This is a genomic window from Erythrobacter sp. W36 (assembly GCF_057364935.1).
Genome location: NZ_CP200281.1, coordinates 240,344 through 298,014, shown reverse-complemented (window position 1 = coordinate 298,014; position 57,671 = coordinate 240,344). Strand labels below are relative to the sequence as shown.

The window sequence follows — 57,671 nt, the reverse complement described above, 5'->3', positions numbered from 1 at the left end:
GTCAACGACGTACGCTTGTACCGTGACCTGCTTGCCAGCGGCATTCATGACTATTTGCTGAAGCCGCTTTCGGCCCAGCAAATTCACGACTCGCTGAACCAAGCACTCACCGTCTTCACCTCCCCCAAAGGCGGTGAAGCGGATCAAGTAAAACGCCATATCTCAACCGCAATCGTTGGGACACGCGGCGGCGTTGGAGCGTCTACATTGGCCACCTCGCTGGCATGGCTGTTCAGCGATGAACACAAGGCACCAACCGCGCTGCTTGACCTCGATGTGCATTTCGGCACTGGCGCACTTGCGCTGGATCTGGAGCCAGGCCGCGGTCTGACGGATGCGATCGACAATCCAAGCCGGATCGACGGGCTCTTTATTGAGCGCGCCATGATCCGTGCGAACGATAACTTGTCGATCCTGTCTGCAGAGGCACCGATCAACCAGCCGTTGATGACCGACGGTGCGGCATTCGTACAGTTGGAGGAAGAATTCCGCCAAGCGTTCGAAATGACCGTGATCGATCTGCCGCGCAACATGCTGATTAACTTTCCGCATCTGCTGGCCGAGGTTAATCTCGTGCTGGTCACCTGCGAACTGACTTTGGCATCTGCGCGCGACACCATTCGCGTTCTGTCTTGGCTGAAAACCAATGCTGCGCACGCCCATCCGATGGTCGTTGCCAACAAGGTTCAAAACGCCACCGCTGAGATCAGCAAAGCTGACTTTGAAGCGTCAATTGAACGCAAAATTGATTTCGTAATTCCATACGACATCAAGGCCGCATCCAATGCTGCGAAGCTTGGCCAAGTGTTCGTTGATGCCAACCGTTCGAGCAAATCCACTGCTGTTATTAAGCAGATTGGTGAGCGGATCATGGGCGCCGACGAAGACGATTTGGGAGCGCTGACAGAAGAGAAAAAATCGCTATTGGGCGGATTTGATCTGAAGTCGCTGCTGTCGAAGAAAGACAAATCAGAGGCCGAACCGGCTGAATAACAAGCGCTAAGGGAGTGGCTCGCACCGCATATGGGTGCGGCGCCCCTCCCCCGCTTGCTGATCGGTCACGCCTAAACAAGGAAAGGCGGGAAGGGAAAGCATGGATATCTTGCAAATCCTGCTCATCACCACGGTGATTTTTGCAGTCCTCGTTGGCGGCTACGCCCTCGCGAGTGGTCCAAACTCGGGCAAGGCTCAGAAACGACGCCTTGAAGCCCTGAGGTATCGCCATTCACAAAGCACTGACGCGAAAGTCGATGCGCAGCTGAAAAAGGCAATCGCGGCTCGTAAGCCTAAGGCCCAAAAAATCGCTCGGCGCGAGTTCACGCTCTGAAGCGCTGGCAATTCGGCTCGACCGAACCGGCAAGCCTTGGACGCTGTCGCAATATCTCTATGCGTCGCTAGGACTAGCACTAGTCATAGCGGTTCTGATCTTCATCAAGTCCGGCGCGCTTTTGCTGTCGCTTGGTGTAGGTCTCTTAATGGGTGCCGGCATTCCGCACCTGGCCGTGAATTTTATGATCAGCAAGCGAACCGCACAGTTCAACGCGAAATTTCCAGACGGCATTGAGTTGCTGGTCCGGGGCCTACGCTCTGGCCTGCCGGTGACTGAGACCCTGGGCGTTGTTGCCCAAGAAGTCGAAGGCCCAGTGGGCGTCGAGTTCAAAGGTATCACCGAGCGCATCCGCATCGGCCGGACTATGGAGGAATCGCTTCAGGAAACCGCAGACAGGCTTGGCATTCCTGAGTTCAACTTCTTCTGCATCACGCTGGCCATTCAGCGCGAGACAGGTGGTAACTTGGCCGAGACATTGTCCAACCTGGCTGATGTTTTGCGCAAGCGCTCGCAAATGAAGCTGAAGATCAAGGCAATGAGCTCTGAATCGAAAGCTTCAGCCTACATCGTTGGCTCACTGCCATTCATCGTCTTTACGATGATCTGGTGGATCAACCCAGGCTATCTAGGCGGCTTCTTCACCGAAGACCGATTGATCGTTGCCGGGCTTGGCGGCCTGACTTGGATGTCGATCGGTGTGTTTATCATGGCCAAAATGGTCAGCTTTGAAATCTAAGTGAGGGACGAGATACTATGATTAACACTCAACCCGGCCCCACACTGCTTGGTTTCGACGTTATCGTCGTCGGTACGATCCTGGCTGGTCTTGCGGCCTTTGCCGTGATCATGGCGATTTACGCCGCCGTGACGATCAAAGACCCGATGGCCAAGCGCGTCAAATCGCTTGAGGAACGCCGCGACGAGCTCAAAGCTGGCATTGTCACTGGTAACACCAAGAAGCGCGCAAGCTTGGTCCGCAAGACCGAAGGCACTGACAAGGTCAAAGAGCGCCTCAATAGCATGAAAATCCTGCAGGATAGCCAACTTGAGGATATCCAGCAGAAACTTGCTTACGCCGGCTACCGCAACAAAGAACTCGCGGTCTATGTCATCATGGCGCGGGCGATCTTGCCTATCGTGGTCGGGGCAATCGCCCTAATCGTCATCTATTGGCTCGACTTCTTTCCGGATTGGGGCTCGTTCAAGCGTAACGGCGCCTTGGCTGTTTCGGTATTCGGTGCCTACAAAGCGCCTGAATTGTTCCTCTCCAATAAGGCAAGTAAGCGGACGCTGGAAATCCAGCGCGGCCTGCCAGACGCGCTCGATCTGCTCGTCATCTGCGCCGAAGCTGGTCTGACCGTCGATGCTGCGTTCAACCGCGTTGCCAAGGAATTGGGCCGCGCTTATCCGGAACTGGGCGATGAATTTGCCCTCACCGCGATTGAGCTGTCCTTCCTAAATGAGCGGAAGCAAGCGTTCGACAATTTGGCTTACCGGGTCAATCTCGACGCCGTTAAAGGCGTGGTGACCACCATGGTTCAGACCGAACGTTATGGTACGCCGCTGGCATCAGCTCTGCGGGTTCTCTCTGCAGAATTCCGGAACGAGCGTATGATGCGCGCTGAGGAAAAGGCAGCACGTCTGCCAGCGATTATGACCGTACCGCTGATTTTGTTCATTCTGCCGGTGCTGTTCATCGTTATCCTTGGTCCAGCAGCTTGCTCGATCTCGGACGCACTGATCGACTGATTGGTAGCAAACCACTCAACGCGCCGCTTGGCATGGAGCAAGCTCAGACGGCGCACAGACGAAAGGTCCGGCTATTGCAGCCGGGCCTTTTTGTTTGGAGTTCGAATTTAAAGGCTGGTTTGCAGCCGCCTCAGCCTGCTTCGCCGCCCTCGCCCAGAAATCCCGCGCGCTCGCGCATTCGGTGCAGCAGCTCGCGAAACTTCATCTGTTCGTCAATGGTGAAATCGGCAAAGAGCTCGCTTTCGGTTGCCTGCGCGAGTGGCATCACCTCGCGGTGGATAGCGCGGCCATCCTCAGTCAGCTCGAGCAGGTGAGAGCGTCCATCGCGCGCATTGGGAGCCCGGGCGATAAGCCCGCGTTCTTCTAGAACTTTGCATGCACGGTTGACCGCAACTTTGTCCATCAAAGTCGCCTCGGTCAGCGCCCTTTGCGTGAGGCGGCCCGTGCCATCCTTGGCATCGCCAAGCACAGCCATCACCCGCCATTCCAGGATCTTGAGGCCAAAGCGCTTGCGATAACGCTCAGCGATCAGGGTGCTCACAGCATTGGACGCAATTGACAGTTGATAGGGCAGAAAATCCGCCAACTGTCCCGGCATTGTTGAGGGAGCGCCGGTCTGCACCGCGCCCGCTGCCTTTTGTTCGCCCCCTGCTTGGCTCACCCCTGCGCTCCGATTCTTACTTGCGACCTGATCATTCACGGCATTGGTTTCTCATGAAACCAGCCGCGAATGCAAGCCTGGCGGTTAAGCAGACGCTATTCGTAGGTTGCCTCGTCCCACCACGGGTAGAAATCGGGCATGTCTTCGGTGACTTTGCCGGGATACATGGCCTTGCGCTTTTCCAGGAAGCTGGCGATCCCCTCTTTCGCGTCCTTGCCGCGCGACAGCCGGTAGATTGCGCGGCTATCGATCTTATGCGCCTCCATCGGGTGGTCAGCACTCGCGAGCCGGTACATCATCGCCCGGGTCATCGCGACCGAAACGGCAGAGGTGTTCTCAGCAATCTCACTTGCCAGCTCTCGGGCCGCATGTTGCAAATCGGAGGGCGCGTGAACACAGCGCACCAGCCCGCCCGATTTCGCCTCTTTTGCGTCAAACACCCGGCCAGAATAGCACCATTCAAGCGCTTGGCTGATCCCTACGATCCGCGGCAAGAACCAGCTGGAGGCAGCCTCTGGCACGATCCCGCGCCGGGCAAAGACGAAGCCATAGCGCGCGGTGTCGCTTGCGAGCCGAATATCCATCGCCAGCTGCATGGTCGCACCCACACCCACCGCCACGCCATTGCAGGCAGAGATCAGCGGCTTGGTGCTTTCATAGAGTCTCAGGGTCAGCAATCCGCCGCCATCGCGCACGCGCTCGTCAGACAGGTCATCAACCTCATTCGGGTCGGAGAACACATGCCCTCCCCCTTCAGGCGTCAGGTCAGCGCCTGCGCAAAACGCCTTCTCGCCGCTGCCGGTAAAGATCACCGCGCGCACCGCGTCGTCCGCATCGATATCATCCATCGCCGCCATGATCTCCGCGCCCATGGTGCGGGTGTAGGCGTTCATCTTTTCTGGGCGATTGAGCGTGATGGTCGCAATGCCATCAGCCTTGTCGACGAGTATCTGCGTGTATTCGGTCATGTGCTTTTCTCTCCGTTGCGGAGGAACACTGACACACCTCTTGGAGGAAGAAAACTGTCCTTCTCAACGAGCTACTCTACATCCCCAGGGGCCTCGCCATGAAGGAGCCAGTCACGGATGATCGGATAGACCAAGCCTGGATCTTGAAGTTCGGGAAAATGCCCCAGCTGGTCGAATGAGCGGATGACAACATCGGGCGCTAGGGACTTGATCGCATCCCTGTTCTCAACCGGGTGTGATCCGTCTGTCTCGCCCCATAGCGCCAAGGCCGAGCTGGGTGATTGGCTCAAGTACAAGGTCTGGGCGCAGATAGGTTTGAAAGGCGCTCGCAAGTGACCAAAGAGCCCCTTGATCAAGCGCTTCTTTGGAGCATTGGCAGAAACGTTCTTCATGATCCTTTCGGCCCAGCGCCAAACGGAACCAAACAGGCATGCGCTGCTTGGCAAGCTTGCGCATGGCAAGCTGCCCCAAAAACGGCTTTGCCAGAACATTCTTCGGATCACGTGCGGCTTTCCACCGATCGAAGCGCGCCACATCCGTGGTTTGGATAAGCACCAAGGATGAGACGAGTTCTGGCCGACGGTTAGCCAGGTCGAGCGCAGCCAGGCCCGCACCGCACGAAAACGCCAAGGTGCACTGGTGCCCGGCCACTTGTTCGATGAATGCGGCGACCACATCGTTCGTCTCGGTAAAGCCAAATCGAAACGAGCGTTTGCTTGGCGAAAACCCCATGCCGGGCAATTCAAAGACGATCACGCGGAAGTCTTTGCTCGCTCGTTCCAGCAGCTCGTCATATTGTTCCAAAGAGACGGGCGGATCGACGGAGAATATAAGGGTCGGAGCGCCCTCGGGGCCCTTTACGTCACGATAGCGAAACACGACTTTATCAGTCTCGAAAAATCGAATGTCTTGCCTCGATGAGGCGGCCCATCCGGATTGGAATTTTGCAACATGCTTCGCATTGAAGCGCGCATCATTCCAAAGGGCGAATTTCTGCATCAACCCGCTCATTGCTCAAGTCCCCCACGGCCGTCGCGCAGGAGCATCACGCCCGTGAACGCAAGAAAGATCGCGATGCCCAAATGCCGAAAAACGATCGTATCGCTCGCACCAGCTTGGGCAGTCAGCCAAGCGTCTCCGATGGGCAGGATCAAAGCGATAAGGGCGATGATCCCTAGCAAGCGAAAGTGCTTAGTTGCGGCCAAGACGACTGCGAATGCGGCAATCAAAGTCGTTCTCAAGGCGTAGACTGTGACGAAACCAGCCTCTTGTTCAACGTCGATCGGCAGTCCCATGTAGGCGGAAAATCCTTGCGGATCAGCAAAGGCTCGAATGGCGCTCAACCCTTGGGCAAATGCCATGATCATTGCGCACCAAAATCCAACGTATCGCCATGGTCGCTGAGTGGCGGCGCTCTCTAGTTCAGTCTTCATAGCGAGCGAGGATGCACCCGCTTCAAAACTTGGTCTATTGCACAAACGCAACTTAGCATTCTAAATTCAGAATATGAACGAACCTGATTGGGAAGCGCTAAGAGCCTTTCATCTCGTCGCCGAGGCGGGGTCTTTTACCAAGGCGGCAGAGCGCTTGGGCTGCGCGGTCAGTACGGTCATGCGGCGGATTGACGGGCTGGAGCAAACGCTCGGTCAGATCACCCGCCAGGCCCGGCAATTCCATCACTTTCGAGACCGGCAAACGGTGCGCATTTCTGCCACTGAAACGGCAATCAACGACATTCTTATCCCAGAGATATCAAAGCTGAGGCCAAAGTTCCCAAAGCTTCTAATGGAGTTTGAATCGTCCAATGCCCTTGCCAGCCTTGAGTTCGGTGAGACCGACATTGCCGTTCGCCTTGCCAAACCTCATCAGTTGGAGCTGGTGACCAGGAAGCTGACGCCGATCAGGATGGCCGTCTTCGTCAGCGCAGCGCAATTGGCTGAGCGTGACTTGGCTGATGTGCATTTGCGCGAGGAGCCGGTTGTTTGGATCGATAGCGGACTGGGCGATATCGCTGAAAATAGGCTGATTGATCAGCTCGGGATTGGTGAGAACATGGCGCTGCGGGCGACCAGCGTTCGGGCCCTGGCGCTCGCTTGCGTTCATGGCGAAGGATTGGCCCTGCTACCCGCCTATATGGGACGCGATCTGGGGCTCATTGAAGTGCCCCATATCTCTGTCCCAAACCGCGAGGTCTGGCTTGTTTCCCATCCCGAAACGAAGCGCGATCCGGTATTGCGCAGCGTCAGGCAATGGATTGTGAAGTGCTTCGAGACAATCGCATAGTGCGCGCTGGACTCTGTCGCGCGGCAAAGCGCTGGGACAACCGCATCCATTGAACCAACAAAAACGCCGCCCGTACGCTTGGTACGAGCGGCGCTCTGTTGTGCTTTGGGATGGATCAGATCAACGCGGTGCCATGCGGATGCCGCCGTCGAGGCGCACGTCTTCACCGTTGAAATAGCCGGTTTCGATCATGGTCATGGCGAGCTTCGCATATTCCTCTGGCATACCCAGACGCTTCGGGAATGGCACAGACGCAGCGAGCGCTTCCTTCACTTGCGGCGGGGCAGCATTCATCAGCGGGGTTTCAAAGATGCCCGGCAGAATGGTGTTCACCCGGATGCCTTCGCGCATCAAGTCGCGAGCGATTGGCAAGGTCATGCCGACCACGCCGCCCTTTGATGCAGAGTAAGCTGCTTGGCCGATTTGACCGTCTTCAGCAGCAACGGAAGCGGTGTTGACCATTGCGCCGCGCGCGCCGTCTTCGTTGATCGGGTCGAGCGACATCATGCCGGCCGCCGATTTGGCGATGCAGCGAAATGTGCCGATCAGGTTGACCTGAATGACAAAGTCGAAGGCTGAGACGGGAAAGTGCTTGATCTCGCCAGTTTGCTTGTCACGGCTGGCGGTTTTGATCGCATTGCCGATGCCAGCGCAATTCACGAGGATCCGCTCTTGGCCGTGGGCTTCGCGGGCCTTGGCAAAGCCTGCATCGACGTCTTCGTCGCTGGTCACATTGACCTTGCAGAACACGCCGCCGATCTCGGCCGCCATGGCCTCGCCCTTCTCTTCGTTCATGTCGAAGATCGCGACTTTGGCGCCCTTGGCCGCGAGCGCGCGCGCCGTTGCCGCGCCGAGGCCAGATGCGCCGCCGGTGACGACGGCTGGGGTGTTGGCTGATACTTCCATGTAGATTTTCCTCTCAATTCAAACGTCATCCCAGCGAAAGCTGGGATCTAATTCGGGAATGGGCTGACCTTGCGGCCTAAGACCCCAGCTTTTGCTGGGGTGACGGGTGTGGCCTACACGCTCTCAACGATGGTGACATTGGCGATGCCGCCGCCTTCGCACATCGTTTGCAGGCCATATTTCTTGCCATGACGTTTCAGCCCATGGACGAGCGTTGCCATCAATTTTGTGCCTGACGCGCCGAGCGGATGGCCCAACGCAATCGCGCCGCCATGCACATTTAGCTTTTCTGGATCAGCGCCCGTATGCTTCAGCCATGCCATCGGCACAGGCGCGAAAGCCTCGTTGACCTCGTAAAGATCAATATCGTCAATCTTCAAACCAGCGCGGTCCAGCGCGCGGTCGGTCGCAAACAGCGGCTCTTCCAGCATGATCACCGGATCGCCCGCAGTCACGGTCAGATTGTGAATGCGCGCCATCGGCGTGAGGTTGTGGCGTTTAAGCGCCTCTTCACTCACCACCAGAACCGCAGAGGATCCATCGCAAATCTGGCTGGCAGAGGCAGCGGTGATCCGCCCCTCGGGCGCGAGCAGTTTGACGCCCGCAATCCCTTCAAGCGTCGCGTCAAAGCGGATGCCCTCATCCACCGTGTGCATCGCATCGCCTTCCGGCGTTTCGATCGCAATCGGCACGATCTCGTCTTTAAACGCGCCCGCCTCGGTCGCGGCAATCGCGCGCTTGTGGCTCTCGAGCGCAAAGGCGTCGATCTGATCCTTCGAGAAGTCATGCTTCTGCGCGATCATCTCTGCACCCATGAACTGGCTGAACTGCACGTTCGGATACTTCTCTTGCACGCCGGGCGACATGTAATTGCCCAGACCTTCCTTCATATGCAGCGTCATGTTCGAACCCATCGGCACGCGGGTCATGCTTTCAACGCCGCTGGCGATGACAACATCCTGCGTCCCACTCATCACGGCTTGCGCTGCAAACTGGATCGCTTGCTGGGACGATCCGCATTGGCGGTCAATCGATACGGCTGGCGTGGATTGCGGGAGCAGCTTTGACGCAAGCACAGCCATCCGGCCAACCTGCCCAGCTTGCTCACCCGCTTGGCTGACACAGCCGCTTACAACATCATCAATAGCCGTGGGATCAATACCGCTGCGCTCAACAATCGCATCAAGCGAATGTGCCAGCAAATCGACCGGATGAATGCCAGCAAGCCTCCCGCCTCGGCGCCCTCCAGCTGTGCGAACGGCGTCAACGATATAAGCGGTGGTCATAACGGCAATGTCCTCTCAGGGCGATGTACGGGCGGCCTAGTTCGCAGGCCTGCTCCAACTTGTAGCCAAGGAGGTAAGGTCCGCTTACGTAAACGTCAACTGGGATTCTGGAACGGGCTGTTGCACTAATAGCCGATGCCGCGAATGGTGCTCCCAATACGTCAGTTGAGACGCCGCACTCGCATCGCGCGCTTGCCATTCACTTTGGCCTTGAAGCTTCCAAGTGCAGCCTGTTTGATCACAATTGTGTCGCCAGCCTTGTAGCGCTGAAACCCGGATATAGATTCGGTCTGCAGCCAGCGCGCGCCATCTTCGAGCTCGAAGATATACATCCCGTTGCTTCGCTTCTGCGCGCTCGCCAAGGTCGCTGTGATCTCGTTCACGCGCTCTTTGTCGTCATCGCCGCTGAACAATCCGATCTTTGGAAGCCTAAGACCGAACAGGCCGCGTTTGGCCTGCTCGACCTGCTCCCGATCGGCGATTACCAGTTCGCGCGATGCCTGAGCCTCGTAGACGCGGCCAACCTCGCGATCAAAACATGCCAAGCGCGCCTCAGGGTCTTCCACCTCGCGGCACTGAAACATCTGATCGATAACAGCTGGCGTATCTACGCCAGCCTCGGGATCCTCCTGCGCCTGAGCAGAGGTTCCGGCGAGCATTGCCGCCCCGAAGGCCAAGAAGATAAAGTGGGTGCGCATTGAGCTTCCTTTCAGCATCACAATTGTCACAGCAGCTCCAAAAGGCAAACAGCTAAGTGTTACCCAGCTGATAAGGAACGCCGCAAAACCCCCGTTAAACGGCTGATTTTAGTGGTTAACAGTGCGATCAAACCGGTGTTGCAAAGCTGCTACACCGGGATTTCAATTTCACGAAAGCCAACTCTGACGCTTCCCATAGGCGTTCAAAGGCTCTTAGGCCGAGCCTAGGGATTGGCGGGTCTGAGACTTTTGAGCACAGCTCATGATGTTTCTATTGCGCTTTTGCCGTTAAATTGGATGCGGTTTTGACGCTGACACTAAGGTCGGCATCCGGGATCGCATCTTGACATATGCAGGCCAGTTTTTGGCAGGTATTATCATAAGGGTATGAAACCATATGAAGATTTCCAATCAACTCCGACTGAGCGCGGGCTCTTTCGCAGTAGGCTTGGCACTCGCATCGGCTCCGGCCTTTGCGCAAGACGCCGACGTCAGTAGCGATGGAGACGCAGTAGCCGAAGAGGAAAACCAAATCCTCGTTACTGGTTCGCGCTTGAACGTTAACCCGAACCTGGAAGGCGCCAACCCGGTTGTTTCCGTCACAGCGGAACAAATCCAGGGTCAAGGTACAGTCCGGATCGAGGACTTTGTAAACCAATTGCCTCAGGTTTTCGCTGGTCAAGCTGGTGAAGTTTCAAACGGCGCATCTGGTACCGCGACACTGAACCTTCGTGGTCTCGGTTCGCAGCGTACGCTCGTCCTGATCGACGGTCGCCGCCTGCCATACGGTTCGTCTGCGATTTCGTCTGCTAACCTCGACGTCATCCCAACCCAGTTGATTGAGCGCGTTGACGTGCTTACCGGTGGTAGCTCGGCCGTTTACGGTTCGGACGCTGTTGGCGGTGTTGCTAACTTCATCCTCAAGAAGGATTTCGAAGGCGTTGAAATCGACGTTCAAGGCGGTTTCCAGCAAACTGGTAACGGTTCTGAGTTTTTCTCAAACGTTCTTCAGTCGTTCGGTGGTTCGACACCTGGTCCGGTAACGGATGGTGCAGAATATTCGATCACTGGTATCCTCGGCACCAACACCGCTGATGGCCGCGGTAACGTGACCATTTATGCCAACTATGAGCGCCGCGAGCAGGTCATCCAGTCAAACCGTGATTTCTCGGCTTGTACCCTCGACACCAGCTCAAACCCAGCTGTTAGCTTTGAAGGCGTCGGTTGTTTTGGATCGGCTAACTTCCGCCTCTTCGGCGGCCCTGGTGGCTTTACCTTCCAAGAAGCAGACGGCACAATCGTTGACTTCGCAGGTTCACCTGATCAGCGCTTCAACTTTGGTGAGTTCAACTTCTTCCAGCGTCCTTCAGAGCGTTTTACAATCTACGCCAAGGGTAACTATGAGATCAGCGACAATCTCGAGTTCTTCGCTGACCTCTCTTACGTAGATAACGTATCTGACGCTCAGATCGCCCAAACCGCATCTTTCGGTATCGGCGCTTACTCGATCAACTGTGACAACCCGTTCATTCAGAACACACCGGGTCAGCAGCTGACTGACATCTTCGGTTGTGACGCAGCTGCTATCGCGGCTGGTACTGACGTATCTGGTATCACAGCGTCTCACCGTAACGTAGAAGGCGGTCCGCGTAACTCACGGCTTGAAAACACCACCTTCCGCATGGTCGCTGGCCTGCGCGGTGATTTCGGCGACAACATCTGGTCTTACGAAGTGTTTGGTCAGTACGCTGAAACAAGTGACGTTTCTGTTTCGTCAAACGACTTTATCGTTGCGAACCTGCAGCAGGCGTTCTTCGCCGTCGATGATGGCACCGGCAATGTTGTTTGCCGCGACCCATCAGGTGGCTGTGTTCCTTACAACCCATTCCAGCGTAACGCTGATGGCACCACTGCCATCACGCAAGAGCAAACCGACTTCCTTCAGGGCGTTGGCATTGTTCTTGGTGAAACAACTCAGCTTGTAGCTGGTGGTTTCGTCCAGGCTGACCTTGGCGAGTACGGCTTCAGTTCACCGTTCAGCGATAACGGCATCGGCTTCTTGCTCGGTGTTGAGTATCGTGAAGACACATTGACCTCGATCCCTGATGAAATCAGTCAGGTTCCAGGCGGTGGTTTCACCGGTGTTGGCGGCGCCAACTTCCCGGTTGATGGTTCTGTGCAAGTCTATGAGATCTTCACCGAGGTGCAGGTTCCATTGGTAACTGACCGTCCGTTCTTCGAGGAACTTACCCTGGAAGGTTCGTATCGTTATTCTGATTACACCAACAGCGGTAACGGCACGTCAAGCTCGGTTTCTACTGACACCTTCGGTATCGAAGGCGTTTGGGTGCCGGTTTCTGACCTTAAGCTGCGTGCACAGTTCCAGCGTTCGGTGCGTGCACCAAACGTGATCGAATTGTTCTCTGCAGTGAACACAGGTCTTCCGAACCTCAACTCAGCAGGTGTCAATGCTAACGGGGACTCATTGTTTGACCCTTGTGCATCGGATGCTCCGATCGCAACATTCGAGCAGTGTGCTAATACTGGCGTAACTGCAGCTCAGTTTGGCACCATCCTCGATGTGATCTCTGGTCAAACCCAGTCGATTACGGGTGGTGAACCAACTCTCACTCCAGAGAGCTCAGACACAGTCACCTTTGGTGTCGTGTTTGAACCAAGCTTTGTACCAGGCCTGCTTCTGTCAGTTGACTATTTCGACGTCACTGTTGAGGACACGATCTTCGCAATTCCAGCCCAGATCATTCTCGATAACTGCCTCGAAACTGGTAACCCTGCTGCATGTACCCTTATTAATCGCGGTGCAGGAGGGACCTTGGCATCATCTGGTATTCCGGGTGAAGGCTTCAACCAAATCAACCGTAACATTGCTGAACTCAGCACATCGGGCTTTGACATCCAAGCGAGCTACTCGCTGGATATCGACAGCATCGGTAGCGTTGGCATCAATTACGTTGGCACCATTCTTGATGCATATGACCTGGAACCACTTCCAGGCACCATCATCGAGTGCTCAGGCACCCTGAACAACGGTTGTCCAGCGCCGATTACGCCTGAGTATCGTCACCGTTTGGTTGTTGATCTGCAAACGCTTGCAGGTGTCAATTTGAACCTCGCTTGGCGCCACTTCAGCGGCACCACTAACGAGGTGGTCGAAGCAAACCCAGTGGTCGATGACAATCTGCCAGCGGTGAACTACCTCGACTTCTCGTTCTTCTATGACGTGAACGATGTGGTCTCACTGCGCGGCGGTGTACTCAACTTCACCAACGAACAACCACCTGTGTCGGCCTCTTCAGGTCCACCGCTCGGTAACGGCAACACGTTCCCGACCATCTATGACACTGGTCGTCAGTTCTTCGCAGGGATCAACTTCAAGTTCTGATCCTGGCGATAGCCTAAAAGAGAAAGCCGCGGACTTCGGTCCGCGGCTTTTTTGTTTCTACTTGGAGCCTGTGAGGAGCGTCATCCGGCAGATCGATTGGCAGAATAGGCTGTCGCGGACACTACCACGATACACTTATTTTCGGCGAGGCCTGCTGCAAGATAATTGCGCATTGCGATCACTAACGAATGGTCCGGAGCACATGTTGCAAATCTGATACACCTCGCGTTCATTTTCAAAGCGCGTCATGTAAGACTTCACATTCGTCCCCGGAGCGGTCTTTACTGCCTGCAGGAATAGCTTGCATGGATTTTTGGCGTTGCAGCGCCATTTTTTCGGTCGGCTAGTGCCTTATCGAATAGGAAGACCTGAACGCCAAGGCACATAATGCCTAGGCGCTCCTGGCCTTCTTAACGGATGCAAATCTTCGCATTCACAAAAGATTTGGACCAATCATAGGGGTATGAAACCAAATGAAAATTTCGACACAACTCCGGCTTAGCGCCAGCTCCCTCGCCGTCGGGCTCGCGCTCGCATCGGTGCCGGGACTGGCACAGGACGCTGAGGTTCAGGACACTGAAACCGCAGAAGACGTCGCCGAATCAGCTGAAGAGCCATCTGGTACGATTATCGTATCCGGTTCGCGTATTGCTCGCCCCAACCTGGACTCGACCGTTCCGGTTACTTCCGTTTCTGCAGATGAAATCATCGACGGTGCGGATATCAGCTTGGGCGATGCTCTGAACGATCTGCCTTCGCTTCGTTCGACATTCTCACAAGCCAACTCAAACCGTTTCATCGGTACATCTGGCCTGAACCTGCTTGACCTTCGTGGTCTTGGCACGAACCGGACCCTGGTTTTGATCAACGGCCGCCGCCAAGTTGGTGCGCTTCCAGGCGACTTCCGCATCGACGTTAACACCATCCCGTTCGAACTGCTCGAGCGCGTGGATGTGGTTACCGGCGGTAACTCAGCCATCTATGGTTCGGAAGCTGTTGCTGGTGTTGTAAACTTCATCCTCCGTGAAGACTACGAAGGTATCTCCGTCACCGGTCAAAGCTCGATCACGGGCCGCGGTGACCGCGATCAGCAATTTATCGCTGTCACGGCAGGTACTAACTTCGCTGACGGTCGCGGTAACATCGCCGTTTCCGGCGAATACGCACGTGCCGACGCACTGTTTAACACTCAGCGCGATTTCCAAACGGGCGCCTTCAATGGCCGTCGTCAGTTTAACCGCACATCTGTCGGCGTAGGTCCAAACACCTTCACCTTCTTCAATGGCGGTGTTCGCAACGGCAACATCTCGGATGGTACAAACATTCTCGGATTGAGCTGTAATACGACCACTCCGGCCCTCGAAGCAGCCACCTGTGCGACAGACCGCAACGGTGACGTCTTCAACCCAGCTGGTGCGCGTGAAGAAGCACTTTATGTCTTCAACTCAGCTGGGCGTCTGGTTCGCAACCAACCTGACCTCGACTTCCGCCGGGCTGGCAGCAACAACACCCTTGGCGGCGTTGGCTCCACTCTGCGCAACACTGGTCAGCTTGCACCAGGCCTCGATCGCTACACGGTGAACGCCCTGGCTCGCTACGAGTTCTCACCTGCGTTCGAAGTGTTTCTCGAAGCGAAATACCAGTCGCTGGAAGCTCTTCAAGAAGGTCAGCCGACCTTCCGCTTCTTCGATGAAGTTATCACTTTCGACAACGCGTTCCTGAACCCAGCAGATGCTGACTTCATTCAAAACACCCTGCAGCCAGGCTTCACCGGCGGCACCGGGTTCTTCTATTCACGCTTCAACGTCGACCTCGGTGGTCGTTCGGAGATCAACGAGCGTGAAATGTACCGTATCGCTGGCGGTGTACGCGGCGATTACAATGATGACTGGTACTATGAGATTGCTGCTTCTTACAGCCGCCTCGATACGTTCCTGACATCGCGCAACCAAATCATCGAACAAAACTTCAGCAATGCTGTTGATGCTGTGTTCGATGGTGCTGGCAACATCGCATGCCGCATCAACACCGATACGGACACCACAAACGATGACGCAGCTTGTGTTCCACTGAACATTTTCGGTTCAGGCAGCCCAAGCCAAGCAGCGATCGACTATGTTGCGTTCGACTCTACTCGTGACGAGAATGCAGAACAATTCGTTATCACTGCGTTCACCAGCGGCGATCTGTCTAGCTTGTTTGAGCTGCCAGGTGGTCCAATCGCATTTTCTGTTGGTGCAGAATATCGTGAAGAGAGCTCATTCTCTGACTTCGATGATCTGACCCAATCAGGTGCGACGTTCCTGAACATCATCCCAACCTTCGATCCACCAAAATTCACTGAGAAGAGCGTGTTCGGCGAAGTCCGCATTCCGGTCTTGGCGGATATTCCGTTCATCAACGAGTTTACGATCGAAGCTGCTGCACGTTATTCCGATTATAACACTGCAGCTGATAAGATCTTCACTTGGAACGCTGGCGCAGTTTGGTCGCCTATCGAAGACCTCCGCCTCCGCGGTAACTTCTCGAAGTCGATCCGGGTTCCAAACCCAAGCGATCTGTTCTCGCCGCAGTCTCAAAACTTCGCGTTCTTGGCTGACCCATGCGACATTCAGAACATCAACACCGCGGGTCCAAACCGTGTTGCTAACTGTACCGCTATTGGCATCGCACCAGGGGCAAACTTCGTGAACGTCGATGCTCGTGCGGCTTCGCTTCCATTCCTGACTGGCGGCAACCCGCTGCTCGCGGAAGAAGAATCGGAAAGCTACACAATTGGCATGGTCTATGAGCCTGAGTTCTTCCCAGGCTTCGCGATGACGATCGATTACTATAACATCAACATCACAAACGTGATCGCTGCTGTTGGCGCTCAGCAAGTGCTCGATAACTGCTTCGACGCTGATCCGGGCAACTTCCCGAACAACGCGTTCTGCCCATCGATCAACCCACGTGATCCAGCGACGAACTTCTTCGCTGATCCAGTTCTGGTTGGCGGCTCGTTCAACTTTGCTGCTCTCGAAACCGAGGGCATCGATATGGACTTCCGTTACAGCACGACCTTCGAGAACGACAATCGTCTGTCGCTGCGTCTGCTTGGTACTTATGTGCTGCGCAACGTTGCGTTCCTCGACATTGCCAACCCAACTGAGCCAAATCGTATTCAAAGCGAGCTTGGTGACCCAACCTTCGCTGCAAACTTCTCGGTCGATTATGCGTTCAGCGATTTCTCAATCAACTACGACCTTCGTTATGTTGGCCGTCAGCTGATCCAGGAATTCGAAGATGAGTTCGCGTTCAACGGCAACCCACCAAACAACCCACTTGCCAATGGTCAACGCTACTACGGTGACGTTTTCTACCAAGACATCCGGGTTGAATGGGACGTCGAAGAGAAGGCAACATTCTTCGCTGGTGTCGACAACCTGCTTGATGAACTTCCACCGCTCGGTTTGACCGGCGCTGGCGGCGGCTCAGGTGTGTTCGATAACTTTGGTCGTACGTTCTACGCAGGCTTCCGCCTCGACCTCGACTAGGTATAACCAAGCACGAAAAGAAAGGGCCCCGGGAAACCGGGGCCCTTATTCTATGTGGGTCAGTGGATTTTAAAGCTTTAGCACGGCGCCCCCTAGAAGGGGAATTGAGTGGGGCGCTTAAGCTCGTGGCTTCAAACCGCGCGCCCAAGCTCCCACTGCTAAGCCCTAGCTCTCAACATCCATCTTCAGCTCACCGTCGCCTTCATCGATCTTTACCAAGGAGCCATCAGGCACGCCGCCTTCCAGTAACTTCTCCGCCAGCGGGTCCTGCAGATAGCGCTGCACCGCGCGCTTTAGTGGCCGTGCGCCATAGACGGGATCATAGCCCACCCGGCCCAGCCAGCGCAGTGCCGCTTCGGTCAGGTCGAGCTCGATCTTGCGGTCCTTCAGCAGCTTTTGCACGCGTTTCACCTGGATCGCGACGATCGGCGCCATGTGCTCCATCGCCAGGCGGTGGAACAGGATGATCTCATCGAGGCGGTTGAGGAACTCGGGGCGGAAATGCCCGCGCACCACATCCATCACTTCGTTCTCGACATCAGCGACCGTGCCATCATCGGGGAGGTTGGAGAGGAACTGACTGCCGAGATTTGAGGTGAGGATGATCAGCGTGTTCGCAAAGTCGACCACGCGGCCCTGCCCATCGGTCAGGCGGCCATCGTCGAGCACTTGCAACAGCACGTTGAAGACGTCGGTGTGCGCCTTCTCAACCTCGTCAAACAGCACCACCTGATAGGGCCTGCGTCGCACCGCCTCGGTCAGCACCCCGCCCTCATCATAGCCGACATAGCCGGGAGGCGCGCCAATCAGCCGGGCGACGGAATGCTTCTCCATAAATTCGCTCATATCGATGCGGACCAGCGCTTGGTCATCATCGAACAGGAATTCAGCCAGAGCCTTGGTGAGCTCGGTCTTACCGACGCCGGTTGGGCCGAGGAACAGGAATGAGCCAAGCGGGCGGCCCGGGTCTTGCAGGCCAGCACGCGCGCGGCGCACGGCCTTGGAGACAGCGACGATCGCATCGGACTGGCCGATCACGCGCTTGCCGATAATCTCTTCCATCTGCAGCAGCTTATCGCGCTCGCCCTCCATCATCCGTTCCATCGGGATGCCGGTCCAGCGGGCCACAACGCCTGCGATGTCCTCTTCGGTCACCTCTTCACGCAGCAGCGCGTCGTCGGACAATTCCTCTGCGGCTTCGAGCTGCTTCTCCAGTTCAGGAATGCGGCCATAGGAAAGCTCCCCGGCCTTGGCGAGGTCGCCAACCCGCTGGGCCTGCTCCAGTTCCAGGCGCGCTGCATCGAGCTGTTCTTTAATCTTGCTTTCGGACTCGATTTTGTCCCGCTCATTCTGCCAGCGCGTGGTCAGCTCAGCTGAGTCCTGCTCCAGATTGGCCAGCTCTTCGCGCAAAGCGACAAGGCGGTCCTTGGAGTTCGCATCGCCTTCTTTCTCGAGCGCGCTTTCCTCAATCTTGAGCTGGATGATCCGGCGATCAAGCTCGTCGATCTCCTCCGGCTTGCTCTCCACCTCCATACGGATCCGGCTCGCGGCCTCATCCATCAGGTCGATCGCCTTGTCAGGCAGAAAGCGGTTTTGGATATAACGGTTCGACAGCTGCGCCGAGGCAACCAGCGCGCCATCGGTGATCCGCACGCCGTGGTGCAGCTCATATTTCTCTTTCAGCCCGCGCAGGATGCTGATCGTGTCCTCCACGCTAGGCTCGTCGATATAGACCATCTGGAAACGCCGCTGCAGCGCGGGGTCTTTCTCGACATATTTCTGATACTCATCGAGCGTGGTCGCACCGATACAATGCAGCTCGCCGCGCGATAGAGCCGGTTTCAGGAGGTTGGAGGCATCCATGCTGCCTTCGCTCGCGCCCGCGCCGATCAGAGTGTGCATCTCGTCAATGAACAGGATGATCTGCCCATCGGCGTTCTTCACCTCGTCGAGCACGGATTTCAGCCGCTCTTCAAACTCGCCGCGATATTTCGCGCCCGCGATCAGCGAACCCATGTCGAGCGACATCAGCGTGCGGCCCTTCAGACTGTCGGGCACATCACCATTGGCAATGCGCAGCGCGAGGCCTTCGGCAATCGCGGTCTTACCCGTGCCCGGTTCACCGATCAGGGCGGGATTATTCTTGGTCCGCCGCGCCAGGATCTGGATCGTCCGGCGAATTTCCTCGTCCCGGCCAATCACCGGATCGAGTTTGCCGTCGCGCGCCGCCTGCGTCAGATCGCGGGCGAATTTCTCCATCGCATCGTAGGAGCTTTCTGCATTCGCGCTGTCGGCTTTGCGCCCGCCGCGCAGCTGATCGATGGCGGAATTGAGGCTCTGCGGGGTCACGCTCGCCGCCTTCATCGCCTCGCCCGTGGCACCCGGCGCAAGTGACAGCGCAACCAGCAGCATTTCGACCGTCACATAGCTATCGCCAGCCTTCTCCGCGATCTGCTCCGCATTGTCGAGCACGCGCACGGTGTCGTTGTCGAGGCCCGGGGTCTGCTGAGCGCCGCCGCCGGTCACAACCGGGATCTTGCCTAGCCCTTCGTCGACCTTGCTGACCGCCAGGCCAGCCTCGCCGCCGGCGCGCTGGATCAATCCGGCTGCCATGCCTTCTTCGTCTTCGAGCAGCGCCTTCAGCAAGTGCAGCGGCGTAATCCGCTGGTGGTTCATGCGGATCGCAACAGTCTGCGCGCTTTGCAAAAAGCCCTTGGCCCGGTCGGTGAATTTTTCGAGATTCATAAAAGACCCCTCATTCAAAAATGGCTGCCCTCAAAAGAGGTGTGTTACTCGCATATAGGGGTTACCCCAATTGTTGCGAGGGGGCAGCGGAAATTTCAGCCGACTTCAGGTGCCAGCCAGCCGCAAATCAGGAGGCTGAAATGCCCTCAAGACCGGGCACCATGATCGTGCGCACCCCGCCAAAATCCTCGCGCACGACGATCACGCCCTGCTTTTCCAGATGATCAAGCAAGCGCCGGATACGGCCCGGCGAGCTGGTGCCATAGGCCCGCGCCAGCGCATCCTCATCCACCTCAGTTTCGCCCGCATGGGCTGCGCTGGCAATGACCAGCCAAGGGGCCAGCAGGTCTTCTTCAACCTGCCCCGCCAGTTGCAGGATACGCGCACGGGTCGCCTCATTCAGATCATCCAGCCGCGCGCCTGCGATTGCGAAATCGCGGCGGAACACCTGCATATCAGGCATCGGGCCGATAATCCGCTCTCGGCGGCAACGGGCGAGGAAGGATTGGTATTGCGAACTGGCCGATTGAAACGCAGCGTCCTCAGACCCGGCGAGCTCTTTGATGATCGCTGCGATCCGCTCCTGCACGTCGGTTTGCGGCGCAGCGTCCGCTGCGTCTGCGGGCGCTTCTTCGCTGCGGGCAATACTCTGCTCAACCGCTTCAATCGGCGGAGCGGGCGGCGGCGGCGGCGCGGGATTGGCTTTGGCAGCCTCTGCGGCCAGATCCTGCGTCAACAGAGCCTCCATATCCGCGGGGCCCTGCGCGGGCATTGGCATCAATCCGCCAACATCGTCTTTCTTGCCCGATTTCACCGGGCCGATCTTCACCGCGACCGGGCGGCGGCTGATCGCGGGGCCGAGCGCCAGGAAATAGCCGCGCTCCAGCTCGCGAATGCGCTCTGCCTGCCTGCGCTCCATGCCCAGCAGATCGGCGGCGCGCACCATATCGATATCGAGGAATGTGCGCCCCATCAGAAAGTTGGAGGCTTCTGCCGCGACGTTCTTGGCCAGTTTCGCCAGACGCTGCGTCGCCACCACGCCAGCAAGGCCGCGCTTACGCCCGCGGCACATCAAATTGGTCATCGCGCCCAAGGTCATCCGGCGTGTATCCTCGGCGATCTCGCCCGCGACCGAGGGCGCAAACATCTGCGCCTCGTCTACGACCACCAAAGCGGGAAACCAGTGTTCGCGCGGGGCGTCGAACAAGGCTGCGATGAATTGCGCGGCGCAGCGAATTTGCTGCTCCACCTCCAGCCCTTCCAACGCCAGAACCACGCTGGCGCGGTGTTCGCGAATGCGGCGGGCCAGCGCTTCGATTTCGCCTGCAGAATAGGCAGCGGCATCGATCACGATGTGGCCAAACTCTTCGGCAAGGGACGTAAAGTCGCCCTCAGGATCGATCACGACCTGCTGCACCATTTGCGAGCTTTCTTCGAGCAAGCGGCGCAGCAGATGCGACTTTCCGCTGCCCGAATTGCCCTGAACCAGCAGGCGGGTCGCGAGCAATTCTTCGATATCGAACTGCACCGGCGTGCCGGAGGCTTCGTGGCCGATGGTGATCTGAGCTTTCACAATCACCTGCGTAGCGAGCCGAATCCGCACAGCGGAAGGGCCAGCGCGCTCCTAATCCCCAATCCCCTTCGCGAGGCATGCCCCTTCACCGGCGCAGAATTGCGCGCTAGCAAGGCATCCAGAGGAGAGTTTATGCGTAAATGGATTGCGCGGGCCGGGTTTACCGCGCTCGCACTGGCTTTGGTCGTCGTGGTCGGATTGATGACGTGGGAGCCATTTTTTGCCTACACCGCTGATGCTCCGGAAAAGAAGCAATACAGCGCCGAGATCATTCGCGATAAATTTGGCGTGCCCAAGATTTACGGCAAGACCGATGCCGATGTCGCCTTTGGTGTGGCGATTGCGCAGGCAGAGGATGACTTCTTCACGCTGCAGGATGTCGCGGCGATGTCGCGCGGGCGCTACGGCGCGATTGCGGGTGAGGAAGGCGCGCAGTTCGACTTTGCCTATCACCTGCTCGATGCGCGCGGCACGGCGGACCGGCATTATGACGCCCTGCCAGCGGACACTCGCGCCCTGTTTGATGCCTATGCCACCGGTCTCAACCAATATGCGGCGGAAAATCCGGACGAGCTGAAACTTGCAAACCTCTTCCCCATGAACGGCAAAGATGTAGCCGCCGGATTTGCCCTGCGCCAGCCGTTTTTCTTTGGGCTTAGCAATGTGATCGGGCCGCTGGTGGCAGGCGATGAGCTGCGCCGCGAGTTTGGCCCGGACATTCCGGGCTTCCCGCGCGCGGTCCTTCCAAGCCATGATGCGCCAGGGGAAACGGTGGATGAGAGCGAACAAGCCTCTTACCGCCCTCACCCCTTACCCGCTGCGGGCGATGATGCGGGATTGCTCGGGTCGAACGCCTTTGCCGTAACGCCGGAAAAATCGGGCGGGCCGACGACGCTGATTTCCAATTCGCACCAGCCGCTGCGCGGCGGGGTCGCGTGGTACGAGCTGACAGTCGAGAGCGAGGAAGGCTGGCATTTCACCGGGGCGAACTTCCCCGGATCGCCCTTCCCCTTCCTCGGTCACAACCGCCACCTTGGCTGGACCAACACGGTCAACCGCCCGGATATGACGGATATCTATGAGCTAACTTTGGATGAGAGAGGCACGCGGTACGAGCTCGACGGTGAATGGCGCGATCTGGAAAGCAAGACCGTGACGCTGCCGGTGAAGCTTGGCCCGATCACCCTGCCCGTGCGCCGCACCGTGCATCGCAGCGTCCACGGCCCGGTCATCATCAATGACAAGGGCGCGTTCGCGATCCGTTATGGCGCGATGGACAGCCTCGATCAGCTCGATGCCTATTACCGCCTCAACAAGGCGTCGAGCCTGGAGGAATGGCAGACGCAAATGGCGCGGATGGACATTCCCAGCACCAATTTCATCTATGCCGATAAGGCGGGCAATATCGCCTATGTCTACAATGCGGCGATCCCGGACCGGCCAGAACTAGACGAGGTGCAGGCCAATTGGCGCGGCGTGCTGCCCGGCAATCGCAGCGATCTGATCTGGGAGGGGGCGGTGAGCTATGAAGAGCTGCCTAAGCTGATCAATCCGGAGAGCGGATGGCTGTATAATTCTAATAACGAGCCCTTCACTGCGGCGGGCGCTGGCAGCGACCTCGACCCGGCGGATTTCTCACCCGTGCTCGGCATTGAGCGCAAGCAGACCAATCGCTCCCGCCGAGCGTGGATGCTCTTGTCAGAGGCGGACGTTCTCGACCGAGCAAACCTGGAGCGGATCAAATACGACGTGACCTATGAGCGCGCGGGCTATGTCGCGGATTTGTGGGATGCCGTAGAGGCACTCGATCCAGCGGGAGACGCTGACCTTGCCGAGGCGCGCGATCTGCTGCTCAGCTGGGACTTCACCGCCGACAGCGAAGGCCCGGCCGACGCGCTCGCCCTGCTGATGATCCGCGAATATATGTCGGCGGAATATCAGAACAAAAACGACGCGCCCGACACGCGCGAATTCCTGCTGGAGAAGCGCACGCATCTGATGGAGCACTTTGGCCGGATCGACCCGCCCATGTCAGAGCTGCTGCGGCTGCGCCAAGGGGATGTTGACCTGCCGCTCGATGGCGGGTCCGACACATTGCGCGCCTCCACCACCTGGCAGGTTGATGAGGACGGCCGTTTATCGCTGGTCCACGGCGACAGCTTTATCCAATGGGTTGAGTGGCCGGTCGATGGCGGGCGGGTGTTTTCCCGCTCGATCCAACCGTTCGGCGCGGCCATTTCCCGGCCAGACAGCCCGCATTACACCGATCAGATGCAATTGTTCGTCGATCACCAGTTGAAGTCGGTTTATTTCTGGCGCGACGACGTGATCGCCAACGCCGCGCGGCGATATACCGTTAGCAATTGAGCGCAATCATGCTTATTTGCTGAATATTCAAAACGATCAGGCCCAAACCAACAGGCCAATTTCAAGCACAGCTTCTTTGGGGACTATTATGCTTTCGCGTTTCACCACCACATTTACCGCCGTCGGTCTCGCGCTTGCTGCGAGTGCAGCGACGCCTGCTCTCGCGGATGATCATGCCGCAGCCTCTGAGGCGACCAGCGATCTCAGTGATCTGGTTTCCCAAGTTGCCATTCCGTTTCAGGAATTTGAGCTTGAAAACGGGCTGACCGTGATCGTTCACGAAGACCGCAAAGCGCCGGTCGTTGGCGTTGCTGTGTGGTACAATGTCGGCTCCAAGGATGAGCCAAAGGGCCAGACCGGCTTTGCCCACCTGTTTGAACACCTGATGTTCAACGGCTCTGAAAACGCGCCCAACGACTATTTCCAATATCTGCAGGAAATGGGCGCGACCGATTACAACGGCACGACCAATTTCGACCGCACCAATTATTTCCAAACCGTGCCCCGCCCCGCGCTCGAACGCGCGCTTTGGCTGGAAAGCGACCGGATGGGCTATCTGCTCGGCGCGGTGACGCAGGCGAAGCTCGATAACCAGCGCGGCGTGGTGCAAAACGAGAAGCGTCAGGGCGACAACCAACCCGGCGGCCTCGTGTTCTATGAGATTCTCGACAAGATGTTCCCAGAGGGCCATCCCTATAGCCACTCTGTAATCGGCTCGATGGCTGATCTGGATGCGGCCAGCATGGACGACGTGCGCAATTGGTTCCGCGACAAATACGGCCCCAACAATGCGACCCTGGTGCTGGCTGGCGATATCTCCGCCGCCGAAGCGCGTCCGATGGTCGAGAAATGGTTTGGCCCGATCGCACGCGGTCCGGTCAACAATCCAGCCGAAGCCGATGTGCCGATGCTGGAAGAAGACGTGCGCACCGTCATGAAGGACAAGGTCGCCGCGACCAGCGTCAGCAAATATTGGGCGGTCCCCGGGATCACCTCTGACGAGCTGACCGCGCTCAACGTAGGCGCCAGCGTCTTTGGCGGATTGTCCTCCAGCCGCCTCGATGAAATCCTGGTGCGCGAAGAGCAATTGGCCGTCGGCGTATCGGCGGGCAATTTCGATTTCCAACGCGTCGGCATCCTCACCGTCAGCGCCACTCTGCGCCCAGGCGTTGAGCTCGCCACGCTGGAAGCACGCCTTGATGAGCTGATCGCGGAGTATATCGCCGAAGGTCCGAACGAAGACGAAGTCCGCCGCGCAGCAACCAGCTCTTTGGCTGGCACCATTCGCGGGCTTGAGCAGGTTGGCGGCTTTGGCGGCAAAGCGGTGACGCTCGCCCGCGGCGAAGTGCTCGCCAGCGATCCGGCGTTCTATCGCAACCAGCTGGAGGTTCTCGCCACTCTGACCCCTGCCGACGTTAAGGCAGCGATGCAGCGCTGGATGACGCGCCCTGCCCTTACCCTGGTGCTAGAGCCGGGTGAGCGCGACGCGACCTATGAAGAGGCAGCCTCCGTAGAAGCTGCCGAGGCTCCAGCAGAAGAAGCACCCGCTGATGACACTTTGACCGTTTCGGTTGAGCGCCCAGCGCCGCCGATCGACACCGTGGCAGAGCTCGATTTCCCCGATGTACAGCGCGCGACCTTGGCCAATGGCATGCAGGTCACTTACGCCAAGCGTGACGCGGTCCCTGCGACCTATGTCACTCTGTCCTTCAATGCCGGTGGGTCATCTGACCCAGCGGGCAAAGACGGGCTAGCTGGCCTGACGCTTGGCCTGTTTGACGAAGGCACAGCGGCAATGTCCTCGCAAGACATCGCAGAGGCGCGTGAGCGTCTGGGCGTCAACATCTCCAGCAACACCAGCGCAGATCGCTCCACCTTCCAGCTTTCCGCGCTTTCAGCAAACCTCACCCCGTCGCTCGACCTGATGTCGAAGATCATCCGCGAACCAGCGTTTGAAGTGAGCGAGCTGGAGCGTGTCCGCGCTCAAGCCATCACCGGTATCAAGCAGCAAATGAACTCGCCGCAAGGCGTGGCCGTGCGCGCGATTGGCCCGGAAGTGTTCGGCGCTGACAATCCATACGGCAACACCAGCACGGTTGAGAGCGTTAGCGCGATCACTCGCGATGATCTGGTCGCGTTCAAGGACAGCTGGATCCGCCCGGACAATGGCGAAGTCTTCGTCATCTCTGATCGTCCACTGGATGAAATCGTCACCTCGCTCAACGCCGTGTTTGGCGACTGGACCGCTCCGGCGGCTGCCAAGGGCGCCAAGAACTTTGGCGACGTTGACGAGGCCGAGGGCAATCGCATCATCCTGATCAACCGTCCAAACTCACCGCAAAGCTTCATCCTGGGGGCTCAACTGACCCCGCTCGATGCGAGCGATCCGGCCTATGTCGACTTCACCAATGCCAACAATTCTCTCGGCGGCAATTTCCTCGCCCGGCTGAACATGAACCTGCGGGAGACCAAGGGTTGGAGCTATGGCGTGCGCGGCGGAGCGCAGGCGCGTGAGAACGCGGTTGTCTATCAGATCTCTGGCGGGGTTCAGGCCGATCGCACCGGCGATTCAGTGGCAGAGATGATCCGCGAGACCACTGAGTTCCTCACCGCCAGCGGCGTGACCGACGAAGAGCTTGCTCGCAATGTCGCCGCCGAAGTCGGCGAGCTGCCCGGCCGGTTTGAAACTTCTGGCGCAGTCCTGCGCGCATTGCAGACCAATGCCCAGTTTGGCCGCCCGGACAATTACTATGAGACATTGGTAGAACGCTATCGCGGCCAGACGAAAGAAAGCCTGGACGCCGCCGCACGCGCCGCGATCAGCGCTGACAAATTCGTTTGGGTTGTGGTTGGCGATGCCAGCGTCGTTCAAAGCCAGCTGGAACAGCTCGGGATGCCTGTTGAGGTGCGCGAGCTGCCGTCAGCCGAATAATCGCATGAGGTTATGTTCAGCCACTAAGCCGCTCTGGCGATAGTGGTTGAACACTACTGACACGCGTGTAAATGAGGATGCCAGAGTTTCTGAGCACCCCGCTCAGTCAAGACCAACGGAGAATATTATGTCACTTTCAGGTAGCTATACCACCACCGTTAAAAGCCCAATGGGCGACCAAGCCAAGCACGTTCACCATCGTCGACAATGGCGACGGCACTTTCACCGGCAACATGGCCGACGGCATGGGTTCGATGGATGTCGAAAACGGCAAGGTCGACGGCAACACGCTGACCTGGGAAATGAACATGACTGTTCCAATGCCAATGAAGCTTGAGTGCGAAGCCACCATCGAAGGCGACACACTGGCTGGCAACGTCAACGCAGGCGCTTTCGGCGCAATGCCAGTGACCGGCACCAAAGCTGCCTAAGCCACTCGCATCATAGCGAATACGAGGGGTCGTCGGAGCAATCCGGCGGCCCTTTTGTTTTGGGCGATTGATTTGCGAAGGAGCCGCACAAAAATTGTCGGATATCGACAATCTTGCCCGCCCGTGATGCGCTACACCCTGCTCATGGGCGGCGATGCCGCAAGCAGGGAGGTCAGGCGTTCATGCTTATCAAGTTCGCATATCGTATCGCAGCGATCCTATCGAAAATTTCGCCGGGGATCGCGCGCTGGATCAATGGCTTTGCAATTGGCTGAGCTGGTCAAGAAAACGCGCAGCCGCCCGCATCCCTGGAGCACGCTGAGCGAGCATGTCAGCTGGCGCGGCCTGACAGACCGCAGCTACAGCGCGCGGCATCTGCCCGCTGCGACCATTCCCGATCTGCCGGATAGCGCCCGGGTCGCCGATCTCTTCCGCGTACCCGGTGGTGAGGCGCAGCGGCTGTGCCCCAAATCCACCTGCCTGTTTCCGGCCTTCGCGCAATATCTCACCGATGGTTTCATCCGCACGATGATCTCCAACAATTTCGCCACGGGTGAGAGCTTTGAAGACCGCGCGCGCAACACCTCTAACCACGAGATTGACCTGTGCCCGCTCTATGGCCGCACTCAATTGCAGGTCCACGCCTTGCGCACCCTCTCCGAAGAGCCGAGCAAGCGCGGCAAATTGAAATCCGAGATCGTGAACGGAGAAGAATACCCGCTGCGCCTGTTCCAGCCCGGCGGAATGACGTTCAACCCGGAATTTGTCGGCGAAGATGGTGAGCCGCTGCTCGATACCCCGCTGGGAATTGATCACACCACGCCGGAAATGCGCGAGACCCTGTTCGCGGTCGGCGGTGACCGCGCCAATGCCGCGCCGCAAGTGACCATGCTCAACACGCTTTTCCTGCGCGAGCACAACCGGCTCGCCGATGTGATCGCCAGCAGTCATCCCGATTGGAACGACGGCCGGGTGTTTGACGCCGCGCGTGCCTGCAACACCGTCATCTTCATCAAGATCGTGGTTGAGGAATATATCAATCACATCAACTCGACCCCGCTGATGCTAAAGGCCGATCCCTCCGCCGCGTGGAAGGCGGAATGGAACAAACCAAACTGGATCAGCGCCGAATTCAGCCTGCTCTATCGCTGGCATTCGCTGATCCCGCAGACGATGGTCTGGGCGGGAGAGACATTGCCCGGCGGTGCCCTAAGGCTCAACAATGCCGCGGTACTTGAACACGGGCTCGCAAGCGCCTTTGCCGATATCAGCGCCAATCAAGCGACCGAGCTTGGCCTGCACAACACCGCGACTTTCCTAGTCGATGTGGAGGAAAGCGCGGTCAAGCAAGCGCGGCACAATGATATCGCGCCCTTCACCCGCTATCAGGCGGCCTTTGGCGAGACACCAGCGCGCAGCTTCGCCGACATCACCCCAGACCGCGCGCTGCAGAGCGAGTTGGAAAGCCTATATGGCAGCGTCGACCGGCTGGAGTTCTACACCGGCCTATTCGCTCAGCCGCGCACCAAAGACGGCCCGCTGCCATCGCTGCTGCAAACCATGGTGGCCGTGGATGCGTTCTCACAGGCGCTCACCAATCCGTTATTGTCAGAGCATATCTGGGGCGATCCGGCGGTCCAACGTGACACCTTCACCCCGCAAGGCATCGAGGCGATAGAAACGGCCTCAACCCTACGCGATGTCCTGATCCGCAATGCCGAAAGCCTAGGTGACCGCTTCGTCGGAATGACCCGCGAAGGCTGGAGACGCGGGGAGGAGTAGCTTTCGCTATCCGCCCTTCAGCAGCAGCGCCGGATACTCTGACACAAGAGGTCCAATAGCCAATAGCCGCTGCTTACTCACTCGCAGGCGCAGCGTCAGGCCCTTCTTCGGACCTTCGCGGCGCCCCCTCCGGCGCAATTGCACCTTCCGTTAAGCCCTGTTCGGGCTGCGCGCGCTCTTCCGCCTCAGTCGCAACGGCGAGTTTCTTCTCCTTAACATCAACAGCCTGGTCGAGATCATAGTCAAGCACACCCCCAATCGGCGGCATTCGATTGATCAACATGCCAAGCGTGTTAGGCAATCGGTTCACAGCGCGATACTCGGCGCGCAAAAGTGGAAAATCAGCGAGCTTTGATGGCACGGTGTCGACATCGGAGGCGGCCCGAACAGACATGATGTAAGGTAGCGCTTTGCGGCGAATATACTCCGGCGCCTCAAATGGTTTCAGTTCCGGAATGTCTGTCTTGCCATCTTCCGGCGCGACCAAAATTGCCCCTAAATCCGTTATCCCTCCGGCGTTTGCATCAAACCGGACAGAGCCCATGCACATGCACGTTCCGCCGGTGAAACCATCAATACCAGCGCCGAAAACAGTATATTCTCCGGGTGGCACCTCAACAACATAAGTGCGGCCCTCGTCATTCTTCTCAAACACTCGGCCACTATCTAAACGCACTAAGTTGCGAATGTCGGGATCGGTGAATGCGAAGGCCGCGGCTGGAAGCAATTCTTCATCACTAACACCCGGAGCGCCATCGCGCTTTCTACGCAAGCGTGCGCGCTCTTCTGCAAGAGCCTCGGCGCGATTTGCATCGAATCGAATCAGTTCCTCTTCGGTCAGACTCCGCAGGAAAAAGATATCGTATTTGCCTTCCACGACATCATACAAAATATAGGCTTTCCCAGATGCAGCGTCGGGCATGTCTTTCGATTTCAGTTGCCGAACATCTTGATCAGATGCGGCGACATGCACGGGCAAGGTAAGTGCGAGACTAGCTGCTAAAGCCAGCGCTAAATTTTTCATGGCACCAACCTCTCTTCATTTGGTGCTGTTCCTGTCGCTTTGGCTAGCAAGCGGGCACGCACCTCCTCAGTCTCTCCAGCGTTTAATTCGCCATAATCTTCCTTGCTGAGCTCGTAGCGCGCATACCCCTTAAAGCCGAAGCATTTGCGCAAATTTGTGCGTTCCATCGCACGGCGATCACCAGCGTCCATGAAGCCAACAATAATGGCGCCCGCCAAGCTGCCGACGCCGCCAGCAATACCGGCAGCCAGCGGGCTAAGCCCGGTACTGCCGCCATAAGGCACGGATGTGTAGGTCGGCGTATAGCCGTTCTTGCTGACTACCAGCCGCTCTGCAAAGCCATAGCATTCTATAATGTCTGCTCTTGCTTGATCTTGGCTCACACCGGCTTTGTGAAAGTAAAAATACTTCCAACTTGTCCCGTCATCAGGCCGACCTTCAGATGCATCCTGCGCCTGGGCTGCTCCCGGCAAAACGAAAGTCAGCGCAGCCGCGCTGTATAGAATATTCTTGAACATAACGCCCCCGTTTGCCCCATGTTGGATGCAAAACTAGCGGCAAAGGTTGGTATTGCAAGCGCTCATTACTTAGACCTTTAGGCCCTGAGTAAGCAGGTCTTGAAAGGCTGCCTATTCGTCCAATTTGCTCTTCAAAATCTGATTGACCACGCCGGGATTGGCTTTGCCCTGCATCGCCTTCATGGTTTGTCCCACGAAGAAGCCGAACAGCTTATCCTTGCCGCCCTTATATTGCTCAACCTTGTCCGCGTTATTCGCAAGGATTTCGTCGATGGCAGCTTCAATCGCGCCGGTATCGCTGACTTGCTTCAGGCCTTCGGTATCGGCAATTTCTGTCGGCTCGCGCCCGGTTTTCAGAACGATTTCATAGATCTCTTTCGCCTGACCGCCGCTGATCTCGCCCGCATCCTGCATCTTCAGGATCGCAGCCTGAGCCTCTGCGGTTGCGTGTTCAGCATTGGCCTCATCGCCCAGCATTTTCATCACGCCTGGCGCCACGGATAGCGTCCAGTTCGCAACTTGGGTGGCGACCTTTGCCTCTGGCTTGCCAATCGCGCCTGCGACCGCGCCCAGCAGCGTTTCAAAGCGCGCAAATGTCTCCACCTCGGCGGAAAGCTCACGCGCGTTATACGGCGTCAGGCCCAGCTCATCGGTGTAGCGCGTGCGTTTGGCATCGGGCAGTTCCGGCAGGCTGGCCCGGCATTCTTCGAGGAAGGAATCCTCCAGCTCTACCGGCAGGAGGTCGGGATCGGGGAAGTAGCGATAATCGTGCGCGTCTTCCTTGCTGCGCATGGTCCGCGTGGTGCCGGTGGCGACGTCGAATAGGCGGGTTTCCTGATCGACCGTGCCGCCGCCTTCGATCACATCGACTTGGCGGCTGGCCTCATATTCGATGACCTGCATGACAAAGCGGACGGAGTTCACATTCTTCGTCTCGGTCCGGGTGCCCAGCGGATCGCCGGGCTTGCGCACAGAGACATTGACGTCGGCCCGCATGGAGCCTTCCTCCATGTTGCCATCACAGCTGCCGACATAGCGCAGGATGCTGCGCAATTTGCGGACATAGGCACCAGCTTCCGCCGGGCTGCGCATGTCCGCCTTGGAGACGATTTCCATCAGGGCAACGCCGCTACGGTTGAGGTCAACATAGGACATAGTCGGGTGCTGATCATGCATCAGCTTGCCCGCGTCTTGCTCCACGTGGATGCGCTCAATCCCGATGACTTTGTCCTCTGGAATGCCCGCCTTCTCATCGGCTTCGACCAGCAGCTCGCCCTCGCCCACAATCGGGTGGTACAGCTGAGAGATCTGATAGCCTTGCGGTAGATCGGCATAGAAGTAATTCTTGCGGTCAAAGCGTGACCATTTGTTGATCTCAGCCTTGATCGCCATGCCGGTGCGCACGGCCTGACGGATGCATTCGGCATTGGGCACGGGCAGCATGCCGGGCATGGCCGCATCGACCAGGCTGACCTGCGTGTTCGGCTCTGCGCCAAACTCGGTCGAGGCCCCTGAAAAGAGCTTGGAATTGCTCGTCACCTGCGCGTGCACTTCGAGGCCGATTACGACCTCCCATTCGCCCGTTGCGCCCTGAATGCGGTAGTTACTCATCAATCCTCCGATGGCTCGTCAGCGGGCGACTTTGCCGATGACGAGTGCAAGAAAACCAGATTGCTCAAGCCGGGATAGCGGCTGAATTCTTCTACTTTGCGATAGCCGAGCTCCTCTAGCAATGCCATTGCTTTTGCGCGATGGCTTTCCTCGATTTCGGCGAAAATTGGCGGGGTGCAGCGCGCGAGGGTTTCGGCAAGGCCGGTTAGCACGGCGAGTTCGTGCCCTTCGGCGTCGATCTTGATGAAATCCACCTGCGTACCTGCCAGCACATTGTCGCCGCGTGCCAGAGTGATGCGTTGCGCCTCGCCTGTGTCTTTGGCCGCGTCGTCAATCCGCGCAGCGCCGAGATTGTTGGTGGTAAAGGCGAGCTGCGCCGCGCCGTCCTCATCCGATAGGCCAAGGGGGTGAACCGTGGTCTTTTCGGCGAGCCCATTGAGCGCCAGATTAACCTCGAGCAAAGCCTGCGCCTCTGGGTTGGGCTCAAACGCGATAATGCGATCCGCGCCAAGGGCTATGCCTGAAAACACAGCGTGATTGCCGACATTTGCGCCAACATCGACATAAGTTCCGCCGCTGAAATAGCGAGCAATGATTGCCAGCTCTTCCGGCTCGTAAAACCGCCCGCGCACGTGCTCTTTCTGGATCAGGTCACGCTCATTGCTGACGAAGAAGCGCGCGGAGTGTTCGCCGTGGGTGACCGGCGTGATGACGCCGCGCAGCTCACCTGACACTTGCTTGCCCCAACCGAGCGAGAACCCGGCATAGCCGCCGGTGCGCGCATTGGTCATCGGGCGAATGGTGAGGCCGCGCCTGCTCGCGGCGCCGCGCGCCTTGGCCAGTAGCTTGCGGATCATGCTGCGGCGTCCTCAATCAAGTGCTTCATCGCTTTTGCCCAAACGCTCCAATCCAGGCGTTCCTCACTATCACGCAAAGCCGCCGCCGACAGCGCCTGATAACGCGCGGGGTCATTGGCGAGCGCGGCGATTGTGTCGGCGAACTCCTGCGCGCCCGCATCCGGCGGCAAGAGCAACCCTGTTTCGCCGTGCTTCACCACCGTTTCCACTCCGCCGGTGGCATAGGAAACGCAAGGCAGAGCCATAGCCGCCGCCTCGGCGAAAACCATGCCCAGCGCCTCTGCACGGGTCGGCAGGACAAACAGATGCGCGCCCGCGAACAGCGCCTCCAGCTGAGCGGCCTCTTCAGGATTGCCCTTGTCGAGCCGCCCGTGGAAGCGGACATTGTCTGGCACAGGCCCGCGCGCGGCAGAGTCCTCCACCCCGACGATATCGAGCGTGCATTCGGCTCCTTGCTCGGAGAGCAGACGCGCCGTTTGCAATGCTATCTCACCACCCTTGCGATCCCACGCAATGCCCACGAATAGCAACTTTAGCGGGCCATCCGTCAGGGTGCGCACCTGAGGCGCATCCGGCTTGGCCATGTTCGGCCCCCAGGGCAGCACTGCGATCTTGGATGGATCAATTCCAAAATCTTGGCTCGCTGATGCCGCCGCCCATTCGGAGGGATAGGTGAGCCACCGCGCTTGCTCCATCGCGGCGCGCTCCATCGCGCTGAACCCGCTGCGCAACGATGGCCATAGGCGCTGCATCTCTGGGTAGTATCGGGTGAGCGCCGCGCTGGTCGCGTCGGAAATGAGGACTTGCCGGGTGTCCTCCCCCAGCATGCCCGCGAGGCCGGAGGAGGCGGTGGAGACATAGACATCTGCCCCGCTTTGGCGCAGCCGCCGCCGCGCAGGCGCGCTCGCCAGCCGGATCACCCAGCGCAGCATGCGAATGTCGATCCGCCCCCCGCTCAGCCGCAGGATCAGCCGCGCGAGCGGATGGAGGAAAAGTGGGAACGGGCGGCGCTCAACATAGGTGACATCGCAGACCTCGCGCAGCGCGCTCAGCGCATAAAAGGGCGTACCGGACCACAATTTGATGTCGAGCGGATCACCGCCTGCAAAAAATGCGACTTTGGGCGAGCGTGTGGGAGTGGCAGCGGGCTGCGCCGGGGTAGACGTAGGCTCAGGCATCCCCGCTCGTGTCAGTGCCCGCGTCTTTTTCGCCCGGTTCAATGCGCTTGGCGGGGGTCGGGTTCTCCGGCTGCCCGTCTACCCGGCCTGCAGGCTCATCAAAGGTCGAGACCTTGGGCAAAGTCTTGCCGCTCTCGCTGTCAAAGCGCGCTTCGCCGTGATCAATCGTCTTCGCCAGATACATGGCGAGGCCCGCCAGAAGGACAAACGCGACCAAGAACACCATGATGAATATGGCGGTGAAGGTCATCCTACCACCACTTCTCCGGTGCATGGTCGAACCCGGCGCGCTGCTGGATCGCGAGGCCCGCATTGAGCACAGTTTGCTCGTCATAGGCCTTGCCCACCAGTTGCAGCCCGAGCGGCAAGCCGTCGGAATTCAGCATTGCAGGCACGCTCATCGCGGGCAGGCCCGCCAGCGAGGCGGGCACAGCGAACACATCGTTCAGATACATCGTCAGCGGGTCAGCATCGAGCGAACCCAATGGGAAGCTGGCCGTTGGCGTGGTCGGCGCGAGGATCAGATCGCATTCGGCCCAAGCGTTCTCAAAGTCCTGCGCCACCAAAGCGCGGATTTTCTGCGCCTGATTGTAATAGGCATCGTAGAAGCCCGCTGAGAGCACATAGGTGCCGATCAGAATGCGGCGCTTCACCTCGTCGCCAAAGCCCGCCGCGCGGGTTTCGGCATACATATCCTGCAGGCCCGCCCCATCGGGCAGATCACGCAGGCCGTAGCGCACGCCGTCATAGCGCGCGAGGTTGGAAGACGCCTCTGCGGGCGCGATAATGTAATACGCAGGCAGCGCATATTTGGTGTGCGGAAGCGAGACGTCGACGATCTCTGCGCCGGCATCCTTCAGCCACGCCTTGCCCTGCTCCCAGCTGTCGAGGATCGCCTGATCGGTGCCCTCCATCCGGTATTCGCGCGGAATACCGACCTTCTTGCCCTTAAGGTCCGCCGACAGAGCCGCTTCCCAATTCGGCACATCAACCTTTAGCGAGGTCGAATCTTTCGGATCGAACCCGGCCATCGCGCCCAGCATGATGGCGCAATCTTCGACCGATCGCGCCATTGGCCCGGCCTGATCGAGCGAGGAGGCGAACGCCACCACGCCCCAGCGCGAGCAGCGGCCGTAGGTTGGCTTAATCCCGCAAATGCCGGTGAATGCGGCGGGCTGGCGGATTGAACCGCCAGTGTCTGTGCCGGTCGCAGCGGGCGCAATCCGCGCAGCAACCGCGCTGGACGAACCGCCGGAAGAACCACCGGGCGACATGGCAGCATTGGTCCCTTCCTTGCGCCAAGGCGAGGAGACATTGCCGAAAAAGCTGGTCTCATTCGAGCTGCCCATGGCGAACTGATCAAGGTTCAGCTTGCCCAGCATACCTGCGCCAGCGGCCCAGAGATTGCTGGAGACGGTGCTCTCGTAATGCGGGGTGAAGCCTTCCAGAATGTGGCTCGCCGCGGTGGTTTGCACGCCCTTGGTCGCGAACAAATCCTTCATGCCAATCGGCACACCGCCCATCGCGCCCAGCTCTTCGCCCTTGGCGCGTTTCGCGTCCGTAGCGTCGGCGGCGGCCAGCGCATGGTCAGGCGTCGCGACGATAAAGGTGTTAAGCGCGCTCGCCTCTGCGACGGCGGCGTTAAAGCCTTCCGCCACTTCGCGGGCGGTAAAATCGCCCTTGGCCACGCCATCGCGGATGGCCTTGATCCCGAGATTGGTAAGTTCAGTCATAATCCGTGAGTCCCCGCGAAGGCGGGGATCTCAATCCGCACGCGCTCCGCCAGATAGAAAGAGGTCCCCGCCTGCGCGGGGACTCGCAAGTGTCGAAACACCGTCATTCGATTACCTTAGGCACGCCGAAAAAGCCGTGCTCTGCCGCTGGCGCATTGGCCAGCACATCATCGCGCCGCCCGCCTGCGGTCTTGGGATCAGCATCAATCACGTCTTCACGCAGGCGCAGGGCATTGGGGATGACCGCGCTCATTGGCTCAACGCCGCTGGTGTCCACTTCGCCCAGCTGCTCAACCCAATCGAGGATATTGCTAAGCTCGGGCGCCATACGCTCCAGCTCCTCATCGCCCATTTTAATCCGGGCGAGCTTCGCGATCTTTTCAACGGTGGCTTTATCGACCGACATAATGATTGCGTCCTTCTGGCGATTATTGACCCGGCTGCGGCGGTTGCGGCGCGCCTTCTGGTGGCGGACCACCGGGGCCGCCCGGACCGCCCAGCCCCGCTGCGCCCATGGCTTGCTGCAGAATGCCGAGTTTACGCTGGAATTCTTCCTCCGTCATGAAGTCGACCATCTCAACTTCAAACAGCAGGTCCGCGCCCGCTGGGATCGGCGCGTTAGGCGGCGGCGCATCGCCGTATGCCTGATCGGCCGGAATAAAGAGCTCGTATTGGCCGCCGCGCTGCATTTGCACCGCGCCATCACGGAAACCGGGCAGCATTTGGCCGAGTGGTAGCGGATTGCCGTCCGGGAAGATGCCTTCGACCGGCAGCGGGATATCCTGAGATTCGTCAAACACCTCGCCTGTGTCAGCAAGCTTGCCCTTATACTTCACGAACACGACGTCTTCCGGCCCCGGCATTTCGCCCGTGCCTTCTACGATAGTGTCGAGCGAGAGGCCCTTTGGCATAGCCGACCATGCAATCGCACCGCCGATAAGAATGGCAATCAGCACGCCAAGCCACAGCTTGGTCAGCGAGCCCTTGGCAATCGGTTGCAACGGAACGCGAGTAACTTCGGCCATGTATCAATCCTGATATAAAGGTGGCGCCAAACAAAAGGGCGCGGAATGAACCCGCGCCCTGATGGCTTATCATGTTGGTGCATTCAAGCGAATATCGCTCGAAAAACGGACGGCTTACTTGATGCCGTCGCGTTCCATACGCTTACGCTCAAGCTTGCGCGCGCGGCGCACAGCAGCGGCCTTTTCACGGGCGCGCTTCTCGCTTGGCTTTTCGTAGTGACGACGCAATTTCATTTCGCGATACACGCCTTCACGCTGCAGCTTCTTCTTGAGCGCGCGCAGGGCTTGATCAACATTGTTATCGCGAACCATGATTTGCATAAAGCGAAACTACCTTCTCAAATTCAATCGGGCCCGCACAATTTCGCGCGGGGAGCACCATCTATAGAAACAACGAAAATTGCGCCGAATCCATGCGGAACGGCTAAATCTGAGTCGCGCCTAGTGGATTTGCGGCCCTATGGCAAGTTTTTGTGCGGGGGCGATGAGGTAAGTTTAGCCCGCCCGATCATAGGCCTCGCGCAGCCACGCCTTCACCTCATCATCAAAATCGCCTGAGCTTTCCAGCCGCACGCGGTGGCTGCACATGGCGTTATAGCTCTCCAGCCGCCCAGCCGGTTCATCGCCTTTCAGCGCTAACCCTAGGTCAATCCGGGTCTTGGTCGCTGCAGCGTGATCAGCGCAAATTGCTTGGCCCGGCGCAGGCTAACGCTCGATTTTTTGGGTGCGACTTCAACATCCCCGCCCAGCGCATTGGCATAGAGCACAATCATATCGTGAATGCTCCGCAGCCCCGCTTTGCCGCCGGAATATTGCTCCGCGACAAGGTCCACCTCTTCGCCGGTTTCCTTCGATTTCGCGACCAGCAGATTGGCAAAGCCATGCGAGACACCGTGATCGTTTTTGAGCAGGCTCATGATCTCGCCATGCTTGGTGAGGCCAGAGCCATTGATGATATCGATCCAATCCTGCAGCGACTTGCCGGTCTTTTCAGGAATGTTGGCGATCATCGTCGCGAGCTGCTGATCTGGCGTTGCCATATGTGTTCTCCCCTCCAGAGGCCGAGCAGAGTAGCAAACTTGCAGCGAAGAATAAAATTGCGCCTGCTGGCATTGCGCAGATGACGAATGCGGCCGCCCCGTCTAAGAGCCTCGCAATGTCTGCCACACTTTCTCCTTTCATGGCCACGTCCACGGTTGCGCTTGGCGGCGCTGTGGGCGCTGCGTGCCGCTATCAATTGGGCCGCGGCTTTGCGCATTTCGCTGGCGCGCCCGGCACGTTTCCGTGGGCGACGTTGACCGCCAATGTGCTGGGCAGCTTGGCGATGGGCGTGCTGTTCGGCTGGCTGGCGGCGCGCGGCGGGGCGAGTGAGGGTATGCGTTTGCTGCTGGGTGTCGGCCTGCTCGGCGGGTTCACCACGTTCAGCGCGTTTAGCCTGGAAATGCTGCAGATGATTGAGCGCGGACAGGCGGGTCTTGCGATCGGCTATGCGCTGATCTCTGTTTTGGCGGGCGTCGCGGCGCTTTATGCGGGCCTTATCATTATGCGGGGTGCAGCATGAGCAATTCTGACGCAGAAAACGGCACTGGCGCGGACAAGAACGTGCGCCAGTTCACCGTTGGCGAGGATGACGACGGGATCCGCCTCGACCGCTGGTTTAAGCGCAATTTGCCGCAGATCGGCTTTGCTACTGTCTCGCGCTGGGCCCGCACCGGGCAAATCCGGGTGGATGGCAAGCGCGCGAAGCCTGAGGACCGGCTAAGCGAGGGGCAAATGCTGCGCGTGCCGCCGGGCGGCGAGCAGAAAGAGCGCGGACCGCGCCAGCGCCGCGAGCTGACCGAGGAAGAAATCCAAGAAGCGCGCGATATGGTGATCCGCGAGACCAAGACTGCGATTGTCTTTAACAAGCCGCCGGGCCTCGCGACCCAAGGCGGCAGCAAGACGCACAAGCATATCGACGGCTTGCTCGACGCGTTTGTGCCCGCAGAGGGCGAGTACAACGCCGGGGTGCGCCCGCGCCTGGTCCACCGGCTCGATAAAGACACCTCTGGCGTGCTGCTGGTCGCCCGTACTCCGGGCGCAGCGGCAAGCTATTCCAAGCGGTTTTCCGGGCGCAGCGCGCGCAAGGTTTACTGGGCACTGGTGGTCGGCATTCCAGAAGTTTCGCAAGGCACCATCGACGCGCCGCTCGCTAAGCAGCCCGGCTCTGGCGGGGAGAAAATGCATGTCGACGAGGAAGACGGCCAACCGGCCAAGACCCGTTACCGAGTCGTGGAGCGGGCCGGCAATCGCACCGCCTGGGTTGAGCTGGAGCCGCTGACCGGGCGCACGCACCAGCTGCGCGTGCATATGGCCGCGATTGGCAATCCGATTGTGGGCGACGGCAAATATGGCGGGCAGGATGCGTTTCTGACCGGCGCGATCAGCCGCAAGATGCACCTGCACGCGCGCCGCCTGATCATCTCAGAGCCAGGCCGCGGGACCACTGGCGACAAGAATGACAAGGGTAAGGCCACCGGCGGCGGACGCCTGGACGTGATCGCCGATCTGCCCGAGCATTTCGCCGCCAGCATGGAAGCGCTTGGCTTTGATGAAAACGCCAGCAATGCCGATCCAAACCTCGATCTCGCGCCAGAAAAGACCAAGGCGGAAAAGAAACAGGTCGCGCGCCAATACGCCAAGAAATACCGCAAGGAACGCCGGGGCGAACGCAAGACACGCACCGCTGGCACGCGCGGCAATACGGGCGGCGACCCGAAGAGCAAGAAGCGCAAACCGCTGAAGCGCTCTGGCAAACCCAATGGCAAACCCGCAGGTAAGCGCAAATGAGCGCTGGCGCAGGTAAGCTCGCCGTCTTCGACTGCGATGGCACTTTGGTCGATGGCCAGGCGGACATTTGCGACACGATGCAGCAGGCGTTCGAGCGCGCCAAGCTGACCCCGCCGCCGCGCAATGACGTGCGCCGGATCGTCGGCCTCAGCCTGCCGGTTGCGATCCGCAATCTCGTGCCCGGCATTCCCGATGACGATGTGAAGAACGTCGTCGAGTTTTACAAGAGCGCCTATTTCGCGCGCCGCCAAGAGGGTCTGCTGCATGAGCCGCTGTATGATGGGATTGCCGACCTGCTGGACCGCTTGCGCGATGACGGCTGGCAGCTAGCCGTGGCGACCGGCAAATCGGATCGCGGGCTCGAGGCGGTGCTGGCCGCGCACAATATTCGCGGGCATTTCGTCTCGCTGCAAACCGCCGACCGGCACCCGTCAAAGCCGCATCCCGCCATGCTGGAAGCCGCCGTCTTTGAAGCCGGCGCGCGTCCGCAGGACACAGTGATGATCGGCGACACCACTTTCGACATCATGATGGCCGCCGAGGCGAACGTCCGCAGCATTGGCGTCGCCTGGGGCTATCACGAGCCGCATGAGCTGACCGAGGCTGGCGCAGCGGGCATCGCGGCGGAGGTTAGCGAGCTGGAGGCGCTGCTATGACGGACCAGCCGCCGATCGATAAAGAACAACAAGCCAAACAGCGCGTCGCCATGATGAGCGGCGCGCGCTTCCTTGGCCTTGGCGCGGTTATGCTGGGCATTGCGATGACGCGCGGCGTGGTTGAGGGCTATCCCGATTGGCTTGGCTATGTGATCAGCGTGGCGGGACTGCTCACCTTTCTCTTCGGTCCCTATGCTTTGGTGCGCCATTGGAAGGGTCCGAAAGAGTGAAGCGGTTCTATAAGCAGGTTGCGGTAACCCAGCTGGATGATGGCGCGGGCTGGCAAGTGACGCTGGATGGCCGGGGCATCAAGACCGTTCGCGGCGCGCCTCAAACCGTGCCCAGCAAGGCGCTGGCTGAGACGATGGCGGCAGAATGGGCCGAGCAAGGCGAGAAGCTCGACACTGGCAAGTTCGTCTACCGCGATATGGCCGATTATGCGCTCGACGTGGTCGAGAGCACGCGCGGCGAGGTGATCGAAAAACTGCTGAATTACGGAGAAACCGACACTCTGTGTTACCGCGCCGACCCAGAGGACGCTTTGTTCGCGCGCCAGCAAGAGGTGTGGGAGCCGCTGCTCCAGCCTTTGGAAAAGGCGAGCGACTTCACCTTCACCCGGGTCAGCGGCATCGTTCACAGACCGCAAAGCGAGGCGGCGCTCGCCGCTCTGCGCGCCCGGATCGAAGGGCAAAGCGCGTTTGCGTTGGCGGGGCTCGAGGCGATGGCATCTTTGGCCTCCTCGCTGATCACCGCCATTCTGGCGAGCGAGCCGGGCGCGGATGCGGACAGCCTATGGGATGCAGTGTGCCTTGAGGAATTGTGGCAAGCCGAACTATGGGGCCGCGATGAAGAAGCGGAAGAACGCCGCGCCAAGCGCCGCACAGACTTCCTCGCCGCGCATCAATTTATCACTTTAGCGCGCGGCTGATTGCTCACTCTGGCTGAGTGGACGATGCACTTGCAGGATTGACCAATGTGTCCGCCAATTCCTGAGCCACACGGTTAGCCGCGCGGTTCAGCGCCTGCCCGACCGCTGCGGGTTCGGCGATCACGCCCTCCTCCACCGCCTCAAATCGGCGCGTGACGAACGCACTATCCTCAGCGCCCCGATCCCGCGAAATAATCGCGTCATAGCGCACCACCACGGCGGAGCGCGACGCGTCATAGCCGAACTCCCGCAAAGTCCCGCGAATGGCCACTTTCGCATCCAAAGGCGCATCATCTGTATCGAGCACCAGAACGCCGCCGCCAGCGCGCGAACGCAAGGTTTCGCCAACCAAGCGGCGGAACAGCCGCGCTGGTTTTTCGACCCAGAAGGCGTCTTGCAAATAGGCGACCTCAGTTTCGCTGACCCGCACCGGAATGCGGGTGACATCGAGGCGGGCTGGCACCTCTGGTGTCGCAACAAAGATCGCGTCATCGTTGACAATGGGCCCGCCTTGGCCAGCAGTCACTGACGCGGTCGGCGTCAGGGTTAGCAAGCTTTCCGGCGGCTCTGAGCCGAGGCTGACGCAGGCGGACAGGCTTATAGCCAGCGGCGCAATCACAGCCAGTTTTGCGGCCCTGAATGCGGCGGAACGGCCCGATGAACGGTTCATAGTGAGCGGCCCTCTCATGGCTCGTAATCCGGTAAAGTCTGGCCCTGCAAAAGGGCGCCTGCGCCCTGATTGTCGAGCTTTTCAGTGACATTGCGCAGCGCCCGGCTGGTCGCGCGCAGATCTTGCAGCGTCGCCTCAGCGCTAGGAATGGTGCTCTCGCGCAATTGCCGCGCGGCGGGCCGTGTGTCTTCCAATGTTTTCGCCAGCTCCGCCGCCGCCAGATTGGCCGAGGCGAGCGTGCCGCGCAGCTCTTTCGATAGCGCGGTGCCTTCTTGATTGATCAGGACATTGGTCGATTCGGTGATCTGCTCAAACGCATCGAGCGCCTCGCCCGCTTCGCGCAAGGCAACCTCAAGCTCGGTAAACGTGCCCTCCAGCCGCGGCGCGGCATTGGCAAGCTCACCCGATAAGCGATTGGTGTTGGCCAGAATACCAGAGATTTGTTCCTGATTTTCTGGACCAAGTATGGTGTTCAGCTGCTCCGTCAGCGTCGCCAAGCGTTCGAGCAGCAGGGGCGCGTTGGCGACAATCTCGCCAAAGCCGCCCCGGCCCGGCGGTATCACCGGCGCGCCTTCGGGGCATGCGGTCGTCTCACAAGTGATTGCGGGCGCATCCTTGCGCGCCCCATCCAGCAGAATGGTGGAGACGCCGGTAAAGCTGGCTTGAATGGTCGCCGCCGTCCCGACCAGGATCGGCACATCTTCCTTCACACGAATGCGGACACGCACAAATTCCGGGTCTTCGCGTGACAAGGCGATCTCGCGCACTTGGCCTACGGGAACACCCGCGTAGGAAACCTGGCTGCCATTGGCGAGGCCAGACACAGACTGGTTGTAGAAGATGTCATATTCGTTCTGTTCGCCCTGCCCCAGCCGCGCGATCCAGACGATAAACGCCGCCAGCGCCGCCAGCAGCACCAACGTCACAGCTCCTACCCAAAGGTGATTGGCCCGTGTTTCCATTGCCCTACCTATGCCTGTCCATCGCAGGACTTGTCTATGGACTTGTCCATCTGTCTATCCCTGCTCGCCGCGCTGATGCGTCGATAATGCGGCGCGCCCGCGCGGACCGTTAAAGTATTCAAGGATCCACGGATGCCCGGTTTCGATCAGTTCCGGGATCGTGCCCACGGCCACGACTTGCTTATCGGCCAGCACGGCGACCCGGTCACAAATCTCGTATAAAGTGTCGAGATCGTGGGTGATCAGAAAGACCGTGAGGCCAAGCGTTTCCTTCAATTCCTTGGTCAGGCTGTCGAAGGCCGCCGCGCCAATTGGATCGAGGCCAGCGGTCGGCTCATCAAGGAACAATAGCTCCGGATCGAGCGCGAGCGCACGGGCGAGGCCGAGCGCGTTTCTTCATTCCGCCAGACAGCTCTGATGGGAATTTGGCGATGGCGTCTTCGGGCAGACCGGACAATAGCACTTTGTAGCGCGCAATCTCGCGGCGCAGCTCGTCATCAATATCGGGGAAGAACTTCTTCAGCGGCACTTCGACGTTCTCACCCACGGTCAGCGTGGAGAACAACGCCCCGCCCTGAAACATAACGCCCCAGCGGCAGCGCACGCCGAGATCCTGATCAGGATCAATCCCGGTGATCTTGCGGCCAAACACCGAAATATCGCCAGCGGTGGGGATTTGCAGGCCGATGATCGAGCGCATCAACACCGATTTGCCAGTGCCGGACCCGCCGACCACGCCCAGGATCTCGCCCTCGCGAACCTCCAGCGACAGGTCGTCATGGACAGCGAAATCGCCGAACTTGTTCTCCAGCCCCTGAACCACAATCGGGGGATGGCCGCTGAAACGTGGGTGGAGCGTGTCTTCCATACTCACCCCCACCCAATTTCGGTGAAGAACACGGCGAAAAACGCATCGAGCACGATGACGGCAAAGATCGCGGAGACCACCGCCATGGTGGTGCGCAGGCCAACCTGCTCAGAATTCCCCTCAACCCGCATGCCGTGATAACAGCCCGCAAGACCGATGATCAGCCCGAACACCGGCGCCTTGATCAAGCCGACCCACAGGTCATAGGTCGGCACAACCTCCTGAATACGCTCAAGGAAGGTGAAGAACGGAATGCCGAGCGCGAACTGACCAACCACTGCGCCGCCGATGATCGCGACGATGGAGGCGTAAAAGCCCAGCAGCACCATCATAAATGTCGATGCGAGAATGCGCGGGATGACCAGCACCTCTGCCGGTGAAATGCCGATGGTGCGCATCGCGTCGACCTCTTCGGTTAGTTTCATCGTCCCGATCTGCGCGGCAAAGGCGCTGCCAGAGCGGCCCGCGACCATAATCGCGGTCATCAGCACGCCGAGCTCTCGCAGAGTAATGCGGCCGACGAGGTTCACGGTCAGCGCCTCTGCGCCAAATTGTTCGAGCTGCACTGCGCCCTGCTGAGCGATCACAATGCCGATGAGGAAGCTCATCAGGCCGATGATCGGCAGAGCGGACACGCCGACCAGCTCCATCTGATGCACCATCGCCTTCATCGGAAAACGGCTGGGGTGGCGCATCAGGCGGCCTGCAGCGATCAAGACCCGGCCAAGAAAGCCGACCACGCCGATGATCCCGGCGCGCATGTCGAACACCAACTCGCCCATTGCCTCGGGCACGCGCTTCCACACGGGCACACGCGGCGGTGTCATCGAGGCATCTGACCCGGCATTTTCAACCGCATCAAGCAGGCGCTTTGCGCGCGGACTGGCACCGGTGATTTCCGCCTCGTGCGTTGCCGCCAGACGGCACATCACCCAGGCGCCAATGGTGTCGATTTCCTCCACCCCGGACAGGTCAATCGCGGTGACTTCTTGCGAAAGAGCGCTGAGTTCCCGGTCGAGCGGGCCAACGGTGGATACGAGCAAGGGACCTTCGAGCGCCAATGCGATGCGCCCGGCCTCGTCCTCGGTCACAGAGAGTTGCGCGGCCCCGTCCATGGTTAAGGCTATGCGGACAAATCGCTGCGCAAACAAGCCTTGCTTGGGCCCAGCGCGCATCTCAGACGAAACTCTCCGTTGCGTCGCAGCATGACGGCTGTATTGGAGTGGGTGATTTTTTCTGAGGTCCGTAGCCTCCCACGCCCTCCGCCCGCACGCCCGGATCCTACCGGGACACCGTCCGGGTGGAAGGGCGGAGGGCGTGGGAGGCTACGGCCGCGAGCGCAAGCGAGCACGTAACTAAAATGACCGACCAACTACCCACCACCTTTAGCCCCGCCGATATTGAGGCGCGCTGGTATCAGCATTGGGAAGAGAAAGGCCTGTTCCGGCCTGAGCGTCCGGATGCGGAACCCTTCACCATCGTGAACCCGCCGCCAAACGTCACCGGATCGCTGCATATCGGCCATGCGCTCGACAACACGCTGCAGGACATCGTCGTGCGGTATGAGCGGCTGCGCGGCAAAGACGCATTGTGGGTGGTCGGCACGGACCACGCTGGCATCGCCACGCAAATGGTGGTCGAGCGCCAGATGGAGGAGCGCCAGGACAAGCGCACCAATTATTCGCGCGAAGACTTCGTCGACAAGGTTTGGGAATGGAAACACGAAAGCGGCGGCACGATCACGCGCCAGCTGCGCTAGCTCGGCTGCTCAATGGATTGGTCGCGAGAGCAATTCACGATGGACGAGCACTTCACCAAAGCGGTGCTCAAGACCTTTGTTGATCTGTATAATGACGGCCTGATTTACCGCGACAAACGGCTGGTCAATTGGGACCCGAAGCTGAAGACCGCGATTTCGGATCTTGAGGTTGAGACGCAGGACCTGAAGGGCAGTTTCTGGCACTTCAAATATCCGTTGGAAGACGGCGTAACCCTATCCGATGGCCGCGATTACATCGAGGTTGCGACTACGCGGCCCGAGACCATGCTGGCCGATATGGCCGTCGCCGTGCACCCCACGGATGAGCGCTATGCCAGCGTCGTTGGCAAGCATGTCGTCCTGCCGATCACGGGCCGCAAAGTGCCGATTGTCGCCGATGAACACGCCGATCCAGAGCTGGGCAGCGGCGCGGTGAAAATCACGCCGGGCCACGACTTTAATGACTTTGAAGTTGGCAAGCGCGCCGGAATTGCGGCGGGCGATATGCTCAACATGCTCGATGGCGATGCGAATGTTTGTCAGACTTCCGACGGGCTGGTGCCAGAGGAATTCCTCGGCCTGCACCGCTTCAAGCGAGCCAAAGAAGATGGGGGCACGCCGGGCGCGCGCGAATTGGTGATCGAGCGGCTGAAGGAGCAAGGCTTCCTAATCCCGCACATCGCCAAGACCAAAAAGGGCGAAGAACAAGAACTCGACGCTGAACCGCGCACCATCGCGACGCCATTTGGCGACCGCGGCGGCGTGGTGATTGAGCCCTGGCTGACCGACCAATGGTATGTCGATGCGGAAAAGCTCGCCGCGAAACCGATCGAGCAGGTGAAGTCAGGCGAGATCGAAATCATCCCGCAAAGCTGGGAGAAAACCTTCTTCAACTGGATGGAAAACATCCAGCCATGGTGCGTTTCCCGCCAGCTGTGGTGGGGCCACCGGATTCCGGCTTGGTTTGATGATCAGGGCGAGGTCTACGTCGCCCTTTCCGAGGAAGAAGCCCAAAGCAAAGCAGGCGCCGGCTGTCACTCTGACGCAGGACCCCGACGTCCTCGACACCTGGTTCTCATCCGCGCTGTGGCCTTTCGCCACGCTCGGTTGGCCTAATCCTCCCCAATCTGGGGAGGGGGACCAGACGAAGTCTGGTGGTGGGGTCTCGCCTCAAGCCCAGAGCCAGTCGACAAATCCCCTCCACCACCCTGCGGGCGGTCCCCCTCCCCGTTCCGGGGAGGACCTCCTCGCCAAACACTTCCCCAACAATCTGCTGATCAGCGGCTTTGACATCCTGTTCTTCTGGGACGCGCGGATGATGATGATGGGGCAGTACAATATGGGCCAAGCGCCCTGGCCCAAGCTGTATCTGCACGGCCTGGTCCGCGCAGCCGACGGCGCGAAAATGTCCAAGTCGAAGGGCAATGTCGTCGATCCGCTCGGCCTGATTGACGAATTTGGCGCGGATGCGCTGCGGTTCTTCATGGCGGCGATGGAAAGCCAGGGCCGCGATATCAAAATGGATAATGAGCGGGTCAAAGGATACCGCAATTTCGCGACAAAGCTCTGGAATGCGACGCGTTTCTGCCAGTCCAATGGCATTGGCGCGAGCAGCACTCTGGCCGCTCCAGAGGCGCGGCTCGCGGCGAACCAATGGATCATTGGCGAGGTTCAGCAAACCGTAGAGGCGCTGGATGCGGCAATGGCCGATCTGCGCTTCGATGCTGCGGCGAACACGATCTATCAATTCACCTGGTCGCGCTTTTGCGATTGGTATTTGGAGCTGATCAAGCCGGTCTTTGCCGAAGGCGCAAGCGAGACGGCAGCCGCCGAAACCCGCGAAGTGGCCGGATGGGCGCTCGATCAGATCCTCGTCATGCTGCACCCGTTCATGCCGTTTATCACGGAAGAGCTGTGGCATGCGCAAGGCGCGCTAAACGGTAATGATCGCAGCGAATATCCGATCATCACCGCCAAATGGCCCGATCCGCGCGGCGATGTCAGCAAGCCTGCAACCCAAGCGATTGACTGGGTGATTGAGCTGACCAGCAATGTCCGCAGCGCCAAAAACGAGCTGGGCATTGCCCCCGGCGCGAAACTGGCCGCGTTCCTACCAAACGCATCACCGCTCGCGACCAGCACAATCGAGCGCAGCAGCGCCGCGATCGAACGGCTCGCGCGCCTGACCCCGGTGACCCTGGGCGAGGCGCCCGATGGCCCGGCCATGCAAGTGACAGCAGGCAGCGACGTGTTCGTGATCCCGCTGGAGGGGATCATCGATATCGCCGAGGAAAAGGCGCGGCTGGAAAAAGCTCTCGCGGCGAGCAAAAAAGAGGCAAAGTCTCTCGAAGGCCGCCTCAGCAATGCGAACTTCGTCGAACGCGCCAAGGCCGAAGCGGTGGAGAAAGCGAAAGCCGACTTTGCGCATCACTCGGCAGAGGCAGAACGGCTAACAGCGGCGCTGGCGCGGTTAGGGTAGTTTTGCGCTGCCCTAAGCGCCCACGGAGCCGCCATGGGATCTGGTTTCAGGCATGCGCTAAGGCGGCGTTTAGGCAAGTTTTGGGGGTGGAGACCGCAAGCAAGGATGGTAAACATTAGCGACCGCTTGATCCTGTAGGCAGGCATTAGAGGGTGTTCGTCTACCAACCTCGTACAAGCAGTTGGCCTCTCTCAGTGTATGCCACAAAGGCTCCGCCGCTCCATCTCCAATCGACTAGTGAAACTACCAACGGAGTTTGGCCACGTACGTGAAAACACCACAAGGTAATGCGGAAAAAGCGCGCTAAACGAGCGTTTCTCTCGTTGACCTCGCCTTCAGTAGACCTAACGAGTTACCCATTAATTCGTCACCAACTGAACCCTCAAACCGTCACACTCCATAGACTGGCCCCGCGTGCCCGCAAAGCTGCCATTCTCTCCGTAATATATGTAGTCGCTGTCCGCTCTGTGGAACCAATACCTTATCGCGTATCTCGCCTTGTCGCGCCCAACAATGCGAACAGAAATGCCTTCCACCCGCTCTTCTGGCGATGACATCGTTGGTGCCGACCACCATCCAACGTCGCCTGATCCATGGTTGCCTAAATGGGCTCCGTACTCAATGGTCGTGCCCTCTGACAAAGCATCATCCGAAATGGAAAAGCTACGTAAATACTTCCCTTCAATTAACGAGCCATCCGATTCTTTATAGCCGCCAACCTGCCAGTTTGTTTTAAGGCTCAATCCTAGCACTACACCCGATGCAAAAGACGGAGGTGAAGGTAATTCACCAACGGTCTCAAAAGGATAATCGGACCAATCCTTGAAACGGTCAGATGCGATACGCTCGCTATCTCGCCGCGTCGACTTAATCACGTCTTCAAGTTTACGCATTTGCACTTGTATGTCGCTCTCCTCCAGCCCCGCAAATAGCTCGCGATTGTCTCCCGCAATTAGCCATGATGACAACCGCTCCTGTGCTGCATTGTGGAGCTCAGCTAGATCCTCGATCAGGAATTGCGCATCCAATGCCTCAACATTCACATCGATCCCCTCAGCAGGCACACGGGCATATCGCTGTGTTTCGAAGAAAATTGGAACTGGAGCCTTTCGTACTCTTGAAGGCATTTCTTTGCAGGCAGTTAGCAATGAAGCCAAGTCTGCTGCCTCAAGGTCGCCGACACCACCATCACGCTCAACGATTTTGTCCGTCTGCCTTTCGCTGGTAATTTGTTGAATGTGGCGCTCAAAATCAGCCGACGCTCCCCAGCTTCCTATCTTGCCTTCGAGACTAGAAATCAGGGACTTTTTTTCCTCTTTGGAGCGGCAAGAGAAGCGAAACAGAATGAACAATTCGCCGCCGTACGTTACGCTGTTTACAAAGCCATTTCCAAAAATCTCTGTGAATCGCTTCTTCCTGCTAGCGTCTTTCAAGCTGGCCCATTTAGCCTTCGCCAATTCCGTGAAAGCCAACTTACCCAACCCCTTGACGTGATCAATAACTGACACAGATGCTAGTAAGAAAACATCGTAATTATTGATTGTGACTTGTTGGAATATCGACATTCGGGCGGAGCCACTCGCAGCAACCCCCTTAAAAGAAGCCGAAGCAGAAAGGCCTAATGATTTCCGAAAGAGCTTCTCATTTTCGATAACCTTTAGCTTGTACTTCACTCTCTGGCCGAGCTCATTTATTTCGTCATCTGACGAAAAATCCAAGGCGATGCCAGTCGCAACGTTGGGAGAAAGGAGCTCAAATCCATCGCCATCTGACGGTCCAAGCTGCAAGCGGTTTGTGCTTTCAGCATCTTCGACGCCCTTCCCGCATGGTTCAAATTTCAGCGAGTCAAAGCCAGAACCTAGCTGAATATGAGTAGATTTAATCCAAGGAAAAACGTTCTCTGACACTGTGATTATCCTAACTATGGGCGATTTTTCAATTTATTTTTTAAATACAAAGTTTTTTACTGATTAGCAAAGAGCATAAGATCCGCCTTATATATATCAACCTATCACAAATCATATCTAGCTCTAGTAACCGCGATGTATAAGAAAAACACCTCAGTCTTTTGAATTTGGTCAGACTACTGATTGATAGCGACATCTAGTGGAAGGTCAGTCCGAGTTTTCTGCATTTGCGCTCTTAGCAAACAGCTAACATGACCCACCCAATAGCCAAGACTGGGTCGAAAGCTGAAAGTCCGGTTTTCTCGAATGCGCCGCAAAGGGTAACACTCTTCCATAGTTTCCTACGCTGCCGGGATATGCGAAAGATGCGGGTTATGAGCCATGCTGCATTCCCTCCGTTTCAATCGATAAAACCGATTAATGCCCACGCCTGTGATCGATTGGTTTTTGGCGCTAGGACTGTGTTCCAGGTGTTCCAAGCGTGCATTCCTGTCGATGAACCGCGTTGGGCCGAGCCACCCTCGCCCTCCACCCTTCCACCCGGATGGTATCCCGGTAGGCTCCGGGAGGAAGGGTGGAGGGCGCGGGTGGCTCGGTCACTCACAACAGAAAGCGCTCATCCATGAAGCTGGTGCTGGCAACAGACGGTGCGGTCGCGGATGGCGGCGGGCCGGAGATCTTCGCCTCTTTGCAAGGCGAGGGGCCGAGCGTGGGCACCCCGGTCGCGTTCATGCGGCTCTCGCGCTGCAACCTCGCCTGCACCTGGTGCGACACGGCCTACACCTGGCGCTTTGACGAGAGCCGCCCGCACCGCGATGGTATCGCCTTTGAGCGCAAGGCCAATCAGGCAGCGCTGGAGGTTGCCGATGTCGCGGCGCGCATCTTGGCGCTCGGGCAGAAGCGGCTGGTGATCACAGGCGGAGAGCCGCTGCTCCAAGGCGCGGCGCTGGCCGATCTGATGGCGTTGATCCCCGACATGGAGATCGAGATTGAGACCAATGGCACGACCAAAGCGCCGTCTCATGTCGACATTCGCGTCGATCAGTACAACGTCAGCCCCAAGCTTGCGCATTCGGGTAATGAGGGGAGCCAAGCGCTGATCCCGGAGCGGCTCGACTTCTACGCATGCGATCCGCGCGCCTACTTCAAGTTCGTCATAGCTAAGCCCGAGGATGTGAAGGAGGTGCTGGAGCTACAGCGGCGCTACATGTTCAAACCCGGCCACGTCTTCCTAATGCCAGAAGGTACGGACAGCGAGACATTGCGAGCACGCGAGGAATGGCTCAGCCCGCTGTGCCTACAGCATGGCTTTCGCATGTCAGACCGGCTGCACATCCATCTGTATGGTGATGAAAGAGGTACGTAGTTTGCTTGGGCCCTCAAGCGCCGGGCGCGGGCCATCCGGCCCGCTTGGCTTTCGCGGCATAAGCCGCGGCGCGCGGTCGCGCTTGCGAAGCCGAGCGGCTTCGAAACTGCGCCATCCAACTGGCTTGGTCGCGGAGCACGGCGCGCAGCGCCGCAAGGGCGCACGCCCGCAGCGACGCGACCTTCAGGTCGCATGAGCGAGGATATCGCACGCTGGATAGCGTGCGGAACCGAAGAATCGCTAACCTTGAGAACGCCAGCGTTGGACAACGCGGTTGACGACCTCTTCCTCGCCGCCGCCTTCGGACCACAGGTCAACAAAGCTCGGGTCTTCGGATGCCGGACGCTTGCTCTCTTCGAGGTTGTCGAAGCTCACGCGGATGGGGATTGCGACACCCTCGCCGCAGATGATCACCTCGCGGTTGCGCAAGGCGGGGATGGAATCGAGGAAGCCGCGTGCGCCTTCCGGCATGGCGGCCTTCACGAAGGCTTGGTCGCGGTCGTTGTTGAGGCGCATGGAAAGGATGGTGCCGCATTGTGACAGCACGCCTTCGGCAAGGTCGGATGGGCGCTGGGTGATGAGGCCGAGGCTGATACCGTATTTCCGGCCCTCTTTCGCGATCCGGCCAAGAATGCTGGCGACCGATGAGCCGTCCGAGTTCTTCTCGTTTGGAACATAGCGGTGGGCCTCCTCGCACACGAGCAGGATCGGGCGGGTCTTCTCTTCGCGGCCCCAGATCGCAAAGTCGAACACGAGGCGGCTGAGAACAGCAACCACGGTAGAGGTGATGTCTGATGGAACGCCCGAGACGTCGATGATCGAGATCGGTTTGCCATCGCCCGGCATGCGGAACACCTTGGCGATGAAGTCCGCCATCGTGTCGCCGACGAGCATGCCGGAGAACATGAACTGGTAGCGCGGATCGGCTTTGAGCTCGTCGAGCTTACCCTTGATCCGCATGTAAGGCGCAGAGGAGGTGGCCTTGTCGAGTTTACCCATCTCGTCCTGCAGCTTGGTCGCAAGATCGGAGAGCAGGTACGGGATCGGCGAATCTGCGGTGATCTTGCCCATTGTCTCGGCCAAGCGGTTCTTGGAGCGAGCATGCAGCAAGCACTTGGCGAGAATGTCAGAATCGACCTGGCGTTCGTTGCCGTCGCTGGTCAGGAGAACTTCGCAATGCTCCTCGAAGTTCATCAGCCAATACGGCATTTGCAGGTTCGACACATCGAGGATGTGGCCGGTTTGACGGAAGGCTGCGGAATACTCGCCGTGAGGGTCAATCATGACGATGTGACCCTGAGGCGCAGCCTCACAAATGCGGTGCAGGATGAGCGCGGCACTGGTCGACTTACCGGTACCGGTGGAGCCCAGCAGCGCGAAGTGCTTACCCAGCATCGCGTCGATGTACATGCTCGGCGCGGATGTCCTTGGTCGGATAAACGGTGCCGATTGTGATGTTGGCGCGGCCATCGCTGGCGTAGATCTGCTTCAAGTCTTCGGTCGTGGCCGGATAGACCAGCGCCCCAGGCACCGGATAACGCGTCACACCGCGGCGGAAGCCATGGATGCGGCCCGTTAGCTTCTCTTCCTGGCCCTCGCCAAGGAAGTCGATGTTTGCGGTGATGCCTTTGTCGTTGCGGCGATCCTTGCGCTGGTCACGGACGTTGGCGAGCAGCCATGCATCGCCGACGCGGATCTTGATCTGACTGCCAACTTGTCCGGCGAGCGCGATCGAAGGATCGGCGTCTTCCATACATTCACCGAGGCGTTGGAGATCGATGGCCACCTGAGAGCCGAGCACCGGAGATCTCCAGGACAACGCCGATTGGTTGCTTGGCGTTCTCATGTGACTTTTGCTCAGCGGCCGAAACGGAGGTCGGCTCAGCCGCAGCAGGAGGCTGCGAAACTGGAGCAGGCGTTGGCTCTGGCGTCGGCGTAAGAGCCGCTGTTGGCGCAGGCGCGCTGGTTGCTGCGTGCATTCCTGCGACGGCCTCATTGGCGCCATCAGTGGCGCGCGCACCGCTTTCTTGCGAACGTCCAAAACCCGGATTGCTCATATCTGTCATGAGATCACACTTTCCCCAAAATTATCTGGGGTCACCCGTACTCATATCGAGGTTAAGATCGCGTCAAGATTGAATGAAAAGCCGCGCGATGCGCCGCGCGGCAAAACGGCTTAGACCTTCGCGAACACCCGGCCAGCGAACCATCCCATAAACACTGACAGCGCGATTGCGCCCAGTCCATAGAACAGCGCCCAGCGATTGGCGGCATTCACAACTCGCCCTTCCAGCCCGACTTTTTCGACCGTGATTGGCGCGGTCGCACTGGCAAGCACGCGGCCATTGGCAATCGCAAAGGTCTCCGCTGTGTATTGGCCCGTCGTCACGTTGGAAGGCAGGTTGATGCGCGCCTGATACAGAACCTTTTCGGTAATGCTGACGCCGTTCATATCCTCTTTGTAGAGCCCGAGGCGCCTACGCATATCCACCAGACCATCAGAAAAACGGGTCTGCGTTTCTGGCTCGATCTGGCCGGACGGGCTGAGCTGAATAAAGCTCGTGCCAAGCTCATAGATTGCGGCGGTTCGCTCATCGACGATTTCGGGGATCGGGCGGGAAGATGCGACAGCGAAGAACGCCGGTGCGGAGCGGAAATCGGTGCTCTCCGCATTCATCCAAATCCCTGCGATACGCTCTTTCTCGCGCAGGCGGATCGCCTCCGCCGGGCCTTTCAGCACCACCACAATATCATATTCGGTGCCGCGCGCAGGGCCTGCGGGATCGACGATTGCGCCGTAAAGCAGCAGATCCGCCCCGGTGAAACCTTGGCGCACCTCGACCCGGCTTTGGCTAACCTCTGGCACCAAAATGGGTTCTCGCTGAGCGCTCAAAAAGACCGCTGCGAGGCCAAGGAATGCAAGGCGCGCCGCCGCCATCATAGCGGGCTCACCGTGTAAATCTCGTCCGGCTCAATGCCCAAGCCATAAAGCATGCGCAGCGCCACCAGGATCACGATACCGGCAAGGATCAGACGCAGCAGCTCCGGCTTAGCCTTAAGGGCGATCTGCGTGCCAAACTGCGCGCCCATGACCGAGCCTAGCAGCAATAGACCTGCCAGAACGATGTCCACCGCTTTGGTGGTCAGCGCATGGGTCATGGTCGTCACCATGGTCACAAACAGGATTTGGAACAGCGAGGTTCCCACCACCACATTGCCGCTCATCCCCAAGAGGTAGAGCATGGCTGGTACCAGAATGAAGCCTCCGCCCACGCCCATCAGCATGGTCAGGATACCCACCAGTACGCCCAGAATAAGCGGGGCGAGCGGGGAGATATAAAGACCGCTGCGATAGAAGCGCCAGCGCATCGGCAGATTGGCAACGAGCGGGTGGTGACGTCGCTTGCGTGGCTGCTTGGTAGCACCCTTGCGCGGCCATAGAGCCTCAACCGCCTCGCGCGCCATCAGCCCGCCAATCGTGCCGAGCATCACCACATAAAGAACGTTGATCACGACATCGATCTGGCCAATCGATTGCAGCAGACGGAACAGCAGAGCCCCGAGCAGCGCGCCGACAATGCCGCCGCCGACCATGACCAGCCCCATGCGGTAATCCACGCCATTACGCTTGCGGTGCGCAAGCACGCCGGAAACGCTGGCCCCGGTCACCTGCGTCGCCGCAGAGGCCGCCGCGACAGTTGGCGGAATGCCGTAGAAAATCAGCAATGGCGTGGTCAAAAACCCGCCGCCAACGCCGAACAGGCCGGACAGAATACCCGTCAGCCCGCCCAGCATGACGATGTAAAAACCGTTCACTGACAGATTGGCTATGGGCAGGTAGACATCCATAGCAGCGGAGTAGCCCAGCACGCGGCCGGATTAAAGACAATGCTGCGCGCAAACCCCGTTATTCATGAAGGGGTTGCGGCGAAGCCTCGCTTAAAACCGGGTGGAGATGGTCGCAGCAACGCCTGACGACGGCGCAGCATCGCCAGACACACGCTCTCGCCAATCGACCGAAAGGCGCGCTGGCACCTGGCCAATGCGCACATCAAGCCGCGCGGTTGGGCCCAAATCGACCCTGTGGATGTCATCGGATTGCCCAGCCCCCTGGTACCCAGCCCACGCGCCGCCGCCCACGCTGACGCGGGCTGACCGCGATTTGGCAAGATCGAACTTGGCGACCTCGCGCGTCACCGCCAATTGGCCATCGACAAAGGCGACAGAGTTATCGCCGCTGACGTAGCCGCCTTGCGCGTAGACTTCGGCCTTCGCGCCCGCAGGCAAGGCGAGCGGCGATATTTCGGTGGTCGCAAAAGCAGCGCCGCGCACTTCGGTGTTAAACGTGCCCTCGGTCACCCGCACTTCGCCATGCAGGCGCAGCGGGACAGCGCCAAGTGGACGGGCAGACATGCCAAGCGCAGCCTCGCTCTCTCCGCTACTGACCAATGCGCGGTAAGCCCGAAGGTAGGCGCGCGGATCATGGCGAGAGCTGGGAGCGACGCGATATTGCAGCACCGCGCCCGCTTGGCTCGCGCCGTAGACCGGAACACGCCCCTGCGAGATAAGTCCGGAATTGGAGCCCTGACGCCAGAACGCCCAGGCATCGAGCGACCAGCGATCATCTTTGGCGTTGCCGCCTTTGCCAGTACCACTCGCGGGTAGGCTCCATCCTGCGCCCGGCGCGTCTTGCATCATCAGGCTTGGGGCGCTTGGGCGCGCCCATGCCTCTTCGACCGCACGCGGCAGCGGCAGCTGGCTCATCGCCGCCATCAACAGCATCTGGTGCCCTGCGGCAACATGCAATGTATCGGAGAATATCTCTCTTCCGCGCAGTTGCTCTGCTGTGAGACCCATCCCGGGCACTCTTAATTGAGCGGGCGCGACAAGGGCAGCACTGGCGAGCTGAGCTGAGCTTGCCGTCTGTACGGGCGCCACCTCAGGCTCAGTCGGAGCTTCCGCGAAGATCGCATCCACCGACCTAGAAAAGCTTTCGGTGATTGGAAACGGACTTTCCCAGAGCATCGCGCGCCCGCTGATCCATGCGGCCAAAACTAGGCCAAGCATGGCAAGCGGTCCGCCGCGTCGTGATCGCGCAATCTGGGTCATGATCGGCCACCTGCTGGCTGGGTTAGCCGGGCAGGCTGCGCTGAATGGTCGGTCTTATCCCACACGATAGCGCGCCCGGCGAGCGTGCCGATATAGGCCATAACCGCGCGGCGCCCCGCCATGATCGAAATGATATTGGCAATCGGAATGCGCAGGACCGCACGGACGCCCTCTGCCGTGCCATATTCGCGCGCGGTGAAGGCAAAGCGCGAGGCTGAGCGCCAGCAGAAGGCGGCAAGGTTGACCCAAAGCAGCACAATCGCCATTTGGGAAAACGGCAATGGCTCGCCGTAGCCGAGCTTAATCCCGAGCCAGATCGCAGCGGATATCGTCAGCAAAGCATAGCCCATCAGCAGGACAAGAGCGGTGAACGGCCCGCGCCGATCGCGCGCCCGCATCCAGCTCTCAATGAGATTGCCTGACCACCCCATCCGGTCCCAGCCTTGCAGAGCAATGCCGTGCACCCAGCGCGTCTTTTGACGCACCACGGTGTCGATCCGATCAGGGAAGAACGCGCGGGTCGCAATCAGCCGTCCATTGGCGGCGCGCGCGCGGACAAAGCGGGACTTGCCGCCCATCTCCGTGATGCTGAGCCCCATTTCGTAGTCTTCGGTGAGGGAGTCGGCGACGAATGGCTGACGGTCCGCATGGCGCATACGCAATTGCTCGATCGCTTCGCGCTCAATCGCGCAGCCGACGCCAGCGCCTGGTAGCGCCGCGCCTAGAGCATCGCGCACCACCATGCCCTTGCTGTGAGATTCGGCGAATTCCTCGCAATAATGGCTGCCGATCCAGCGGCTTTCGTCGTTCCTTAGCGCGTGGACGGGAAGTTGCACGAATTGCGCGCCGCCCGCATGCTGGCCAATGTGATGGTCGAGCAGCGAGAGCGCGGCGGGATCGACCAGATCCTCTGCGTCGTGAAACACAACCATGTGATTGCGCACGCCGCGCCGCCGCTCATCATCGCACATAGCCGCATAAATTCGGTTCAAACAATCCGCCTTGGTGCTGGGTCCATTGCGGTCATGGATCACAATGCGCAGACGCGGATCGCCATTCGCGGCATCACTGGCCGCGGCGATAGTGGCCGAGTCGTTTCGGTAACAACCGACATACAAACGCAGTCCCTTTTGCGGCCAGCGTTTCAAAACTTCAGACACCGTAACGCCGATCACCTCCGCTTCGGACCAGGTCGGAATGAACACCGCCGCATCGCCGCACAGCTCGCGCGTTTCGTTTTCATCTTTTTCAAATTGTTGCGTTTTTGCACGCCCGGTGAGTTTCAACCACACCCAAGTAACGTCTACTAAAAGATCGTCAATCGCGCCTATTAGGAAGAATATGCCTGCGAATAAAAGTAGCTCGTGTTGGAACAATACCAGCCATTGCCAGACGTCAAAATTTATTACTTGCAAGCCGACCCCCGTCCCCACTTGTGCAAAACAACCTATCGCGCTCGGATAAGGCTTGCAACGGAAGAAAGTTTTAGAGAGGGGGTAACGCGACTATGGCCCAATCAAACTCCTCCTTACGCTCGGTGTT

44 protein-coding genes and 5 pseudogenes (2 of these 49 running past the window's edge) are annotated in these 57,671 nt (G+C 58.9%); 18 read left to right on the top strand and 31 right to left on the bottom strand.

Annotation, left to right across the window (positions count from 1 at the left end):
- The 3 genes and pseudogenes from AC0V6U_RS01345 to AC0V6U_RS01335 form a co-directional block, all read left to right on the top strand.
- Window positions 1-993, top strand: the 3' portion of a protein-coding gene (locus AC0V6U_RS01345; RefSeq protein WP_472644437.1) for a CpaE/TadZ family protein. It extends 288 nt beyond the left edge of the window; 993 of the gene's 1,281 nt are visible here — the last part of the coding sequence; the start codon falls outside the window, past its left edge; the stop codon is at window positions 991-993.
- A 100-nt stretch (window positions 994-1,093) separates the two neighbouring features.
- Window positions 1,094-2,066, top strand: a pseudogene (locus AC0V6U_RS01340) (type II secretion system F family protein).
- Window positions 2,067-2,083: 17 nt separating this feature from the next.
- Window positions 2,084-3,079 (top strand): type II secretion system F family protein, encoded by a 996-nt coding sequence (locus AC0V6U_RS01335; RefSeq protein WP_472644436.1) that lies wholly within the window; start codon window positions 2,084-2,086, stop codon window positions 3,077-3,079.
- 130 nt (window positions 3,080-3,209) lie between these two features.
- Here the strand turns inward: AC0V6U_RS01335 and AC0V6U_RS01330 are convergent, their stop codons facing one another.
- The 4 genes from AC0V6U_RS01330 to AC0V6U_RS01315 all read right to left on the bottom strand — a co-directional run bounded on the left by AC0V6U_RS01330 (window position 3,210) and on the right by AC0V6U_RS01315 (window position 6,069).
- Window positions 3,210-3,740 (bottom strand): MarR family winged helix-turn-helix transcriptional regulator, encoded by a 531-nt coding sequence (locus AC0V6U_RS01330; RefSeq protein WP_486169346.1) that lies wholly within the window; start codon window positions 3,738-3,740, stop codon window positions 3,210-3,212.
- Between the two features lie 95 nt (window positions 3,741-3,835).
- Window positions 3,836-4,708, bottom strand: a complete 873-nt coding sequence (locus tag AC0V6U_RS01325) for a crotonase/enoyl-CoA hydratase family protein (protein ID WP_472644434.1) — start codon at window positions 4,706-4,708, stop codon at window positions 3,836-3,838.
- A 225-nt stretch (window positions 4,709-4,933) separates the two neighbouring features.
- Window positions 4,934-5,719 (bottom strand): alpha/beta fold hydrolase, encoded by a 786-nt coding sequence (locus AC0V6U_RS01320; RefSeq protein WP_486169345.1) that lies wholly within the window; start codon window positions 5,717-5,719, stop codon window positions 4,934-4,936.
- Window positions 5,716-6,069: a DUF4267 domain-containing protein gene (locus AC0V6U_RS01315; protein WP_472644432.1), complete on the bottom strand. Its 354-nt coding sequence runs from the start codon at window positions 6,067-6,069 to the stop codon at window positions 5,716-5,718. The genes AC0V6U_RS01320 and AC0V6U_RS01315 overlap by 4 nt, the downstream gene beginning before the upstream one ends.
- Before the next feature lie 145 nt (window positions 6,070-6,214).
- On the opposite strand from AC0V6U_RS01315, the gene AC0V6U_RS01310 reads away from it, so the two are divergent.
- Entirely contained in the window at window positions 6,215-6,991 is a 777-nt protein-coding gene (locus tag AC0V6U_RS01310; protein ID WP_472644431.1) for a LysR family transcriptional regulator, read from the top strand.
- A 120-nt stretch (window positions 6,992-7,111) separates the two neighbouring features.
- Here the strand turns inward: AC0V6U_RS01310 and AC0V6U_RS01305 are convergent, their stop codons facing one another.
- The 3 genes from AC0V6U_RS01305 to AC0V6U_RS01295 all read right to left on the bottom strand — a co-directional run bounded on the left by AC0V6U_RS01305 (window position 7,112) and on the right by AC0V6U_RS01295 (window position 9,881).
- Window positions 7,112-7,897 (bottom strand): SDR family NAD(P)-dependent oxidoreductase, encoded by a 786-nt coding sequence (locus AC0V6U_RS01305; protein WP_472644430.1) that lies wholly within the window; start codon window positions 7,895-7,897, stop codon window positions 7,112-7,114.
- Window positions 7,898-8,010: 113 nt separating this feature from the next.
- Window positions 8,011-9,183, bottom strand: coding sequence for an acetyl-CoA C-acetyltransferase (locus AC0V6U_RS01300; RefSeq protein ID WP_472644429.1), 1,173 nt, complete (start codon window positions 9,181-9,183; stop codon window positions 8,011-8,013).
- Between the two features lie 161 nt (window positions 9,184-9,344).
- On the bottom strand, window positions 9,345-9,881 hold the full coding sequence (locus AC0V6U_RS01295; RefSeq protein ID WP_472644428.1) for a hypothetical protein: 537 nt from the start codon (window positions 9,879-9,881) through the stop codon (window positions 9,345-9,347).
- A gap of 397 nt (window positions 9,882-10,278) precedes the next feature.
- Here AC0V6U_RS01295 and AC0V6U_RS01290 point away from each other — a divergent pair, with 397 nt between their 5' ends.
- Both AC0V6U_RS01290 and AC0V6U_RS01285 read left to right on the top strand, forming a co-directional pair.
- On the top strand, window positions 10,279-13,284 hold the full coding sequence (locus AC0V6U_RS01290; protein WP_472644427.1) for a TonB-dependent receptor domain-containing protein: 3,006 nt from the start codon (window positions 10,279-10,281) through the stop codon (window positions 13,282-13,284).
- A 473-nt stretch (window positions 13,285-13,757) separates the two neighbouring features.
- A complete protein-coding gene (locus tag AC0V6U_RS01285) occupies window positions 13,758-16,820 on the top strand; it encodes a TonB-dependent receptor domain-containing protein (protein ID WP_472644426.1) in 3,063 nt (1,020 codons plus the stop codon).
- Between the two features lie 165 nt (window positions 16,821-16,985).
- Here the strand turns inward: AC0V6U_RS01285 and clpB are convergent, their stop codons facing one another.
- Together clpB and AC0V6U_RS01275 are read right to left on the bottom strand one after the other, a co-directional pair.
- Window positions 16,986-19,565: an ATP-dependent chaperone ClpB gene (gene clpB / locus AC0V6U_RS01280; protein WP_472644425.1), complete on the bottom strand. Its 2,580-nt coding sequence runs from the start codon at window positions 19,563-19,565 to the stop codon at window positions 16,986-16,988.
- 127 nt (window positions 19,566-19,692) lie between these two features.
- Window positions 19,693-21,138 (bottom strand): ATP-binding protein, encoded by a 1,446-nt coding sequence (locus tag AC0V6U_RS01275; protein ID WP_472644424.1) that lies wholly within the window; start codon window positions 21,136-21,138, stop codon window positions 19,693-19,695.
- Between the two features lie 132 nt (window positions 21,139-21,270).
- Here AC0V6U_RS01275 and AC0V6U_RS01270 point away from each other — a divergent pair, with 132 nt between their 5' ends.
- The 4 genes and pseudogenes from AC0V6U_RS01270 to AC0V6U_RS01255 all read left to right on the top strand — a co-directional run bounded on the left by AC0V6U_RS01270 (window position 21,271) and on the right by AC0V6U_RS01255 (window position 28,650).
- The gene (locus tag AC0V6U_RS01270; RefSeq protein WP_472644423.1) at window positions 21,271-23,505 is read left to right on the top strand and encodes an acylase; all 2,235 of its coding nucleotides are present in this window, start codon (window positions 21,271-21,273) and stop codon (window positions 23,503-23,505) included.
- Between the two features lie 88 nt (window positions 23,506-23,593).
- The gene (locus tag AC0V6U_RS01265; RefSeq protein ID WP_472644422.1) at window positions 23,594-26,437 is read left to right on the top strand and encodes a M16 family metallopeptidase; all 2,844 of its coding nucleotides are present in this window, start codon (window positions 23,594-23,596) and stop codon (window positions 26,435-26,437) included.
- Window positions 26,438-26,564: 127 nt separating this feature from the next.
- A pseudogene (locus AC0V6U_RS01260) lies at window positions 26,565-26,868 on the top strand (hypothetical protein).
- A 255-nt stretch (window positions 26,869-27,123) separates the two neighbouring features.
- Window positions 27,124-28,650, top strand: a complete 1,527-nt coding sequence (locus AC0V6U_RS01255) for a peroxidase family protein (protein WP_472644421.1) — start codon at window positions 27,124-27,126, stop codon at window positions 28,648-28,650.
- Between the two features lie 73 nt (window positions 28,651-28,723).
- Here AC0V6U_RS01255 and AC0V6U_RS01250 read toward each other — a convergent pair whose 3' ends face one another.
- The 12 genes from AC0V6U_RS01250 to AC0V6U_RS01195 form a co-directional block, all read right to left on the bottom strand.
- On the bottom strand, window positions 28,724-29,674 hold the full coding sequence (locus tag AC0V6U_RS01250; protein WP_472644420.1) for a hypothetical protein: 951 nt from the start codon (window positions 29,672-29,674) through the stop codon (window positions 28,724-28,726).
- On the bottom strand, window positions 29,671-30,192 hold the full coding sequence (locus tag AC0V6U_RS01245) for a hypothetical protein (RefSeq protein WP_472644419.1): 522 nt from the start codon (window positions 30,190-30,192) through the stop codon (window positions 29,671-29,673). Before AC0V6U_RS01245 ends, AC0V6U_RS01250 begins: the two co-directional genes overlap by 4 nt.
- A gap of 111 nt (window positions 30,193-30,303) precedes the next feature.
- Window positions 30,304-31,803, bottom strand: coding sequence for an Asp-tRNA(Asn)/Glu-tRNA(Gln) amidotransferase subunit GatB (gene gatB / locus AC0V6U_RS01240; RefSeq protein ID WP_472644418.1), 1,500 nt, complete (start codon window positions 31,801-31,803; stop codon window positions 30,304-30,306).
- On the bottom strand, window positions 31,803-32,660 hold the full coding sequence (locus AC0V6U_RS01235; protein WP_472644417.1) for an FkbM family methyltransferase: 858 nt from the start codon (window positions 32,658-32,660) through the stop codon (window positions 31,803-31,805). The genes gatB and AC0V6U_RS01235 overlap by 1 nt, the downstream gene beginning before the upstream one ends.
- Entirely contained in the window at window positions 32,657-33,838 is a 1,182-nt protein-coding gene (locus AC0V6U_RS01230) for a glycosyltransferase family 4 protein (RefSeq protein WP_472644416.1), read from the bottom strand. The genes AC0V6U_RS01235 and AC0V6U_RS01230 overlap by 4 nt, the downstream gene beginning before the upstream one ends.
- Window positions 33,831-34,088: a hypothetical protein gene (locus tag AC0V6U_RS01225; protein WP_472644415.1), complete on the bottom strand. Its 258-nt coding sequence runs from the start codon at window positions 34,086-34,088 to the stop codon at window positions 33,831-33,833. The genes AC0V6U_RS01230 and AC0V6U_RS01225 overlap by 8 nt, the downstream gene beginning before the upstream one ends.
- 1 nt (window position 34,089) lies before the next feature.
- On the bottom strand, window positions 34,090-35,571 hold the full coding sequence (gene gatA, locus AC0V6U_RS01220; RefSeq protein WP_472644414.1) for an Asp-tRNA(Asn)/Glu-tRNA(Gln) amidotransferase subunit GatA: 1,482 nt from the start codon (window positions 35,569-35,571) through the stop codon (window positions 34,090-34,092).
- A gap of 103 nt (window positions 35,572-35,674) precedes the next feature.
- The gene (gene gatC / locus AC0V6U_RS01215) at window positions 35,675-35,977 is read right to left on the bottom strand and encodes an Asp-tRNA(Asn)/Glu-tRNA(Gln) amidotransferase subunit GatC (protein WP_472644413.1); all 303 of its coding nucleotides are present in this window, start codon (window positions 35,975-35,977) and stop codon (window positions 35,675-35,677) included.
- 22 nt (window positions 35,978-35,999) lie between these two features.
- A complete protein-coding gene (locus tag AC0V6U_RS01210; protein WP_472644412.1) occupies window positions 36,000-36,596 on the bottom strand; it encodes an FKBP-type peptidyl-prolyl cis-trans isomerase in 597 nt (198 codons plus the stop codon).
- A 114-nt stretch (window positions 36,597-36,710) separates the two neighbouring features.
- Window positions 36,711-36,917, bottom strand: coding sequence for a 30S ribosomal protein S21 (gene rpsU, locus AC0V6U_RS01205; protein WP_006834591.1), 207 nt, complete (start codon window positions 36,915-36,917; stop codon window positions 36,711-36,713).
- A gap of 174 nt (window positions 36,918-37,091) precedes the next feature.
- A complete protein-coding gene (locus tag AC0V6U_RS01200; RefSeq protein WP_472645680.1) occupies window positions 37,092-37,229 on the bottom strand; it encodes a DUF5655 domain-containing protein in 138 nt (45 codons plus the stop codon).
- Window positions 37,230-37,237: 8 nt separating this feature from the next.
- Window positions 37,238-37,636 carry a DUF4287 domain-containing protein gene (locus tag AC0V6U_RS01195; protein ID WP_472644411.1) on the bottom strand — a complete coding sequence of 133 codons (399 nt, stop codon included), beginning with the start codon at window positions 37,634-37,636 and terminating at the stop codon, window positions 37,238-37,240.
- A 116-nt stretch (window positions 37,637-37,752) separates the two neighbouring features.
- On the opposite strand from AC0V6U_RS01195, the gene crcB reads away from it, so the two are divergent.
- The 5 genes from crcB to AC0V6U_RS01170 are packed head-to-tail and all read left to right on the top strand — an operon-like array spanning window position 37,753 to window position 41,009.
- Entirely contained in the window at window positions 37,753-38,157 is a 405-nt protein-coding gene (gene crcB / locus AC0V6U_RS01190) for a fluoride efflux transporter CrcB (protein ID WP_486169344.1), read from the top strand.
- Window positions 38,154-39,425 carry an RluA family pseudouridine synthase gene (locus AC0V6U_RS01185; protein WP_472644409.1) on the top strand — a complete coding sequence of 424 codons (1,272 nt, stop codon included), beginning with the start codon at window positions 38,154-38,156 and terminating at the stop codon, window positions 39,423-39,425. Before crcB ends, AC0V6U_RS01185 begins: the two co-directional genes overlap by 4 nt.
- A complete protein-coding gene (locus AC0V6U_RS01180; protein ID WP_472644408.1) occupies window positions 39,422-40,081 on the top strand; it encodes an HAD-IA family hydrolase in 660 nt (219 codons plus the stop codon). Before AC0V6U_RS01185 ends, AC0V6U_RS01180 begins: the two co-directional genes overlap by 4 nt.
- Complete coding sequence (locus AC0V6U_RS01175) at window positions 40,078-40,311, top strand: hypothetical protein (protein ID WP_472644407.1); 234 nt, start codon at window positions 40,078-40,080, stop codon at window positions 40,309-40,311. The genes AC0V6U_RS01180 and AC0V6U_RS01175 overlap by 4 nt, the downstream gene beginning before the upstream one ends.
- Window positions 40,308-41,009, top strand: coding sequence for an ATP12 family chaperone protein (locus tag AC0V6U_RS01170; protein ID WP_472644406.1), 702 nt, complete (start codon window positions 40,308-40,310; stop codon window positions 41,007-41,009). Before AC0V6U_RS01175 ends, AC0V6U_RS01170 begins: the two co-directional genes overlap by 4 nt.
- Before the next feature lie 4 nt (window positions 41,010-41,013).
- On the opposite strand, the gene AC0V6U_RS01165 is transcribed toward AC0V6U_RS01170, so the two are convergent.
- The 4 genes and pseudogenes from AC0V6U_RS01165 to AC0V6U_RS01150 form a co-directional block, all read right to left on the bottom strand.
- Window positions 41,014-41,679, bottom strand: coding sequence for an ABC-type transport auxiliary lipoprotein family protein (locus tag AC0V6U_RS01165; RefSeq protein WP_486169343.1), 666 nt, complete (start codon window positions 41,677-41,679; stop codon window positions 41,014-41,016).
- A gap of 14 nt (window positions 41,680-41,693) precedes the next feature.
- Entirely contained in the window at window positions 41,694-42,641 is a 948-nt protein-coding gene (locus AC0V6U_RS01160) for an MlaD family protein (RefSeq protein ID WP_472644404.1), read from the bottom strand.
- Window positions 42,642-42,695: 54 nt separating this feature from the next.
- Window positions 42,696-43,509: pseudogene (locus AC0V6U_RS01155) on the bottom strand (ABC transporter ATP-binding protein).
- 2 nt (window positions 43,510-43,511) lie between these two features.
- Window positions 43,512-44,624: an ABC transporter permease gene (locus AC0V6U_RS01150; RefSeq protein ID WP_472644403.1), complete on the bottom strand. Its 1,113-nt coding sequence runs from the start codon at window positions 44,622-44,624 to the stop codon at window positions 43,512-43,514.
- A gap of 245 nt (window positions 44,625-44,869) precedes the next feature.
- Here AC0V6U_RS01150 and AC0V6U_RS01145 point away from each other — a divergent pair.
- Window positions 44,870-47,747: pseudogene (locus AC0V6U_RS01145) on the top strand (valine--tRNA ligase).
- A 359-nt stretch (window positions 47,748-48,106) separates the two neighbouring features.
- Here the strand turns inward: AC0V6U_RS01145 and AC0V6U_RS01140 are convergent.
- Window positions 48,107-49,654, bottom strand: a complete 1,548-nt coding sequence (locus tag AC0V6U_RS01140) for an MACPF domain-containing protein (protein WP_472644402.1) — start codon at window positions 49,652-49,654, stop codon at window positions 48,107-48,109.
- A 622-nt stretch (window positions 49,655-50,276) separates the two neighbouring features.
- Here AC0V6U_RS01140 and AC0V6U_RS01135 point away from each other — a divergent pair.
- Complete coding sequence (locus AC0V6U_RS01135; RefSeq protein WP_472644401.1) at window positions 50,277-51,020, top strand: 7-carboxy-7-deazaguanine synthase QueE; 744 nt, start codon at window positions 50,277-50,279, stop codon at window positions 51,018-51,020.
- 240 nt (window positions 51,021-51,260) lie between these two features.
- Here AC0V6U_RS01135 and AC0V6U_RS01130 read toward each other — a convergent pair.
- The 5 genes and pseudogenes from AC0V6U_RS01130 to AC0V6U_RS01110 all read right to left on the bottom strand — a co-directional run.
- Window positions 51,261-52,852, bottom strand: a pseudogene (locus tag AC0V6U_RS01130) (ATP-binding protein); the annotation flags it as partial.
- A gap of 344 nt (window positions 52,853-53,196) precedes the next feature.
- Window positions 53,197-53,961, bottom strand: a complete 765-nt coding sequence (locus AC0V6U_RS01125; protein ID WP_472644400.1) for a TIGR02186 family protein — start codon at window positions 53,959-53,961, stop codon at window positions 53,197-53,199.
- The gene (locus tag AC0V6U_RS01120; RefSeq protein ID WP_472645679.1) at window positions 53,958-54,869 is read right to left on the bottom strand and encodes a sulfite exporter TauE/SafE family protein; all 912 of its coding nucleotides are present in this window, start codon (window positions 54,867-54,869) and stop codon (window positions 53,958-53,960) included. The genes AC0V6U_RS01125 and AC0V6U_RS01120 overlap by 4 nt, the downstream gene beginning before the upstream one ends.
- A 90-nt stretch (window positions 54,870-54,959) precedes the next feature.
- Window positions 54,960-56,129 carry a hypothetical protein gene (locus tag AC0V6U_RS01115; RefSeq protein WP_472644399.1) on the bottom strand — a complete coding sequence of 390 codons (1,170 nt, stop codon included), beginning with the start codon at window positions 56,127-56,129 and terminating at the stop codon, window positions 54,960-54,962.
- Window positions 56,126-57,544: a glycosyl transferase family protein gene (locus AC0V6U_RS01110; protein WP_486169342.1), complete on the bottom strand. Its 1,419-nt coding sequence runs from the start codon at window positions 57,542-57,544 to the stop codon at window positions 56,126-56,128. The genes AC0V6U_RS01115 and AC0V6U_RS01110 overlap by 4 nt, the downstream gene beginning before the upstream one ends.
- A gap of 92 nt (window positions 57,545-57,636) precedes the next feature.
- Between AC0V6U_RS01110 and nhaA the strand changes: the two genes are divergently transcribed.
- Window positions 57,637-57,671: the beginning of a Na+/H+ antiporter NhaA gene (gene nhaA, locus AC0V6U_RS01105; RefSeq protein ID WP_472644397.1), read on the top strand. 1,189 nt of this gene lie beyond the right edge of the window; 35 of the gene's 1,224 nt are visible here — the first part of the coding sequence; it begins with the start codon at window positions 57,637-57,639; the stop codon falls past the right edge of the window.

Excerpts from the sequence above, each read along its gene's own strand:
- AC0V6U_RS01295 (WP_472644428.1), bottom strand. The coding sequence starts at position 9,881 with ATGCGCACCCACTTTATCTTCTTGGCCTTCGGGGCGGCAATGCTCGCC.
- AC0V6U_RS01265 (WP_472644422.1), top strand. The coding sequence starts at position 23,594 with ATGCTTTCGCGTTTCACCACCACATTTACCGCCGTCGGTCTCGCGCTT.
- AC0V6U_RS01270 (WP_472644423.1), top strand. The coding sequence starts at position 21,271 with ATGCGTAAATGGATTGCGCGGGCCGGGTTTACCGCGCTCGCACTGGCT.
- AC0V6U_RS01115 (WP_472644399.1), bottom strand. The coding sequence starts at position 56,129 with ATGACCCAGATTGCGCGATCACGACGCGGCGGACCGCTTGCCATGCTT.
- AC0V6U_RS01315 (WP_472644432.1), bottom strand. The coding sequence starts at position 6,069 with ATGGCATTTGCCCAAGGGTTGAGCGCCATTCGAGCCTTTGCTGATCCG.
- AC0V6U_RS01125 (WP_472644400.1), bottom strand. The coding sequence starts at position 53,961 with ATGATGGCGGCGGCGCGCCTTGCATTCCTTGGCCTCGCAGCGGTCTTT.
- AC0V6U_RS01305 (WP_472644430.1), bottom strand. The coding sequence starts at position 7,897 with ATGGAAGTATCAGCCAACACCCCAGCCGTCGTCACCGGCGGCGCATCT.
- gatC (WP_472644413.1), bottom strand. The coding sequence starts at position 35,977 with ATGTCGGTCGATAAAGCCACCGTTGAAAAGATCGCGAAGCTCGCCCGG.
- AC0V6U_RS01335 (WP_472644436.1), top strand. The coding sequence starts at position 2,084 with ATGATTAACACTCAACCCGGCCCCACACTGCTTGGTTTCGACGTTATC.
- AC0V6U_RS01250 (WP_472644420.1), bottom strand. The coding sequence starts at position 29,674 with ATGAAAAATTTAGCGCTGGCTTTAGCAGCTAGTCTCGCACTTACCTTG.
- AC0V6U_RS01165 (WP_486169343.1), bottom strand. The coding sequence starts at position 41,679 with ATGAACCGTTCATCGGGCCGTTCCGCCGCATTCAGGGCCGCAAAACTG.
- AC0V6U_RS01135 (WP_472644401.1), top strand. The coding sequence starts at position 50,277 with ATGAAGCTGGTGCTGGCAACAGACGGTGCGGTCGCGGATGGCGGCGGG.
- crcB (WP_486169344.1), top strand. The coding sequence starts at position 37,753 with ATGTCTGCCACACTTTCTCCTTTCATGGCCACGTCCACGGTTGCGCTT.
- AC0V6U_RS01230 (WP_472644416.1), bottom strand. The coding sequence starts at position 33,838 with ATGCCTGAGCCTACGTCTACCCCGGCGCAGCCCGCTGCCACTCCCACA.
- AC0V6U_RS01245 (WP_472644419.1), bottom strand. The coding sequence starts at position 30,192 with ATGTTCAAGAATATTCTATACAGCGCGGCTGCGCTGACTTTCGTTTTG.
- AC0V6U_RS01210 (WP_472644412.1), bottom strand. The coding sequence starts at position 36,596 with ATGGCCGAAGTTACTCGCGTTCCGTTGCAACCGATTGCCAAGGGCTCG.
- AC0V6U_RS01285 (WP_472644426.1), top strand. The coding sequence starts at position 13,758 with ATGAAAATTTCGACACAACTCCGGCTTAGCGCCAGCTCCCTCGCCGTC.
- AC0V6U_RS01160 (WP_472644404.1), bottom strand. The coding sequence starts at position 42,641 with ATGGAAACACGGGCCAATCACCTTTGGGTAGGAGCTGTGACGTTGGTG.
- AC0V6U_RS01300 (WP_472644429.1), bottom strand. The coding sequence starts at position 9,183 with ATGACCACCGCTTATATCGTTGACGCCGTTCGCACAGCTGGAGGGCGC.
- AC0V6U_RS01225 (WP_472644415.1), bottom strand. The coding sequence starts at position 34,088 with ATGACCTTCACCGCCATATTCATCATGGTGTTCTTGGTCGCGTTTGTC.
- AC0V6U_RS01120 (WP_472645679.1), bottom strand. The coding sequence starts at position 54,869 with ATGGATGTCTACCTGCCCATAGCCAATCTGTCAGTGAACGGTTTTTAC.
- AC0V6U_RS01255 (WP_472644421.1), top strand. The coding sequence starts at position 27,124 with ATGGCTTTGCAATTGGCTGAGCTGGTCAAGAAAACGCGCAGCCGCCCG.
- AC0V6U_RS01175 (WP_472644407.1), top strand. The coding sequence starts at position 40,078 with ATGACGGACCAGCCGCCGATCGATAAAGAACAACAAGCCAAACAGCGC.
- rpsU (WP_006834591.1), bottom strand. The coding sequence starts at position 36,917 with ATGCAAATCATGGTTCGCGATAACAATGTTGATCAAGCCCTGCGCGCG.
- AC0V6U_RS01150 (WP_472644403.1), bottom strand. The coding sequence starts at position 44,624 with ATGGACGGGGCCGCGCAACTCTCTGTGACCGAGGACGAGGCCGGGCGC.
- AC0V6U_RS01180 (WP_472644408.1), top strand. The coding sequence starts at position 39,422 with ATGAGCGCTGGCGCAGGTAAGCTCGCCGTCTTCGACTGCGATGGCACT.
- AC0V6U_RS01185 (WP_472644409.1), top strand. The coding sequence starts at position 38,154 with ATGAGCAATTCTGACGCAGAAAACGGCACTGGCGCGGACAAGAACGTG.
- AC0V6U_RS01325 (WP_472644434.1), bottom strand. The coding sequence starts at position 4,708 with ATGACCGAATACACGCAGATACTCGTCGACAAGGCTGATGGCATTGCG.
- clpB (WP_472644425.1), bottom strand. The coding sequence starts at position 19,565 with ATGAATCTCGAAAAATTCACCGACCGGGCCAAGGGCTTTTTGCAAAGC.
- gatB (WP_472644418.1), bottom strand. The coding sequence starts at position 31,803 with ATGAGTAACTACCGCATTCAGGGCGCAACGGGCGAATGGGAGGTCGTA.
- AC0V6U_RS01195 (WP_472644411.1), bottom strand. The coding sequence starts at position 37,636 with ATGGCAACGCCAGATCAGCAGCTCGCGACGATGATCGCCAACATTCCT.
- AC0V6U_RS01310 (WP_472644431.1), top strand. The coding sequence starts at position 6,215 with ATGAACGAACCTGATTGGGAAGCGCTAAGAGCCTTTCATCTCGTCGCC.
- AC0V6U_RS01235 (WP_472644417.1), bottom strand. The coding sequence starts at position 32,660 with ATGATCCGCAAGCTACTGGCCAAGGCGCGCGGCGCCGCGAGCAGGCGC.
- gatA (WP_472644414.1), bottom strand. The coding sequence starts at position 35,571 with ATGACTGAACTTACCAATCTCGGGATCAAGGCCATCCGCGATGGCGTG.
- AC0V6U_RS01320 (WP_486169345.1), bottom strand. The coding sequence starts at position 5,719 with ATGAGCGGGTTGATGCAGAAATTCGCCCTTTGGAATGATGCGCGCTTC.
- AC0V6U_RS01290 (WP_472644427.1), top strand. The coding sequence starts at position 10,279 with ATGAAGATTTCCAATCAACTCCGACTGAGCGCGGGCTCTTTCGCAGTA.